This is a genomic window from Streptomyces sp. NPDC001100 (assembly GCF_053598575.1).
The window spans coordinates 1-56347 of record NZ_JBSFKO010000008.1; the positions used below are offsets into that span (position 1 = coordinate 1).

52 protein-coding genes, 1 tRNA gene and 3 pseudogenes are annotated in these 56347 nt (G+C 70.0%); 31 read left to right on the forward strand and 25 right to left on the reverse strand.

Annotation, left to right across the window (positions count from 1 at the left end; genetic code table 11):
* Window positions 1–85 precede the first annotated feature (85 nt).
* Genes ACWDEW_RS13435 through ACWDEW_RS13445 form a run of 3 tightly spaced genes read left to right on the forward strand, consistent with a single transcriptional unit; the run spans window position 86 to window position 2759 of the window.
* Window positions 86–1384: a replication initiator gene (locus tag ACWDEW_RS13435; RefSeq protein ID WP_450512897.1), complete on the forward strand. Its 1299-nt coding sequence runs from the start codon at window positions 86–88 to the stop codon at window positions 1382–1384.
* Complete coding sequence (locus tag ACWDEW_RS13440; protein WP_318017685.1) at window positions 1381–1593, forward strand: excisionase family DNA-binding protein; 213 nt, start codon at window positions 1381–1383, stop codon at window positions 1591–1593. Before ACWDEW_RS13435 ends, ACWDEW_RS13440 begins: the two co-directional genes overlap by 4 nt.
* On the forward strand, window positions 1593–2759 hold the full coding sequence (locus ACWDEW_RS13445) for a tyrosine-type recombinase/integrase (RefSeq protein ID WP_450512455.1): 1167 nt from the start codon (window positions 1593–1595) through the stop codon (window positions 2757–2759). The genes ACWDEW_RS13440 and ACWDEW_RS13445 overlap by 1 nt, the downstream gene beginning before the upstream one ends.
* Window positions 2760–2849: 90 nt before the next feature.
* On the opposite strand, the gene ACWDEW_RS13450 is transcribed toward ACWDEW_RS13445, so the two are convergent.
* Window positions 2850–2923 (reverse strand) — tRNA-Gly (locus tag ACWDEW_RS13450).
* A gap of 509 nt (window positions 2924–3432) precedes the next feature.
* Between ACWDEW_RS13450 and dcd the strand changes: the two genes are divergently transcribed.
* The 3 genes from dcd to ACWDEW_RS13465 all read left to right on the forward strand — a co-directional run bounded on the left by dcd (window position 3433) and on the right by ACWDEW_RS13465 (window position 5217).
* Entirely contained in the window at window positions 3433–4008 is a 576-nt protein-coding gene (gene dcd, locus ACWDEW_RS13455) for a dCTP deaminase (RefSeq protein ID WP_019055444.1), read from the forward strand.
* Window positions 4009–4010: 2 nt separating this feature from the next.
* Complete coding sequence (locus ACWDEW_RS13460; protein ID WP_450512458.1) at window positions 4011–4532, forward strand: phosphoribosyltransferase; 522 nt, start codon at window positions 4011–4013, stop codon at window positions 4530–4532.
* 151 nt (window positions 4533–4683) lie between these two features.
* Complete coding sequence (locus ACWDEW_RS13465) at window positions 4684–5217, forward strand: DinB family protein (RefSeq protein ID WP_450512460.1); 534 nt, start codon at window positions 4684–4686, stop codon at window positions 5215–5217.
* A 402-nt stretch (window positions 5218–5619) separates the two neighbouring features.
* Here the strand turns inward: ACWDEW_RS13465 and ACWDEW_RS13470 are convergent, their stop codons facing one another.
* The 5 genes from ACWDEW_RS13470 to ACWDEW_RS13490 all read right to left on the reverse strand — a co-directional run bounded on the left by ACWDEW_RS13470 (window position 5620) and on the right by ACWDEW_RS13490 (window position 11950).
* Window positions 5620–6660 carry a YIP1 family protein gene (locus tag ACWDEW_RS13470; protein WP_450512462.1) on the reverse strand — a complete coding sequence of 347 codons (1041 nt, stop codon included), beginning with the start codon at window positions 6658–6660 and terminating at the stop codon, window positions 5620–5622.
* Window positions 6661–6746: 86 nt separating this feature from the next.
* Window positions 6747–8183 carry an FG-GAP-like repeat-containing protein gene (locus ACWDEW_RS13475; RefSeq protein ID WP_450512899.1) on the reverse strand — a complete coding sequence of 479 codons (1437 nt, stop codon included), beginning with the start codon at window positions 8181–8183 and terminating at the stop codon, window positions 6747–6749.
* Between the two features lie 307 nt (window positions 8184–8490).
* Complete coding sequence (locus tag ACWDEW_RS13480; RefSeq protein ID WP_450512464.1) at window positions 8491–8901, reverse strand: hypothetical protein; 411 nt, start codon at window positions 8899–8901, stop codon at window positions 8491–8493.
* A 117-nt stretch (window positions 8902–9018) separates the two neighbouring features.
* Entirely contained in the window at window positions 9019–9432 is a 414-nt protein-coding gene (locus tag ACWDEW_RS13485; RefSeq protein ID WP_450512465.1) for a hypothetical protein, read from the reverse strand.
* A gap of 226 nt (window positions 9433–9658) precedes the next feature.
* Entirely contained in the window at window positions 9659–11950 is a 2292-nt protein-coding gene (locus ACWDEW_RS13490) for a (Fe-S)-binding protein (RefSeq protein ID WP_450512467.1), read from the reverse strand.
* A 213-nt stretch (window positions 11951–12163) separates the two neighbouring features.
* On the opposite strand from ACWDEW_RS13490, the gene ACWDEW_RS13495 reads away from it, so the two are divergent.
* The 6 genes from ACWDEW_RS13495 (at window position 12164) to ACWDEW_RS13520 (ending at window position 18864) form a co-directional block, all read left to right on the forward strand.
* Window positions 12164–13186 (forward strand): MraY family glycosyltransferase, encoded by a 1023-nt coding sequence (locus ACWDEW_RS13495; RefSeq protein ID WP_450512469.1) that lies wholly within the window; start codon window positions 12164–12166, stop codon window positions 13184–13186.
* A 96-nt stretch (window positions 13187–13282) separates the two neighbouring features.
* Window positions 13283–15127, forward strand: coding sequence for a molecular chaperone DnaK (dnaK, locus tag ACWDEW_RS13500; RefSeq protein WP_019070408.1), 1845 nt, complete (start codon window positions 13283–13285; stop codon window positions 15125–15127).
* A complete protein-coding gene (gene grpE / locus ACWDEW_RS13505; protein ID WP_019070407.1) occupies window positions 15124–15786 on the forward strand; it encodes a nucleotide exchange factor GrpE in 663 nt (220 codons plus the stop codon). Before dnaK ends, grpE begins: the two co-directional genes overlap by 4 nt.
* 48 nt (window positions 15787–15834) lie before the next feature.
* Window positions 15835–17022 (forward strand): molecular chaperone DnaJ, encoded by a 1188-nt coding sequence (gene dnaJ / locus ACWDEW_RS13510; RefSeq protein WP_381245411.1) that lies wholly within the window; start codon window positions 15835–15837, stop codon window positions 17020–17022.
* A gap of 5 nt (window positions 17023–17027) precedes the next feature.
* Complete coding sequence (locus ACWDEW_RS13515; RefSeq protein WP_019070405.1) at window positions 17028–17477, forward strand: heat shock protein transcriptional repressor HspR; 450 nt, start codon at window positions 17028–17030, stop codon at window positions 17475–17477.
* A 280-nt stretch (window positions 17478–17757) separates the two neighbouring features.
* A complete protein-coding gene (locus ACWDEW_RS13520) occupies window positions 17758–18864 on the forward strand; it encodes a sugar ABC transporter substrate-binding protein (RefSeq protein WP_450512472.1) in 1107 nt (368 codons plus the stop codon).
* Window positions 18865–18882: 18 nt separating this feature from the next.
* Here the strand turns inward: ACWDEW_RS13520 and ACWDEW_RS13525 are convergent, their stop codons facing one another.
* From ACWDEW_RS13525 to ACWDEW_RS13545, 5 genes are all read right to left on the reverse strand, one after another.
* Window positions 18883–20901 carry a caspase, EACC1-associated type gene (locus ACWDEW_RS13525; RefSeq protein ID WP_450512474.1) on the reverse strand — a complete coding sequence of 673 codons (2019 nt, stop codon included), beginning with the start codon at window positions 20899–20901 and terminating at the stop codon, window positions 18883–18885.
* 2 nt (window positions 20902–20903) lie between these two features.
* Window positions 20904–21293: an effector-associated constant component EACC1 gene (locus tag ACWDEW_RS13530; RefSeq protein WP_450512476.1), complete on the reverse strand. Its 390-nt coding sequence runs from the start codon at window positions 21291–21293 to the stop codon at window positions 20904–20906.
* A 96-nt stretch (window positions 21294–21389) separates the two neighbouring features.
* Window positions 21390–22232: a transglutaminase family protein gene (locus tag ACWDEW_RS13535; protein ID WP_450512478.1), complete on the reverse strand. Its 843-nt coding sequence runs from the start codon at window positions 22230–22232 to the stop codon at window positions 21390–21392.
* Between the two features lies 1 nt (window position 22233).
* Window positions 22234–23166, reverse strand: coding sequence for an alpha-E domain-containing protein (locus ACWDEW_RS13540; RefSeq protein ID WP_019070401.1), 933 nt, complete (start codon window positions 23164–23166; stop codon window positions 22234–22236).
* Window positions 23163–24710, reverse strand: a complete 1548-nt coding sequence (locus ACWDEW_RS13545) for a circularly permuted type 2 ATP-grasp protein (RefSeq protein ID WP_450512480.1) — start codon at window positions 24708–24710, stop codon at window positions 23163–23165. The genes ACWDEW_RS13540 and ACWDEW_RS13545 overlap by 4 nt, the downstream gene beginning before the upstream one ends.
* 262 nt (window positions 24711–24972) lie before the next feature.
* Between ACWDEW_RS13545 and ACWDEW_RS13550 the strand changes: the two genes are divergently transcribed.
* Window positions 24973–26031: a LuxR C-terminal-related transcriptional regulator gene (locus ACWDEW_RS13550; protein WP_450512482.1), complete on the forward strand. Its 1059-nt coding sequence runs from the start codon at window positions 24973–24975 to the stop codon at window positions 26029–26031.
* Here the strand turns inward: ACWDEW_RS13550 and ACWDEW_RS13555 are convergent.
* Window positions 25994–26977: a helix-turn-helix transcriptional regulator gene (locus ACWDEW_RS13555; protein ID WP_450512484.1), complete on the reverse strand. Its 984-nt coding sequence runs from the start codon at window positions 26975–26977 to the stop codon at window positions 25994–25996. The genes ACWDEW_RS13550 and ACWDEW_RS13555 overlap by 38 nt on opposite strands.
* Window positions 26974–28011, reverse strand: coding sequence for a helix-turn-helix transcriptional regulator (locus ACWDEW_RS13560; RefSeq protein ID WP_450512486.1), 1038 nt, complete (start codon window positions 28009–28011; stop codon window positions 26974–26976). The genes ACWDEW_RS13555 and ACWDEW_RS13560 overlap by 4 nt, the downstream gene beginning before the upstream one ends.
* Window positions 28012–28311: 300 nt before the next feature.
* Between ACWDEW_RS13560 and ACWDEW_RS13565 the strand changes: the two genes are divergently transcribed.
* Window positions 28312–28647 (forward strand): Rieske (2Fe-2S) protein, encoded by a 336-nt coding sequence (locus tag ACWDEW_RS13565; protein ID WP_026178811.1) that lies wholly within the window; start codon window positions 28312–28314, stop codon window positions 28645–28647.
* Window positions 28648–28787: 140 nt separating this feature from the next.
* Here the strand turns inward: ACWDEW_RS13565 and ACWDEW_RS13570 are convergent, their stop codons facing one another.
* Window positions 28788–29201: a pyridoxamine 5'-phosphate oxidase family protein gene (locus tag ACWDEW_RS13570; protein ID WP_450512489.1), complete on the reverse strand. Its 414-nt coding sequence runs from the start codon at window positions 29199–29201 to the stop codon at window positions 28788–28790.
* Between the two features lie 121 nt (window positions 29202–29322).
* Between ACWDEW_RS13570 and clpB the strand changes: the two genes are divergently transcribed.
* A complete protein-coding gene (gene clpB, locus ACWDEW_RS13575) occupies window positions 29323–31920 on the forward strand; it encodes an ATP-dependent chaperone ClpB (RefSeq protein WP_450512491.1) in 2598 nt (865 codons plus the stop codon).
* A 10-nt stretch (window positions 31921–31930) separates the two neighbouring features.
* Here clpB and ACWDEW_RS13580 read toward each other — a convergent pair whose 3' ends face one another.
* On the reverse strand, window positions 31931–32395 hold the full coding sequence (locus ACWDEW_RS13580) for a hypothetical protein (protein WP_450512493.1): 465 nt from the start codon (window positions 32393–32395) through the stop codon (window positions 31931–31933).
* 108 nt (window positions 32396–32503) lie between these two features.
* Here ACWDEW_RS13580 and ACWDEW_RS13585 point away from each other — a divergent pair, with 108 nt between their 5' ends.
* On the forward strand, window positions 32504–33034 hold the full coding sequence (locus tag ACWDEW_RS13585) for a type III secretion system chaperone family protein (protein WP_381245393.1): 531 nt from the start codon (window positions 32504–32506) through the stop codon (window positions 33032–33034).
* 120 nt (window positions 33035–33154) lie between these two features.
* On the opposite strand, the gene ACWDEW_RS13590 is transcribed toward ACWDEW_RS13585, so the two are convergent.
* Window positions 33155–33739, reverse strand: a complete 585-nt coding sequence (locus ACWDEW_RS13590; protein ID WP_450512930.1) for a hypothetical protein — start codon at window positions 33737–33739, stop codon at window positions 33155–33157.
* Between ACWDEW_RS13590 and ACWDEW_RS13595 the strand changes: the two genes are divergently transcribed.
* From ACWDEW_RS13595 to ACWDEW_RS13605, 3 genes are all read left to right on the forward strand, one after another.
* Window positions 33677–33835 (forward strand): hypothetical protein, encoded by a 159-nt coding sequence (locus ACWDEW_RS13595; protein ID WP_450512495.1) that lies wholly within the window; start codon window positions 33677–33679, stop codon window positions 33833–33835. The two genes, ACWDEW_RS13590 and ACWDEW_RS13595, sit on opposite strands and share 63 nt — an antisense overlap.
* 31 nt (window positions 33836–33866) lie before the next feature.
* The gene (locus ACWDEW_RS13600; RefSeq protein ID WP_450512497.1) at window positions 33867–34316 is read left to right on the forward strand and encodes an N-acetyltransferase family protein; all 450 of its coding nucleotides are present in this window, start codon (window positions 33867–33869) and stop codon (window positions 34314–34316) included.
* A 107-nt stretch (window positions 34317–34423) separates the two neighbouring features.
* Entirely contained in the window at window positions 34424–34888 is a 465-nt protein-coding gene (locus ACWDEW_RS13605; protein ID WP_450512499.1) for a hypothetical protein, read from the forward strand.
* Window positions 34889–34900: 12 nt separating this feature from the next.
* Here ACWDEW_RS13605 and ACWDEW_RS13610 read toward each other — a convergent pair.
* The 9 genes and pseudogenes from ACWDEW_RS13610 to ACWDEW_RS13650 form a co-directional block, all read right to left on the reverse strand.
* Window positions 34901–35336, reverse strand: a pseudogene (locus ACWDEW_RS13610) (aminotransferase class I/II-fold pyridoxal phosphate-dependent enzyme); the annotation flags it as partial.
* Window positions 35337–35483: 147 nt separating this feature from the next.
* A complete protein-coding gene (locus ACWDEW_RS13615) occupies window positions 35484–35744 on the reverse strand; it encodes a Txe/YoeB family addiction module toxin (protein ID WP_359823546.1) in 261 nt (86 codons plus the stop codon).
* A 10-nt stretch (window positions 35745–35754) separates the two neighbouring features.
* Window positions 35755–36012: a type II toxin-antitoxin system Phd/YefM family antitoxin gene (locus tag ACWDEW_RS13620; RefSeq protein ID WP_450512501.1), complete on the reverse strand. Its 258-nt coding sequence runs from the start codon at window positions 36010–36012 to the stop codon at window positions 35755–35757.
* A gap of 93 nt (window positions 36013–36105) precedes the next feature.
* A complete protein-coding gene (locus ACWDEW_RS13625; protein ID WP_450512503.1) occupies window positions 36106–38112 on the reverse strand; it encodes a hypothetical protein in 2007 nt (668 codons plus the stop codon).
* Window positions 38113–38504: 392 nt separating this feature from the next.
* Window positions 38505–38894 (reverse strand): hypothetical protein, encoded by a 390-nt coding sequence (locus ACWDEW_RS13630; protein ID WP_450512505.1) that lies wholly within the window; start codon window positions 38892–38894, stop codon window positions 38505–38507.
* A 124-nt stretch (window positions 38895–39018) separates the two neighbouring features.
* A pseudogene (locus tag ACWDEW_RS13635) lies at window positions 39019–39456 on the reverse strand (aminotransferase class I/II-fold pyridoxal phosphate-dependent enzyme); the annotation flags it as partial.
* Window positions 39457–39566: 110 nt separating this feature from the next.
* Window positions 39567–42227 carry a PKD domain-containing protein gene (locus ACWDEW_RS13640; RefSeq protein ID WP_450512507.1) on the reverse strand — a complete coding sequence of 887 codons (2661 nt, stop codon included), beginning with the start codon at window positions 42225–42227 and terminating at the stop codon, window positions 39567–39569.
* A 383-nt stretch (window positions 42228–42610) separates the two neighbouring features.
* Window positions 42611–42850, reverse strand: a pseudogene (locus ACWDEW_RS13645) (Txe/YoeB family addiction module toxin); the annotation flags it as partial.
* Between the two features lie 276 nt (window positions 42851–43126).
* Window positions 43127–44320, reverse strand: a complete 1194-nt coding sequence (locus tag ACWDEW_RS13650; protein WP_450512509.1) for a pyridoxal phosphate-dependent aminotransferase — start codon at window positions 44318–44320, stop codon at window positions 43127–43129.
* Between the two features lie 129 nt (window positions 44321–44449).
* Here ACWDEW_RS13650 and ACWDEW_RS13655 point away from each other — a divergent pair, with 129 nt between their 5' ends.
* The 12 genes from ACWDEW_RS13655 (at window position 44450) to ACWDEW_RS13710 (ending at window position 56251) form a co-directional block, all read left to right on the forward strand.
* Entirely contained in the window at window positions 44450–44743 is a 294-nt protein-coding gene (locus tag ACWDEW_RS13655) for a hypothetical protein (RefSeq protein WP_450512511.1), read from the forward strand.
* Window positions 44744–45143: 400 nt separating this feature from the next.
* Window positions 45144–45680 (forward strand): DUF2617 family protein, encoded by a 537-nt coding sequence (locus ACWDEW_RS13660; protein WP_450512513.1) that lies wholly within the window; start codon window positions 45144–45146, stop codon window positions 45678–45680.
* 103 nt (window positions 45681–45783) lie between these two features.
* On the forward strand, window positions 45784–47379 hold the full coding sequence (locus ACWDEW_RS13665) for a polyamine aminopropyltransferase (protein WP_450512515.1): 1596 nt from the start codon (window positions 45784–45786) through the stop codon (window positions 47377–47379).
* A 221-nt stretch (window positions 47380–47600) separates the two neighbouring features.
* Window positions 47601–48416, forward strand: a complete 816-nt coding sequence (locus ACWDEW_RS13670; protein ID WP_450512517.1) for an SRPBCC family protein — start codon at window positions 47601–47603, stop codon at window positions 48414–48416.
* Window positions 48417–48437: 21 nt separating this feature from the next.
* Window positions 48438–49226, forward strand: coding sequence for an aldose epimerase family protein (locus ACWDEW_RS13675; protein ID WP_450512519.1), 789 nt, complete (start codon window positions 48438–48440; stop codon window positions 49224–49226).
* Window positions 49227–49257: 31 nt separating this feature from the next.
* The gene (gene pyrE, locus ACWDEW_RS13680; RefSeq protein WP_450512521.1) at window positions 49258–49806 is read left to right on the forward strand and encodes an orotate phosphoribosyltransferase; all 549 of its coding nucleotides are present in this window, start codon (window positions 49258–49260) and stop codon (window positions 49804–49806) included.
* 149 nt (window positions 49807–49955) lie between these two features.
* The gene (fbaA, locus tag ACWDEW_RS13685; protein WP_362980696.1) at window positions 49956–50978 is read left to right on the forward strand and encodes a class II fructose-bisphosphate aldolase; all 1023 of its coding nucleotides are present in this window, start codon (window positions 49956–49958) and stop codon (window positions 50976–50978) included.
* 59 nt (window positions 50979–51037) lie between these two features.
* On the forward strand, window positions 51038–52516 hold the full coding sequence (locus tag ACWDEW_RS13690; RefSeq protein WP_450512523.1) for an MFS transporter: 1479 nt from the start codon (window positions 51038–51040) through the stop codon (window positions 52514–52516).
* A gap of 46 nt (window positions 52517–52562) precedes the next feature.
* Window positions 52563–52976 carry a DUF3151 domain-containing protein gene (locus tag ACWDEW_RS13695; RefSeq protein ID WP_019070379.1) on the forward strand — a complete coding sequence of 138 codons (414 nt, stop codon included), beginning with the start codon at window positions 52563–52565 and terminating at the stop codon, window positions 52974–52976.
* Between the two features lie 162 nt (window positions 52977–53138).
* Window positions 53139–53978, forward strand: a complete 840-nt coding sequence (locus tag ACWDEW_RS13700; protein ID WP_450512525.1) for a tryptophan 2,3-dioxygenase family protein — start codon at window positions 53139–53141, stop codon at window positions 53976–53978.
* Window positions 53971–55161 (forward strand): kynureninase, encoded by a 1191-nt coding sequence (gene kynU, locus ACWDEW_RS13705; protein WP_450512527.1) that lies wholly within the window; start codon window positions 53971–53973, stop codon window positions 55159–55161. Before ACWDEW_RS13700 ends, kynU begins: the two co-directional genes overlap by 8 nt.
* A 205-nt stretch (window positions 55162–55366) precedes the next feature.
* A complete protein-coding gene (locus tag ACWDEW_RS13710; RefSeq protein WP_450512529.1) occupies window positions 55367–56251 on the forward strand; it encodes an alpha/beta hydrolase family protein in 885 nt (294 codons plus the stop codon).
* Window positions 56252–56347 lie beyond the last annotated feature (96 nt).

The window sequence follows — 56347 nt, forward strand, 5'->3', positions numbered from 1 at the left end:
GCCCGTCTCTCCTGACCGAGCCAGCCAGAAGGAGCAAGCCATCTTCACCCGCCCCACCCCGGCCCCACTCCCCGAACTAGCGAACCTGGCCGCGCAAGGCACCCTCCCGGGTATCCTCCGCCAACTCTCCGGCCTCGGCGGCTGCACCAACCCCATCCGCCTCGACGGCCACCGCACCGAATACGACCTCGACACCACAACCGGCGAGATCGGCGGCATCCTCCACCGCCTCGACTCCTCGACCCTCCCGGCCGGCCAACTCCTCGTCCGCTGCAACAACCGCCGTACCACCCGCTGCGCGGCCTGCTCCGAGGTCTACCGCCGCGACACCTTCCACCTGATCACCTCCGGCCTGCGCGGCGGCAAGGGCACCCCCGAACACGTCGCCACCCACCCCCGCGTCTTCGCCACTTTCACCGCCCCCGGCTTCGGCCCGGTCCACAACCGCCGCACCGACGGCCGCCCTTGCCGCTGCGGCCTCCACCACGACCAGGACGACGACACCCTCGGCACCCCACTCAACCCGGACACCTACGACTACGAAGCCGCCGTCCTCTGGAACGCCCACGCCGGTCCCCTCTGGCGCCGTTTCTCCACCTACCTGCGCCGCGAGGTCGCCAAGCGCGCAGGCCTCTCCCAACGCCGTTTCCGCGACCACGCGCGTGTGTCCTTCGCCAAGGTCGCCGAGTACCAGAAGCGCGGAGCCGTCCACTTCCACGCCGTCATCCGCATCGACGGTCCCACCGGCGGCGACACCCCGCCCCCTCCCTGGGCCACCGCCGAGCTGCTCTCCGACGCCATCCGCATCGCGACCGCCAAGGTCCACGTCGACGGCCCAACTATCGACGGCCGTACCCACACCTTCACCTTCGGCCGCCAACTCGACGTCCGCACCATCCGATCCGCCGACTTCAACGACGGCCAGGAACTCACCGAACGAGCCGTCGCCGCCTACATCGCCAAGTACGCCACCAAGGGCGCCGAAACCGCGACGGGAGCTCTCGACCGCCCGCTCAAGTTCGCCGCCGAACTCGCCCACCTCGACATCAGCGACCACGCCCGCCGCCTCATCCGCACCGCATGGACCCTCGGCGCACGCAAGAGCCTCGAACACCTCCGCCTGCGCGCCTGGGCCCACATGCTCGGCTTCCGCGGCCACTTCTCCACCAAATCCCGCCGCTACTCCACCACCCTCGGCGCCCTCCGCGACGCCCGCGCCGAATGGCGCCGCGCCCAAGCCACACCCGCCAACGCCCCCACCACCAACACCACGTACGTACTCGCGCACTGGGTCTTCGCCGGAACCGGCCTCTCTTCCACCGAAGCCTGGTTGTCCGAGTCCCTCGAACCCGCCCCCGGAACGGAAGGAGAACCGACCAAGTGACCGACCGCTACCTGTCCGTCGACCAGGTCGCCGAGCTGCTCGGCACCACGGCCCGCTTTCCTCGGCGGCTGATCGAGGAGCGACGCATCCGGTACGTCAAGGTCGGCCGGCACGTCCGCATCCCCGAGAGCGCGGTCGTGGAGTTCGTCGCATCCCGCACTGTCGAGCCGATCAGGCTCCGTCGCACCGGCCTCCGGAGGGCTGCCTGATGGCCAACAAGAAAGGAAGGAGACGCCGTTTCGGCGCCGTGCGGCAATACCGCTCCGGCCGCTGGACCGCGTCGTACCTCGGGCCCGACAACGAGCGCATCCGCGCGGACGAGACCTTCGAGACCAAGAAGGACGCGGAAGTCTGGCTGTCCCAGGTAGAGGCAGATCTCACCCGAGGAGACTGGCGCGCCCCGGACGCTGGAGCGGTCAACTTCCGCGTCTACGCCGAGAAATGGGTCGAAGAGCGAGAGCTGGCGGTGCGCACCTACGACCTGTACAAGCACCTCCTCCGGCTCTACATCCTCCCGACCTTCGGCACGCTCGACCTGGACGAGATCACCGCGCCCCGTGTCCGTGAATGGCGTGCCGAGCGTCTCCGCACCACCCAAGCCAAGACGACCGTCGCCAAGGCGTACCGCCTCCTCAAGGGCATTCTTGAGACGGCCGTGGATGACGACCTGATCAGCCGCAACCCGTGCCGGATCAAGGGCGCGGGCAAGGAGTCCGCCGCCGAACGCCGCATCGCCACCGTCGCCCAGGTCGACGCCCTCGCCGACGCGATCGGTATCCGCTGGCGCCTCATGGTCTACCTCGGCGCCTACGGCCCGATGCGCCCCGAGGAACTGGCCGGCCTCCGCCGCCGGGACGTCGACCCGGACAACCTGGTGATCCGCGTCCGCGTCGCCGAGCCAGAACGCACCAACGGCAAGCGCGCTCCCGGCGAGACCAAGTCCGACGCCGGTGTCCGTGCTGTCGTTCTCCCGGCCTTCCTCCACAAGGACGTGAGGCAACACCTCGCGTGGTTCGCGGAGAAGGGGCCGGACGGGTTGCTCTTCGTCGGTGAGAAGGGAGCTCCCTTCCGCCGCACTTCCTTCGGCCGGAAGTGGCGTCGGGCCCGCACGGTCGTCGGCCTCCCTGATGGCTTCCGCTTCTACGACCTTCGCCACACCGGACACACGCTCGCGACGCGCTCGGGCGCCACCCTCAAGGACACGATGGTGCGCGCCGGCCAGTCCTCCGAGAAGGCCGCGCTGATCTATCAGCACTCCGACGAGGAACGGCAACGCGACCTGGCCGCCGGACTCGACGACATGGTCCGCGCCGAACGTGCGAAGAACCACAACGACAGCAACGCGCACCACAAGGAGGAGCCCACCGGCAGCTAGAAACGCCCTTGTGGTGCGGTTATGGTGCGCAGCCCGCCCACTGGTCTAGACAACAAAGAACCCCCGGGTCGTCGACCTGGGGGTTTCTGGTGGAGCGGGTGACGAGAATCGAACTCGCACTCTCAGCTTGGGAAGCTGATGTTCTACCACTAAACTACACCCGCGTAAGACGCCGGTTGAGCCGGTGTCGAATGCCCGCTCACTCTACCTCATGCCCGGCTCGCGGCGTTGAAGCCCTGGGGTGACGGTCGTGTTTCGGAGGGCGGACGCGGCTGCGGGGGACCGGAGTTGGGGCGTACGGTGGAGGCGTGGAAGAGGGTCCGGGTGGGACGGAGTGCCGCCTGGAGAGTCGTTCCTTTCATCCCGTAATGTGGCATTTGGCGTCCGGCGAGCAGCAGTCGGACGCGGCTCTTGGGGAAGGGACTCATGGACTTGATGGAGCGCACCGTCGTCCGTTGTGCCGATGGGCACGTGTTCAGCACCGCTTCGTTCCCGATGCAGCAGGCCGAGCGGCTCGGCCCCGGACGGCTCGTCCGGTGTCCACGGTGTGCCCGGCTCCGCAGCGCGGTGCCGGTGACCTTGGAGAAGCAGTAGCGGTAACACGGTAGGCAGTCGCTGGCGCGCGGGTCCGTCCGATGGTGGCCGGTCCGCGCGTCTTGCGTATCCTCGGTGCGTGCTTCTCTCAGACAAGGACATCCGGGCCGAGATCGACGCCGGGCGGGTCCGGATCGATCCCTACGACGAATCCATGGTGCAGCCGTCGAGTGTCGACGTGCGCCTCGACCGCTACTTCCGGGTGTTCGAGAACCACCGCTACCCCCACATCGACCCCTCCATCGAGCAGGCGGACCTGACGCGGCTGGTGGAACCGGAGGGCGACGAGCCGTTCATCCTCCACCCCGGCGAGTTCGTGCTCGCCTCGACCTACGAGGTCGTATCGCTCCCCGACGACCTGGCGTCCCGTCTCGAAGGCAAGTCCTCCCTCGGCCGTCTCGGGCTCGTCACGCACTCCACCGCCGGCTTCATCGACCCCGGCTTCTCCGGCCACGTGACGCTGGAGCTGTCTAACCTCGCGACGCTCCCCATCAAGCTCTGGCCCGGCATGAAGATCGGCCAGCTGTGCCTGTTCCGGCTCACCTCGCCCGCCGAGTTCCCCTACGGCAGCGAGCGCTACGGCTCCCGCTACCAGGGCCAGCGCGGCCCCACCGCCTCCCGCTCCTTCCTCAACTTCCACCGGACGCAGGTGTGAGCATGGGAGACACGGCCACGGACGTACGGGAGAACCTGACCTACGAACGTTTCGGCGTCGCCGTCCGCGAACTCGCGCAGACCATCGCCGACGACGGCTACGAGCCCGACATCATCCTCAGCATCGCCCGCGGCGGGGTCTTCGTCGCCGGTGGCCTCGCCTACGCCCTCGACTGCAAGAACATCCACCTGATCAACGTGGAGTTCTACACCGGCGTCGGCACCACTCTCGACATGCCGGTGATGCTCGCGCCCGTCCCCAACGCCATCGACTTCTCCTCCAAGAAGGTCCTGATCACCGACGACGTCGCCGACACCGGCAAGACGCTCAAGCTGGTCCGCGACTTCTGCCGGGACACCGTCGCCGAGGTCCGCAGCGCGGTCGTCTACGAGAAGTCGCAGTCGCTGGTGAAGTGCGAGTACGTGTGGAAGCGCACCGACGACTGGATCAACTTCCCGTGGAGTGTTCTGCCTCCAGTGCACAGGTCGGGGGAAGCGGCGAAGCCGAACAAGGAAGCGGTCTGAACTGCGGGTACCCCGTCGACCGAAGGAAGAGCCCTCTCCACAGATCATCGAGGGGGCTCTCGTGCTGTACCGCAGGATGTCTACCGCAGGATGTCTACCGCGGAAGTCCCCGTCGGGATCGGGCGTTGACCTCGGCTGCGAGAATGCGCCCATGAATGACGCCTCTGGGCCGCAGGCCTTCGCCTCGCCGCTGAAGTCCGTCGACCTGCCCACCATCGCGCCTGAACGTGAGGCATTGGCGGGGTGGCTCGACTACCATCGCGCCGAACTGCTGAGGAAGCTCGACGGGTTGACCGGGGAACAGGCTGCCCGGCGTGTCGTTCCGTCCCTCACCACCCTGCACGGATTGGTGCGGCATCTCACCAAGGTCGAGTTCGTCTGGTTTGTCGACGTCATCGGGCGGAGTGAGGAACCCGCGCCTTTCGGTTGGCCGGAGCGCAGGGACGGTGACTTCCTGCTGGACGGCGGCGCGACGCTGTCCGAGGACGTCGGGCGCTATCTGGCCGCCTGCGAGCGCAGCCGCGAGATCTTCGCCGGGGTTTCCCTGGACGATGTGTGCACGCACCACCGATTCGGGGACCTGGACGTGCGGTGCATCATGCTGCACGTGATCAGGGAGTACGCCCAGCACAACGGCCACGCGGACGTCATCCGCGAGCTCATCGACGGCAGTACGCAGAGCTGAGTCCCCTCACACCTCCGGGCCCGGCGGTCGCCGTACTTTCGCTGCTGTACGGCAACCGGCTCCGCCTCATCGTTCCTGCCGGCGTCGTTTACGACGCAGTCTCCCGCCGGTGACGGCGGCGATGAAGAAGGTGCCGCCCACTGTCATGGGGAGGTTGGAGGCGAAGGGCCTCAGAGGGGGGTGTTCAAGGAAGGTTCGTTCACACGCGATTCCGATCAGGGCGGCTGTCAGGGTGGTCACCCACAAGATCAGTACGACCAACCAAGTGCTGCGGGTGCTCAGCCAAGACATCACGGGATCATCATGCACCCGACATGCCGCCGGCCGCGGGCCTTTTCGCTACGACGACGAAGGGCTCCCGGCGTGCACCGGGAGCCCTTCGTCGTCGTAACGGAGAAACCTCTAGAACGTGCCCAGCTTCACGATCGACAGCAGGGCGATCAGCTGGATCGCGGAGGCGCCCAGGGCCTTGGGCCAGGGGAGGTCGTGGGAGCGGCTGACCATCATGGTGAGGAGGGCGCCGGCCGCTACCCAGGTGGCCCAGCCGAGGGCCTGGACGAAGGTGGCGTCGCCCCCGAAGAACATGGCGAAGACCAGGCGGGGGGCGTCCGTGAGCGACATGATCAGCATGGACAGGCCGACCGTGGGCTGCCAGGCTCCGTCGCCGCCCAGCTGGCGGGCCAGGGTGTGGGTGACCACGCCCAGGACGAAGGACGACAGCACCATCGCCACGGCCGTGATCAGGACGATCGGGACCGCGTTCGCCAGCGTGGCGTTTATGGCGTCCGCGCGGGCGCCGTCGAAGCCGAAGACCGCGAGCAAGCCGTAGAGGAACGTCACGATCAGGGCGGGGGCCCACATCGTGTAGTCCCGCATCTGGAGGAACGTCTGCTGGGGTGCGAGGACGATGCCCCGCAGCAGGTCCTTCCAGTGCAGACGGGGGCCGACCGGGCCGGTGGGGGCCTGGGCCGAGCCCGCGCGGTACGTACCGCCCTGGGTGTACGGGTCCTCACCTACGGAGAACGCCTGGGTGCTGCCCGGGTTGTTCGCCGCGTACGGGTCGGGGGTGGTCGGGTGACCGCCGTGGCCGTAGCCGCCGCCGTCGCCGAAGTACTCCGGCTCGTCGCCGTAGGCGCCGTTGCCGCCGTTCGCCTGGGACCACTGCCGGCCGCCGCCCGCGGGGCTTCCGTACTGCGGTTGCTGCTGCGGGTACGGCTGCGGCGCAGAGGGGTAGCCGTACGGCTGTCTCTGCGGCGCTCCCTGCGGTGCCGGGGGAGCCTGCTGCCCGTACGGAGGTTGTTGAGGGCGCGCTTGCGGGGCCCGGCCGTCCCGGCCGCCGCGTCCGATCCTGAATCCAGCCACGTCATCGAACGTACCTGGTTCCGCAGAGTCAGGGGCCGGGCCGGGGGTTTCGGGCGGGGCTTTGCTGCCGAGCTGTGACATCCCCTAAGGGACGTAGGGGGAGGGGGCGTACGGCCGCCGGGCCCGTGGCGTACGGCCACGGGCCCGGCGGAGAAGGCGAGCCGGGGCTAGTCGGCGAACAGGGCGCCGAACTGCGGTGTGCCCGTCGTCGAGACGCCCGCCGCGCCCGCCGAGATGGCACGGGAGCCGGTCGTGACGATCTTCGTGCCGTTGGAGGGCAGGTAGGTCACCGCGCCGTCGCCGCCGTTCTCGTACGAGCCCACGATCAGGTCCGCCCTGCCGTCGCCGTTGACGTCGTCGAGCTTGACGTCGGCGCCGAAGAGGTCGCTCTTCTCGTCGGCGCCGGGGACGCCGGCCGTGCTCTGGGCGAAGGACTGGACGCCCGTCGTGGTGTTCGCGCCGCTCGCGGAGCCGTAGATGACCGTGACCATGCCGGCGTTGGTGGCGGCGCCGAGGTCCTCGTCCGGGGCGGAGACCACGACGTCCTGGTAGCCGTCGCCGTTGACGTCACCCAGGTCCAGGTCCCAGCCGAAGGAGTCGCCCTTCTCCGAACTGCCGGGTATGTTCCCGGAGTCCTGGGTGATGCCGGTGGTCGCGGCGGGGCCGGACGCGGAACCGTAGGTGATGTTCACCTTGCCGCCGTTCGCCGAGTCCGGCACGGTCGTACCGTCGCTCGTCGTGGCGTCCCAGCCGGCGCCGGTGACGATGTCGCCGTACCCGTCGCCGTTGATGTCGCCGATGCCGGTGACGATGCCGGGCTTGAGGGTCTTCACGCCCGCGACGCTCAGACCGCTCGCGGTGCCGGGCACGAGGTAGTTGGTGTTCCAGCCGTTGCTGGTCTGGGTCTCGTAGCCGTCGACCACCAGGTCGGTGCGGCCGTCGCCGTTGATGTCACCGGCGGTGAGGTGGTGCGGGCCGTACGGGAAACCGGTCGAGCCGGAGTGGATCGGGGGCTTGATCGTGTAGCGGCCGCCGGGCATGCCGGTGGAGCTGCTGAAGCCGCCCTTGTAGACGTAGACGGTGGCGGCCGAACTGCCCACCGCCAGGTCCGCCTTGCCGTCGCCGTCGAAGTCGCCGGCGGCCAGGGTCTGGCCCCAGTTGTCGTGCCCGGACACGGCCGGGTCCGGTACGTCGCTGCTCTTGCCGGTGAGGCCGTTCTTCGAGCCCCACAGGATCGCGAGCGCGCCGCCGTCGGTGTCGGTGCCGACCTTCTCGTACGGCGAGCCCACGGCGAGGTCGTCGTAGCCGTCGCCGTTGAAGTCGGCGTATGCCGTGGCGAGGCCGAAGTAGTCGCCCTTCTCGGCGGTACCGGGCACGTTGCCGGAGTTCTGGCTGAGCGTCGAGCGCTTCGTGGACGACACTCCGGTTGCCGTGCCGTACAGGGCCACGACCTGGCCGGCGTCGGCCTGGCCGGTGACGTAGGCGCCCGGCGCGGAGACGAGGACGTCACCGATGCCGTCGCCGTTGAAGTCGGCCTTCGCGACCTTGAAGGAGTCGGCGGCGGTCGCCGTCGTCACCGAGAGGGTGAGCAGACCGCCCGTCAGCGCGGCCGCGGCGGCCGTCGCGAGGGCGACGCAGGTACTGCTGCATGCGGGGTCTCCTGCGGCATGCGGGGATGCGTGGCGGGCATCCGCGTCGATGAAGTGTTGATGAGGTGTCAATGGGGGTGGCGCTGGGGTGCGTACCGTCCGTGTTTGCCGGGGGTTGTCCTTGGCTTCACGGGTGGTTGGCGATCAGGAGACCCTTGGTGGGGCGTAAGGGTTGTGCGTGAACTCGGTAAATCTCTGAGGTCGTTGTCAGGGGTGGGGCGGTGTCTGCGTGTGTGGCGAAGTGGCCCGACGGCCACTGTCGTCATGACGTACAGACGTCCTTGAGCTCGTTCGCCGCCGCGTCGATCCTGCTGGAATCCGGGTTCGTATCGCCGTTCAGGATCGCCTTGTTGTAGTCGGAGACCGCCTTGTCCAGGTCGCCGACCGCCTTGTTGACCTTGTCGTCCTCCGAGTTCGCGTCGATCCTGTCGAGGTTCTTGTCGATCGTCGTGATGGATTCGTCGGTGCGGCTCGGGTCCTTCGCCGCGTCCACGCCGGCTTCGTGGATCGCCCTGAGGCTGTCGGAGATCGTGTTCCAGTTCCCCAGGCAGTCAAGCGAGTTGGAGGTGTCCGTGGGGTCGCAGGCCGTGAGGAGTCCGGTGGTGAGCGCGGTGGCGGCCAAGAGCGTGGCCATGGTGGCCGTACGGCGTGCACGCGGGCTGTGCGCGGTCATGGGAGGCCTTTCGAGGGCGAGGGCGAGGGCGAGGGCGAGGGCGAGGGCGAGGGCGAGGGCGAGGCAGGGGCAGGGGCAGGGGCGGGGCGGGGTCGGTGGGGGCTTTGGATCGGGGCCTCAGGCCCAGGGCTCGTCCGCCTGGGTTCCGGGTGACGTCTTGGCCGGGCCCTTGCGGAGGCTGGAGATCAGGCCGCCTGCCGCGCCCAGGGAGACCAGGCCCATGCCGGCCGCCGTCGCGATGCCCTTGGCGCCGTCCATGACGAAGTAACCGGCCACGGCCACACCGCCGTTGAACAGGAACAGGAACCACAGGGTCGACGTCCTCGACAGAAACGCCTTGATCTTCGGCTTCTTCGCGATGCGCGAGCCCGTCAGCACCGAGACGGCGATACCGGCGAAGGTGGCCGCGGTCTTCGCCGCGCCGTCGAGCACGGCGCCGGAGGCCGTGCTCGCGGCGAGGCCGCCGACGAAGAACGACCACAGCAGCAGGTCGGCGAGGAACGACTTCACGGTGGCGAGCAGCGATTTCACGGGATTTCCTTCGCGGGAGGAGAGGGAGGAGGCGGGATCTTCGGGGCTTGATCTCTGGCCTCTACGATTCCGTCGCGCGCTCGCCGTCACGAGGGACCGTTCTCCCGAATGCGTGGTGTAGTGCGCTACACCATGGGAGGAGTTGGGGGCGGCCTTACGGGACGACAAACGCCCCGCGCCCTCCGGTGAGGGTGCGGGGCGTTTGTCGTGGCGGACCGGCCGGTTGTCACTCGACCGGCTGGGGCTCCGGGGCGTTCTCCGGTTCCGCGGTGCCCGCGGGGGGCTCGTCGTCGGCCGGCTTCTTGACCGAGTCGAGGAGCAGTTGGGCCACGTCGACCACCTGGATCGACTCCTTCGCCTTGCCGTCGTTCTTCTTGCCGTTGACCGAGTCGGTCAGCATGACGAGGCAGAAGGGGCAGGCCGTCGACACGATGTCCGGGTTCAGGGAGAGGGCCTCGTCGACGCGCTCGTTGTTGATGCGCTTGCCGATGCGCTCTTCCATCCACATCCGGGCGCCGCCCGCGCCGCAGCAGAAGCCGCGTTCCTTGTGGCGGTGCATCTCCTCGTTGCGCAGGCCCGGGACGCTCGCGATGATCTCGCGCGGGGGCGTGTAGATCTTGTTGTGGCGGCCCAGGTAGCACGGGTCGTGGTAGGTGATGATGCCCTCGACCGGGGTCACGGGGATCAACTTGCCCTCGTCCACGAGGTGTTGGAGCAGCTGCGTGTGGTGGATGACCTCGTAGTCGCCGCCGAGCTGCGGGTACTCGTTGCCGATCGTGTTGAGGCAGTGCGGGCAGGTCGCGACGATCTTCTTCGCGGACTTGGGCTTCGCCGACTCGGCGACCACCTTGCCGTCGTCGTCCAGCTCCTCGCCGAACGCCATGTTCAGCGCCATGACGTTCTCCATGCCGAGCTCCTGGAACAGGGGCTCGTTGCCGAGCCTCCGCGCCGAGTCGCCCGTGCACTTCTCGTCGCCGCCCATGATCGCGAACTTGACGCCCGCGATGTGCAGGAGCTCCGCGAAGGCCTTCGTCGTCTTCTTGGCGCGGTCCTCCAGGGCGCCGGCGCAGCCGACCCAGTACAGGTACTCGACCTCGGTGAGGTCCTCGATGTCCTGACCGACGACCGGGACCTCGAACTCGACCTCCTTGAGCCACTCCAGGCGCTGCTTCTTGGCCAGGCCCCAGGGGTTGCCCTTCTTCTCCAGGTTCTTGAGCATCGTCCCGGCCTCGGACGGGAACGCGGACTCGATCATCACCTGGTAGCGGCGCATGTCGACGATGTGGTCGACGTGCTCGATGTCCACCGGGCACTGCTCGACGCAGGCGCCGCAGGTGGTGCAGGACCACAGGACGTCCGGGTCGATGACGCCGTTGTCCTCGAAGGTGCCGATCAGGGGGCGCTCGGCCTCGGCGAGGGCCGCAGCGGGGACGCCGGCCAGCTGCTCCTCCGTCGCCTTCTCCTCGCCCTCCATGGACTTGCCGCCGCCCGCGAGCAGGTAGGGCGCCTTGGCGTGGGCGTGGTCCCGCAGCGACATGATGAGGAGCTTGGGGGAGAGCGGCTTGCCGGTGTTCCAGGCGGGGCACTGCGACTGGCAGCGGCCGCACTCGGTGCAGGTGGAGAAGTCGAGCAGGCCCTTCCAGGAGAACTGCTCGACCTGGGAGACGCCGAAGACGTCGTCGTCGCCCGGGTCGGTGAAGTCGATCGGCTTGCCGCCGGAGGTCATGGGCAGCAGCGCGCCCAGCGAGGTGCCACCGTCCGCGTTCCGCTTGAACCAGATGTTCGGGAAGGCCAGGAAGCGGTGCCAGGCGACGCCCATGTCGGTCTTCAGGGCGACCGTGATCATCCAGATGAAGGAGGTCGCGATCTTCAGGCCGGCGAAGAAGTACGTGAGGTTCTGGAGGGTGGAGACGTCCAGGTGCCGAAGGGCCGACACCACCGGGTACGAGATGAAGAAGGACGCCTCGTACGCGTCCACGTGGTGCTGGGCGCCTTCGAGCGCGTGCAGCATGAAGATGCAGACGCCGACGATGAGGATGACGGCCTCGACGAAGTACGCCTGGCCGAAGTTGGAGCCGGCGAAGCGGGACTTGCGGCCCGGCCTGTTCGGCTTGCTGAGCTGGCGGATCACGATCAGCGTGAGGATGCCGAGGACCGTCATGGTGCCGATGAACTCGACGAAGACGTTGTACGGCGCCCATTCGCCGATGACCGGCAGCAGCCAGTCGGCCTTGAACAGCTGGCCGATGGCGTTGACGATCGTCAGCAGCAGCGAGAAGAAGCCCACCGCCACGAACCAGTGCGCGACCCCGACGACGCCCCAGCGGTTCATCCGGGTGTGGCCCAGGAACTCCTTGGCCACAGTGACGGTCCGCCGGCCGGGCTCGTCGGTGCGGGTGCCCGCGGGCACGTTCTGGCCGAGTCGCATGAAGGTGTAGATCTGCAGGACGGCGCGGGCGAACAGCGCCACACCGACCACGATCAGAACCAGCGACACGATGATCGCGGCGAGTTGCATTTCAGGGCTCCTCGGGCCTGCGAGGGGTCATTACCGAACCCAGAACATTACTAAGCGGTAACTTAATCGGTCCGACCGAGATTACCCCCATTCTCTGTCGCACTGTAGCCAGCCGTGCGGTGATCTATGTCGCTGAGGGTCGCCTTAAAAACCTGTGACGATCCGATCGTGTTATTCGTACTGAATTGGTACATTTGCGTCTAATTTAGAACCGTGCTCTACGGGATTCTCGCCGCCACGACCGCCCTGCTCCTCTCCGCCCTCCTCGCCGCACTGCTCCGGGTGCCCGCCCTGCGTGCCCGGATCGTCGACCGGCGACGGCGCACGCGCCCGGTACCGCTGCTCGGGGGACTGGCCGTCGTGATCGCCGTCGCCGCGGTCACCTGGGGGTGCGACTGGACCGGCGTCGCGCCACTGGGCGACGACGTCGGCGGCCTGCTGGTCGCCGGGTCCGCCGTGGCCGTGCTCGGGCTCGTCGCCGACGTGTGGCGGCTGAAGACACGGGTCCTGGTGCTCGGTACGGCGGTGGCGGCGGCCTGTGTCGTGCCGTACGGGGAACTCGGGGTGCCCGGCGGCCTGTCGGCGGCGGCCTGGATCGTGTTCGTCGCCGCCGCCTTCAAGGGGCTCGACCACGCCGACGGGCTGGCCGGGACCGTGGGGGTGGTCACCGCGTTCGGGGTGGGGGCCTGTGCCGCGATGGAAGTGATGGACGGGCTCGCGGTGTTGCTGAGTGTGCTGGCCGCCGCGCTCACCGGGTTCCTGATGCACAACTGGCATCCCGCGCGGATCGCGCTCGGTGCGTGCGGGTCGCTGTTCACGGGCTTCGTGCTCGCCTCGGCGGCGGTGGTCGCCCGGAGCGGACACGATCTCGCGTCCAGTGCGGGCGTGCTGTTCGCGCTCACCGCCCTCGCGAGCGCGGACGCCGTCCTGGTGCTGCTGTCGCGGCGGCTGGCCGGGCGGGCGCTGCTGCGGGGCGGCCCGGACCATCTCGCCCACCGGCTGCGGCGGCTGGGGCTCACTCCGCAGGGGGCGGTGGTGCTCCTCGGGGTCGGGGGGTTCTCCGGAGTGCTCGTCGGAGTGCTCGTGCACAACGGGTGGGCGGGTGAATCCGCCGTGATGTGGGTGGCGGGCGGGGCCCTGGTCGTCGTATTCGGACTGCTTAAAGTCAATGTCTACGGGGTGCGGCGTGCCGCGTCTACGCAGGTCAGAGCCCAGTTGCGTGTAAGGAACGGATAAGAGTTGAGTCTGCTCGACTCAGCTCTGTTGACCCAGCGATGAGTGTGGTGCACACTTGAGTCCGTTCCACTCAAGTCATTGCTGGAGGAATCAACCATGGCACGTGCGGTCGGCATCGACCTGGGCACGACTAACTCCGTCGTCAGCGTTCTTGAAGGCGGCGAGCCCACCGTCATCACCAACGCAGAGGGCGCCAGGACCACGCCGTCCGTCGTCGCCTTCGCCAAGAACGGCGAAGTGCTCGTCGGCGAGGTCGCCAAGCGCCAGGCGGTCACGAACGTTGACCGGACCATCCGCTCCGTGAAGCGCCACATGGGCACGGACTGGAAGATCGAGCTCGACGGGAAGCACTTCAACCCGCAGCAGATGAGCGCCTTCATCCTGCAGAAGCTGAAGCGTGACGCCGAGGCCTACCTGGGCGAGAAGGTCACGGACGCGGTCATCACCGTCCCGGCCTACTTCAACGACTCCGAGCGCCAGGCGACGAAGGAGGCCGGCGAGATCGCGGGCCTGAACGTCCTGCGCATCGTGAACGAGCCGACGGCCGCCGCGCTGGCGTACGGGCTCGACAAGGACGACCAGACGATCCTCGTCTTCGACCTCGGCGGCGGCACCTTCGACGTGTCCCTCCTGGAGATCGGTGACGGCGTCGTCGAGGTGAAGGCCACCAACGGCGACAACCACCTCGGTGGTGACGACTGGGACCAGCGGGTCGTCGACTACCTGGTGAAGCAGTTCGCCGCGGGCCACGGCGTGGACCTGGGCAAGGACAAGATGGCCCTCCAGCGTCTGCGCGAGGCCGCCGAGAAGGCCAAGATCGAGCTGTCCAGCTCCACCGAGACCTCGATCAACCTGCCCTACATCACGGCGTCCGCCGAGGGCCCGCTGCACCTGGACGAGAAGCTCACCCGCGCCCAGTTCCAGCAGCTGACGGCCGACCTGCTGGAGCGCTGCAAGACGCCGTTCCACAACGTCATCAAGGACGCCGGCATCTCCATCAACGAGATCGACCACGTCGTCCTCGTCGGTGGCTCCACCCGTATGCCCGCCGTCGCCGAGCTGGTGCGCGAGCTGACCGGTGGCAAGGACGCCAACAAGGGCGTCAACCCGGACGAGGTCGTCGCCATCGGCGCGTCCCTCCAGGCCGGTGTCCTCAAGGGCGAGGTCAAGGACGTCCTGCTCCTCGACGTCACCCCGCTGTCCCTCGGTATCGAGACCAAGGGCGGCATCATGACCAAGCTGATCGAGCGGAACACGACGATCCCGACCAAGCGGTCCGAGATCTTCACCACCGCCGAGGACAACCAGCCCTCCGTGCAGATCCAGGTCTACCAGGGCGAGCGCGAGATCGCGGCGTACAACAAGAAGCTCGGGATGTTCGAGCTGACCGGTCTGCCGCCGGCCCCGCGCGGTGTCCCGCAGATCGAGGTCTCCTTCGACATCGACGCCAACGGCATCATGCACGTGACCGCGAAGGACCTCGGCACGGGCAAGGAGCAGAAGATGACCGTCACCGGCGGCTCCTCGCTGCCGAAGGACGAGGTCGACCGCATGCGCCAGGAGGCCGAGCAGTACGCGGACGAGGACCACCGCCGCCGCGAGGCCGCCGAGTCCCGCAACCAGGGCGAGCAGCTCGTCTACCAGACGGAGAAGTTCCTCAAGGACAACGAGGACAAGGTCCCCGGCGAGGTCAAGACCGAGGTCGAGGCCGCCGTCGAGGAGCTGAAGGCCGCGCTCAAGGGCGAGGACACCGCCGAGATCCGCACCGCCACCGAGAAGGTCGCCGCGGTCTCGCAGAAGGTCGGCCAGGCCATGTACGCCGACGCCCAGGCCTCCCAGGCCGCGGGCGGTGACGCCCCGGGTGCCGAGGCGCCCAAGGCGGACGACGACGTGGTGGACGCCGAGATCGTGGACGACGAGCGCAAGGACGGTGCCGCGTGACGGAGGAGACCCCGGGCTTCGAAGAGAAGCCCGACGTCCCCTCCGGCGCCACCCCCGACGACGCCGAGCCGCAGGCCGCCGCCTCCTCCTCCACGGGAGAGGGGGCGGCCCCGGCCGGGGACGCATCAAGTGCACAGATCGCCGGTCTGACGGCCCAGTTGGACCAGGTGCGCAAGGCGCTCGAAGAGCGCACGGCGGACCTCCAGCGGCTCCAGGCCGAGTTCCAGAACTACCGCCGCCGGGTCGAGCGGGACCGGGTCACGGTCAAGGAGATCGCCGTCGCGAACCTCCTGACCGAGCTGATGCCCACCCTCGACGACATCGGCCGCGCGCGGGAACACGGGGAACTCGTCGGCGGTTTCAAGTCCGTGGCGGAGTCGTTGGAGACCGTCGCCGCGAAGATGGGACTGCAGCAGTTCGGCAAGGAGGGCGAGCCCTTCGACCCGACCATCCACGAGGCCCTGATGCACTCGTACGCGCCGGACGTCACCGAGACGACCTGCGTGGCGATCCTGCAGCCCGGGTATCGCATCGGCGAGCGCACCATCCGCCCCGCGCGGGTGGCCGTGGCCGAACCGCAGCCCGGCGCGCAGGCGGTCAAGGCCGAGGACGAGTCCGAGGCCGGCGACGAGAAGGACAACGGCCCTGAGGAGGGCTGACGCACACACCGGGCGGGCAGACACCGGGCGGAAGGAGGGACGTCGAGGATGAGCACCAAGGACTTCATCGAGAAGGACTACTACAAGGTCCTCGGCGTGCCCAAGGACGCCACCGAGGCCGAGATCAAGAAGGCGTACCGCAAGCTCGCCCGCGAGTTCCACCCGGACGCCAACAAGGGCAACGCCAAGGCCGAGGAGCGCTTCAAGGAGATCTCCGAGGCCAACGACATCCTCGGTGACCCCAAGAAGCGCAAGGAGTACGACGACGCCCGCGCGCTGTTCGGCAACGGCGGCTTCCGCCCGGGGCCGGGCGGCGCGGGCGCCGGCAACTTCAACTTCGACCTGGGCGACCTCTTCGGAGGTGGCGCCCAGGGCGGCGGCGCCGGGGGTGCCGGCGGATTCGGCGGCGGGATCGGGGACGTGTTCGGCGGCTTGTTCAACCGGGGCGGCGCGGGCACGACCCGGACCCAGCCAAGGCGCGGCCAGGACATCGAGTCCGAGGTCACGCTCAGCTTCACGGAGGCCATCGAAGGGGCCACGGTGCCGCTGCGGATGTCCTCGCAGCAGCCCTGCAAGGCCTGTTCGGGCACCGGCGACAAGAACGGCACACCGCGCGTGTGCCCGACCTGCGTCGGCACCGGCCAGGTGGCGCGCGGCTCCGGCGGCGGCTTCTCGCTCACGGACCCGTGCCCGGACTGCAAGGGCCGGGGCCTGATCGCCGAGCACCCGTGCGCCGAGTGCAAGGGCAGCGGACGCGCCAAGTCCTCGCGGACCATGCAGGTCCGGATCCCCGCGGGGGTCACGGACGGCCAGCGCATCCGGCTGCGCGGCAAGGGCGCACCGGGTGAACGGGGCGGTCCCGCGGGCGACTTGTACGTCATGGTGCACGTCGACGCGCATCCGGTGTTCGGCCGCAAGGACGACAACCTGACGGTGACGGTCCCGGTGACGTTCGCCGAGGCGGCACTGGGCGGCGAGGTCAGGGTGCCCACCCTGGGCGGGCCGCCGGTGACGCTGAAGCTGCCGCCGGGCACACCCAACGGCCGTACGATGCGGGCCCGCGGGAAGGGCGCCTTCCGCAAGGACGGCACCCGGGGCGATCTCCTCGTGACCGTCGAGGTGAGTGTTCCCAAGGACGTCACGGGGAATGCTCGTGACGCACTTGAGGCGTACAGAGAGGCGACCGCGGGCGAGGACCCGCGGGCGGAGCTGTTCCAGGCCGCGAAGGGAGCATGAGAGAGATGGACGGCCGTCGACGCAACCCGTACGAGCTGACCGAGGAGACCCCGGTCTACGTCATCTCGGTGGCGGCCCAGCTCTCCGGTCTGCACCCGCAGACGCTGCGCCAGTACGACCGCCTCGGCCTGGTCTCCCCGGACCGCACGGCCGGGCGCGGCCGGCGCTACTCGGCCCGCGACATCGAACTGCTGCGCACCGTCCAGCAGTTGTCGCAGACCGAGGGCATCAACCTGGCCGGCATCAAGCGCATCATCGAGCTGGAGAACCAGGTCGTGGCGCTCCAGCAGCGCGTCGCCGAACTCCAGGCGGCGGTCGACGGAGCGGCGGCGGCGATCCAGCAGCGCGAGGCCGCCGTGCACGCCTCCTACCGCCGTGACCTGGTCCCGTACCAGGAGGTCCAGCAGACCAGCGCGCTGGTGGTGTGGCGGCCGAAGCGGCAGTCCTCGGACTGACGCGCCGACAACCGTGCAGGGGCCCGGAGGCTCACCCGCCTCCGGGCCCCTGCACGGTTGTGGCGATCTTTGCCCTTTCCTGAACTCCCGTTGGGTGGAGGGTCGGTAAAGAGCGTTTGGATGGGATTCCGCAAGGTCTCCACATCCAAACGGAACGTGGTGTTGCCATCTCGTTAAGTAGTTCCGCTTGACGCCGGTGGCCGCAGCCGCGTTGGCTTTTCAGTCTCCTGGGTTGCAACGCTGCACCCACGTCCGGACGGCACCAGAAGTGAGCTCACCAATGCGTCGTATCGCCATATCCGTGGCCGCGTCCTCGCTGGCCCTGCCCCTGGCCGCCTGTGGCGTGCTCAACTCGTCGGGGAGCAGCTCGGACGCCACCCCGGCCAAGGGCAACGACATCACGGTGGGCGTCCTGATGCCGGAGAAGACGAACACGCGGTACGCGGAGTTCGACTACCCGATCATCAAGTCCACGGTGAGTGAACTCACCGACAAGAAGGGCAAGGCCGAGTACCAGAACGCCGGCGGTGTCGCGAGCGTCCAGGACAAGCAGATGCAGAAGATGATCGACGAGAAGGTCGACGTCATCGTGCTCGACGCCGTCGACTCGCATCTCATCCTGAGCATGGTGAAGAAGGCCAAGGCCGCCGGTATCCCGGTCATCGCCTACGACCGCCTGGCCGAGGGGCCGATCGACGCGTACGTCTCCTTCGACGGCGAACTGGTCGGCGAGGTGCAGGGCCGCTCCCTGGTCGAGGCGCTGGGCAGCAACGTGGACAGCTCCGACAAGGTCGTCATGATCAACGGCTCGCCGACCGACCCCAACGCCGGGGTGTTCAAGGCGGGGGCGCTGTCCGAGCTGCAGGGCAAGGTGACGGTCGCCGCGAGCTACAACACCGACAAGTGGGACCCGGACGTGGCCCAGAAGGAGATGACCGAGGCGATCGACAAGCTCGGCAAGGACAACATCGCCGCGGTGTACTCCGCCAACGACGCCATGGCCGGCGGCATCATCAAGGCCCTGCAGAACGCGGGCGTGACGAAGATGCCGCCCATCACCGGCCAGGACGCCGAGCTCACCGCCGTGCAGCGGATCGTGACCGGCGAGCAGTACATGAGCGTCTACAAGCCGTACCCCGACCTGGCCGAGGCCGCCGCGAAGATCGCGGTCGCCAAGGTCCAGGGCAAGGACATCGAGTTCGACGCCCTCACCCGTGACTCGGTGGACAGCCCCACGAACAAGAAGATCCCCTCGCAGCTGGTGTCCGTGGTCGCGCTGACGAAGGACAACATCAAGACGACGGTGGTCGCGGACGGGATCTACAAGATCTCCGACATCTGCACCAGCAAGTACAAGTCGGCTTGCGCGGCGGACGGGCTGAAGTAGGGCCGAGGCAGGACGGGTTCAGTCGGCGGCCCTGACGGCGTAGAGCCGGGTGTCGTCGCTGCCCACGTAGAGCACTCCGTGGGCGACGACGGGCGAGGAGACGACGGGCCCGCCGGTCGGGAAGCGCCAGCGCTCCCGGCCGGTGTCGGTGTCCACGGCGTAGACGTTGCCGTCGTCGCTGCCGAAGTAGACGGTGGCGTGGGTGACGGCCGGGGTGGTGCGGACGGGGGCCATGGCCGTGAAGCGCCACTTGACCGTGCCGGTGGCCGCGTCGAGGGCGTACAGGCGCTCGTCGTCGTTGCCGACGTAGACCGTGCCGTTGTCGACCGTGGGGGCGGCCTGGATGGCGCTTCCGGTGTCGTGGCGCCACTTCCGCTGCCCGTTCGAGGTGTCGAGGGCGTGCAGTTCGCCGCGCTGGTTGCCGACGTAAAGGACTCCGTCGGACAGTGCGGATGCGCCGGAGACGGGGCCGTCGGCGACGCGGGTGCCCCACGTCCTCCGTTGGCCGACGACGTCGAGGGCGTACACGTGGCTGCCCGTGTTGCCGACGATCGCCAGCCGACCGTCCATCACCACCCATCGATGCGGCGTCATGCCCACGGTGAAGTTCCAGCGCTTTGTTCCTGTTTCGGCGTCGAGCACGAACAAGGAGCCGCTGTTGCTGACACACACCCGGTCGGTGAGGACTCCCACTGTCGCGGACACATCGCCCCTCCTCTCGCCGAAGTCCCAGCGCCCCTCTCCGGTTACCGCGTCGGTCGCGTACAGCATCCGGCCCGCAGTGGTGTACACGAGATCGCCGAGGACCGCTGGCGTCGACCGCACGGGCCCGGCGTTGAGCGCGCGGCTCCACCTCCGCTCCCCGGTGTCCGCCTCCAGAGAGTGCAGTGAGCCGCCGTCGCCGCCCACATACACCACCCCGCGTAGCGACAGCACCCCGCGCACCACGGTCGGCGTGGACCGCACGCAGTTGTCGGTCTGGAAGCTCCACAACTCGGTGCCGGACGCCGGGCGGGCCCGAACGGGCCGTGCGGGGGCGGGTGTTGGAGCCGCGACCGGGACCGGTGCCGGCACCGGGGCCCCGACGACAGGCCCAGCGGTCTGGAGATGCGACGCGGCCGCCCCCGACACACTCCGGCTGTCGTCCTCCGTCAGGCGCCGGAGTTCCTCCTCCGCGCGCCGGCGCACCGTCGCGTTGCCGAAGCGGCGCAGATGGGCCAGCGGCTCCACCGCGCCGAGCCGTACCAGGGCGATCGGACTGTCCAGCGCGACCCGGATCTGCGCGGGCAGCGCCCAGTTCACGTTCCGGGCGATGACGATACGGCCCTCGACGTCGTCCTGTTTCTTGGGCCGCTGCTGCGGCATCTCGTCGACGACCCGGTCGTGGACGTAGGAGTACAGCTCGTCGAGGGTGATGTCCCCGTCGCCGTCGAGGTCGGCGCTGCCGTCGCGCAGGCCCCGCACCAGATGGCGGGTGAAGACGGACTGCGGGGCGCTGCCGCTGACCCGGTCGCCCTCGAAGGAGTACTGGGTGGCGTCGGAGGCGGTGAGCACCGTACGGCCGCGGCCGTGGAACCGCTCCAGGGTGTGCACGTCGGCGTCGCCCTTGGTGAGCCGGGCGGTCGCGGGGAAGGCGCCGCTGTAGCAGCAGTCGAGGATCAGCACCTGGCGGCGGGACATGCAGCCGCTCATGGCCCGGTCGATCTGTTCGGCGGGCAGTGAGGTGAACAGGAGGTTGTCGCGGCGGGTGTTGGCCGCGGCGAGGTGGAGCCGGCCCTCGTCGTCCTTGAGGCCGTGGCCGGTGAAGTACAGCAGGGTGAGGTCGTCGTGGCGGCGGCCGTGGAAGAACGCGCCGAGCGCCTCGCCGATGCGGTGATGGGGTTCGTTGACGAGGATGGTGACGTCGAACCCGGCGATGTCCGGGTCGCGCAGCACCTCGGCGAGCGCTTCCGCGTCGTGCGCGGGCGCGGTCAGCCCGCGCAACCCCTCGTCCTCGTAGGTGTAGTTGGCGATCAGGAGGGCCAGTTTCCGCCCCACGGCTACTCGGCGTCCGATCCGTGCCGGCGGACGAACGCCTCGACCAGTTCCCGGCGTTCGTCGGCGGACGCCCGCTCCAGTTCGATGGTGTCGCCGTCGATGGTGACCGAGACGCGGTGCCGGGCGGACTGCCGGCCGAGCCAGTCCCGCAGGGTCTCGACGAGCATGGGCAGGACCCCGCCCGAGGCGCTCAGGGCCAGCACCACGGCCCCGACGGTCACCGGGTCGACCGCCTTGGCCCCTTCGGGCGGCACGTCGCCGGACGCCGACGCGTGCACGCGCGGCGCGTCGATGTCGAGCCCGCGGAGCTCGGCCCGCAGCCGGCCCACGAACCGTTCCGCCTCCTCCTGGTCCGCGGCGCCGTCCGGAGCCAGTCCCAGCAGTACCTCCATGGCACACCTCCCCCGTGCACCCAAGTGTGGTGACTCGGGGCGCCGGCCGGGGGAATTTCCACGAAGTCGGAACAGGCACCGCACACTTGACGTCCGTCACGCCACCCGCGTGAACTCCACCGTCACCTCCGGCGGCCCGCCCGCCACCCCCCGGTAGATCCCCTTGTGCGGGGTCACGTCGTCGTAGTCACGCCCCCGCCCCACCACCACATGGGACTCGTCGGGCCGGGTCCGGTTCGTCGGGTCGTAGCCGCACCAGTCGCCCGCCCAGTACTCGATCCAGGCGTGGCTCTGCCCGGCCACCGGGCGGTGCAACTCGGCCTCGCGCTCCGGGTGGAGGTAGCCGGAGACATAGCGGGTGGGCAGGCCGAGGCCCCGCAGCAGGGCGATGGTGACGTGCGCGATGTCCTGGCAGACGCCGGCGCCCTGCTCCCAGGCCTCGGCGGCGGAGGTGTTCACTCCGGTGACACCGGGGAGGTAGGCCACCCGGTCGGCGACGAGCGCGGAGACGGCGACAGCGGTCTCGTGCGGGTCGAGTCCTACGGCCGCCTTGCGCGCCTTCTTCAGCAGCTTGGGCGGGACGGTCGTACGGACGGTGGGGCCGATGAACTCCAACAGGCGTGAGTTCGTGGTCCGTTCGGTGACCTCCGCCCAGCTGGGCGCTGCGCCCAGTGCCTCCGGCGGGGACGTCTCGACCAGGCTCGACGCGGTGATCGTGAGGTCGGCGTGGGGGTCCATGAGGTCGAAGCCGGTGACCTGGGTGCCCCAGTAGTCCCAGTACGACCAGGTGGGTGTCGTGGGGTTGACGGTGACGCGCGCGTCCAGCGTGGTCTGGCCGGGGAGCGTCAGCGGGGTCATCCGCACCTCGTTGTGGGAGGAGACGGCCGCCTGGGCGTACGACACGCGGGTGGTGTGGCGGATGCGAAGCCTACGGGTCATCTCAGGCTCCTTCCTGGGCCCACTCGACGGGCCCCTGGTACGGGAAGAACAGTTCCGCGACGGCCTCCGCCGAGGCCATGCAGGCGTGCTGCAAGTCCTTGAGGAGGGCGGGGAGTTGTTCTTCCAGGGCGTGCGAGTCCAGGTATTCGAGGCGGGTGCGCAGCCGGCCGATGGGGCGGCGGGCGGGGTCCTGGCGCTGGCGGCCGAGTGCCGTCAGACACTCCTCCGCCGTCGTCAGCGCGTGCAGTGCCGAGCGCGGGAAGTCCCGGTCCAGGAGCAGGAATTCGGCCACGCGCGGGGTGTCGCCGAAGCCGCCGTAGACACGCGCGTACGCCTCGTCGGCGCCCGAGGCGCTCAGCAGCGTCGGCCAGTCGGGCGCGTGCGCCGCGTCCAACACCCGTACCGACAGCAGTCGTACGGTCATGTCCACCCGTTCCAGGCTGCGGCCGAGGACGACGAAACGCCAGCTGTCGTCGCGGCTCATCGTGGAGTCGGCGAGGCCGAAGAACAACGCGGCGCGTCTGCGCACGAGTTCGAGATAGGCGTAGGGGCCGGTACGGCGGGCCGCGAGGCGCTGGTCGGCGAGCGCGTGCCAGGTGGAGTTGAGGCACTCCCACATCTCCGAGGAGACGGCTTCGCGGGCGCTGCGGGCGTTCAACCGGGCCGCGCCCAGGGCGCCTTCGATGGAACACGTCGAGCGGGCGTCGAAGGCGAGCTGGTCCAGCACCTGCTGCATGTCGACGCGTTCACCGCCCGCGTCGACCCCGAGGATCGCGTACAGCGACCGGCAGGCCACGTCCTCGTCACGCCAGGGGTCCTCCAGCAGGCGGTGCAGATAGGCGTCGAGGATGCGCCCGGTGGCGTCGGCGCGCTCGACGTAACGGCCCGTCCAGGTCAGGGCCTCGGCTATCCGGGAGAGGATCACGTCGTTCACTGCTGCTGCGCCCCTTCCTGTACGACCGTCGGGTTGCCGTCGGGACCGAGCTGGCGGGGGGCCACCTCGGGGGGTGTGCCCTCCGGGGTGAGCGGCTCGGGCTGTTCGGCGGGGCCCTCGGCGAGCACCCAGGTGTCCTTGGAGCCGCCGCCCTGGCTGGAGTTGACGATCAGGTTGCCCTCCTGGAGGGCGACGCGGGTGAGGCCGCCGGGCAGGACCCAGACGTCGGTGCCGTCGTTGACGGCGAACGGGCGCAGGTCGATGTGGCGGGGTGCCATGCGTTCACCCGCGAGGGTGGGGGAGGTGGACAGGGCGACGGGGCGCTGGGCGATCCAGCCGCGCGGGTCGGCGGCGACGGCTTTGCGAGTGCGTTCGAGGGTCTTCGCGTCGGCCTTGGGTCCGATGACGATGCCCTGGCCGCCCGCGCCGTCCACCGGTTTCACGACCAGCTGGTCGATCTGGTCGAGGACCGCCTCCAACTGGCCCGGCTCGTCGGGGCGGAAGGACTCCACGTTCGGGAGAATCGGTTCCTCGGAGAGGTAGTAGCGGATGAGGTCGGGGACGTAGGTGTAGAGGAGCTTGTCGTCCGCGATGCCGTTGCCGACCGCGTTCGCGAGTGTGACGTTCCCGGCCTGGGCCGCGTTCATGATGCCCGGGCAGCCGATCACCGAGTCGGGGCGGAAGTGCAGCGGGTCGAGGAAGTCGTCGTCCAGGCGCCGGTATACGACATGGACGGGCACCTCGCCGCGGGTGGTCCGCATCCACACCCGGTTGTTGCGGCACACCAGGTCGTGGCCCTCCACCAGCTGCACGCCCATCAGCCGTGCGAGCAGGGCGTGTTCGAAGTAGGCGGCGTTGCTCGGGCCCGGGGTGAGGACCACGACCCTCGGGTCCGTGGTCCCGGCGGGCGCGGCGCACCGCAGTGCGGCGAGGAGTCGTCCCGCGTAGCCGTCGACCGGCACCACGTGCTGCTCGGCGAAGAGCGACGGGAAGATCCGGGTCATGGCTCTGCGGTTCTCGATGACGTACGAAACCCCGCTGGGGACCCGCACGTTGTCCTCCAGGACCCGGAAGTCCCCGGCCTCGTCCCGTACGAGGTCGATGCCGGCGACGTGGATGCGGACCCCGCCCGGTGGTTCGACCCCCTGCGCGGCCCGATGGAAATGCGCCGAGTTGAGGAGCAGCCGCCAGGGCACGACCCCGTCCTCGAAGGCGCGGCAGTGCGAGTACGCGTCGGAGAGATAGGCCTCCAGGGCCCGCACCCGTTGCGCCACCCCGCGCTGGATGAGGTCCCACTCCAGCGCGTCGATGATCCTCGGCACCAGGTCCAGCGGCCAGGGCCGTTCCTCGCCCGCGAAGGCGTAGGTCACCCCCCGGTCGGTGAACGCGCGGGCCATCTGGTCCGCGCGGAAGCGCAGTTCACTCGGCTCGATGGGCTGGAGTGCCGCCAGTACCGGCTCGTAGGCGGTTCTGACCTCACCCGGCCGCACAAACATCTCGTCCCACGCATCGGCCAATGCGTATGCGTCAAATATGTCCGCCATGAGGGGACGTTAAGTGCGGTACGTAACACGGCGATCTCTGAGTGATTTCCGGCAGCTCACGCGGAAAGTGATACGGCGAAGCGGCCGACGGCCGGGGTCGGGTACCCCCCAGCTTGTTGCAGGGTGACGCGCGGAGGTGGGGAGACAGTGGGTGATATCGGTGGTTTTCGGGGCGTGTTCGAGCGGGAGCCGTGTTGCGGAGCAGGTCGGGTCCGCGCATAGTTGCGCTGCAAAGAGCCGGGAACCGGGGGTGGGATGGGCAATGACCGGGCACGGGACGGACGCGCATCCACACGGTGCTGACCGGCTCTGCGACGCCGGGGACCTCGTGTACTCCCGGGCCGTACGGCGGGGCCGGGTGCCGCGCACGGACGCCGAACCGGTGCCGTGTCTGCTGGAGCTCGCCCTCCTCCACCCCGACCCCGACGACATGGACTGGCTGGTGCCGACCTCCCCGCAGGAGGTCATGACGCGGCTGCTGCGCGGGGTCTACGACGAGGTCAGCGAGAGCCACCGGCGGGTGGGTTCGGCGGTCGACGCCTTCGAGCGGTACGCCGGTCTGAGCCGCCGTATCGAGGCGTCCGCGCCGGCGTCGGGGGCCCTGGAGGGCGCCGCGATCCGCGTCCTGGACGGGCTCGCCCGCATCCAGGCGGCGATGGACGACGCGACCGAGGCCTGTACCGGCGAGGTCCTCACCGTCCAGCCCGGCGGCATCCGCCGCGAACCCGAACTCACCGAGGGCCTGCACCGCGCCCTGGCCCTGCGCTCGCGCGGGGTGCGGATGCGCGACCTGTACACCCATGTCGCCCGGCACGGCCAAGGCCTGCTGAACTACCTGGAGTTGATGGGCGACGCGGTCGAGGCACGGACCCTCGACGAGGTCGTCGACCGCCTCATCCTCTTCGACCGCACGGTCGCCTTCATCCCCGCCAACGCCGACCACACCATGGCCCTCGAACTGCGGCACCCGGCGCTGATCGACTACTTCGTCACGGTCTTCGACCGCCTGTGGCGCCTCGCGATCCCCGTCGCCGCCCCCCTGCCCGACACCGGCATCGAGGGCATCTCGCACCGCGAACAGTCCATCGCGGCCCTGCTCGCGGAGGGCCACCAGGACGCGGTGATCGCGGAACGGCTCGGCATAAGCGTCCGCACCTGCCGCGCCCACATCGCCCGGCTGTCGGAGACCCTCGGCGCGGCCAGCCGTACCCAACTGGGCGTCCGTATCGCCCAGGCGGGCCTGGACGGCGCCGCGTCACGCGTGCCGGACGTGCCCGCCCAGCTCACCCCGGCGGATCAAGAATCCCCGACTTCCCTATGAGGTAACCGAGTTGGGCCCGGCTCTCGCTGCCGAGGGTGGCGGCGAGCTTGGCTATGTGGACGCGGGCGGTACGGATGTTCATGCCGAGGCGGTCGGCGATCACGGCGTCGGTGTGGCCCTCCACGAGCAGGCTCGCGATGGCGCGCTGGCGTGCGCTGACGCCGTTGAGCGAGGGGCGCTGGACTGTCTCGGGGTACATCGGGGTGGCCAGGTGCCAGAGCCGGTCGAAGACCGTGGCGCAGAAGGCGACCAGGGAGGGGTGGCGGACCTCCAGCGCGAGGGTGCGGTCCTCGTTGGCGGGCAGGAAGGCCACGGTGCGGTCGACGACGATCAGGCGGTCCGGGATCTCGTCCAGGGTGCGGGCCGCGACATCGCCGCGCAGCCGCTCGTAGCGCGCGACGACGGACGGGGCGTGGCGCAGGGTGTGCTGGTAGAGCGTGCGGAGCCGGCCGCCGCGGTCCAGCAGGGCCTGGTCGCGGTCCAGCGCCTCGGCGTGGAACTCGGGGGCCGTGTACGTGGTGTGCGTGATGTGCGGCTGGATGGCGAGGACCTCGCCCGAGGTGGTCGCCATGGCCTGGGTGATGGCGGTGCCGATCCGGTCGAGGCCGCTCAGGACCTCGACCGTGGGGACGTGTTCCGTGCCCGGGCCGTGGCCGGCGATCCGCATCAGCGGTTCGAAGACGGACTCCAGACGGTCCTCGAACCGCCGCTCCTGCGCGACGCGCTCCGCCGACCTCCGCAGCAGCCGGTGCAGCACCGAACCGGGCGCGACCGGACGCAGCAGGCGGGCGTCCACCACGTCGGGGTGGACCAGACCGAGATCGGCCAGGCAGGGCGTGCTCTCCGCGTCCGCGGCCGGCACCTGCCCCTCGCGCAGTGCGCGGGCGTACAGGCTCAGCCCCTCCGCGCACAGCTCCTCCACTCCGTGCGTGTGCGCCTCGGTCACGGCCCGGTGTCTCCCTCCCGCGTCGGTTGGTCCTGCTGCAGGATTCCCGACTGGGCTATGAGGAAGCCGAGCTGGGCGCGGCTGCCGCTGCCCAGGGCCGTGGCGAGCTTGGCGATGTGGGCCCGGCAGGTTCTTACGTTCATGCCGAGCCGGCGGGCGATCGCCTCGTCGACGTGGCCCTCGACGAGGAGCTTGGCGATGGAGTGCTGGATGTCGGTGATGCCGTCGGGGGCGGTCTCGTAGGGGCTGCCGGCGCTGAGCGGGACCGCGCGGCTCCACATGAACTCGAAGACCTTGATCAGGTAGCTGACGAGGCCGGGGTGGCGCAGCTCCAGGGCGACCTGCCGGTCGTCCCGGATGGGGATGAAGGCGACGGTCTCGTCGCAGATGACGAGGCGCTCGACCAGTTCGTCGATGGTGCGGTACTCGACCTTGCCGTTGGCGAACTGGTCCACGTAGGCCAGCCGCTCCGGGATGTACCGGGCGGTGTGCTGGTACAGGGTCCGGATGCGCACGCCGCGGTCGGTGAGGGTCTTGTCGCGCTCCAGGCCCTCCATGATCCGCCGTTCGGGATGGCGGACGCTCGGCTGGACCGTCAGTACTTCGTTGCGGCACTGGTCGGTGGCCAGGTCGAGGGCGGAGTTGATGCGGTCCAGGCCCTCCAGCACGGTGATCGAGTGCTCGGGCGACGAGCCCTGGGCGGTGAGCATCATGAACGGCTCGAAGATCTCGGCGAGTTCCATGGAGGTGCGCCTGCGCTCGGAGATCTCGCGCTCGATCGGGTTGAGCCGCAGCGACAGCGCCACCGAGGGGGGCACCGGCCGGAGCCAGTTCTCGTCGTCGGGATCGGCGTGCAGGAGGGCGAACTCCATCAGGCAGGGAGCGGCCGCCACGTCCGCGCGGGCGACGCGTCCTGTGCGCAGAGCTGTGGCATATACCCGCCTTCCCTCCTCACACAGTTCAGTGATCGTGTGGGGATGTGTCGCTTCTGTCGGATTTGTCGTCAAATCTCCACCCCCCAGGGTCCTGAACATGCAGGAACATGATGCACTCATTGTGTGGTCATGACGTGCCTGAATGAGCCATCGTCTTATCAGACGGGGGAAGAGGGGACCTTCAAGTGAGGACGAAGCCGACTATGCGTAAGAGAATGCTTCGCTCGGTGCTTGTCGCCGCCTTCTCCGCCGTTGTGGCCTTCGGAACGCTGAGTGGCCTCTCTGGTGCGAAGAGCGACACGCGAGCCGGAGACACCCAGTGGTCGACGGTACGGGCCGACGGGGCCGTCAGTGACGAAATCGTCGTGGCCCTGCCTGGCGACACCCAGTGGTCCTGACATGACGACACCTCCTGACGACCGGTCCTTCCGACGCGAGATGGCCACGGCCTACCGCTCCGGCTGGCACTTCATCGATCTGGCCACCGCCATCCCCCACAGCGGTGACTCGCTCATGGTGACAGTGTTCGGCGAGCCGGTGGTGGTGACCCGCGACGAGGACGAGGACGTACGGGCGTACCGGTGTCTGCGACGGCCTCGGGGGGCGCCGCAGCCGGTCCGATGTGCCATTCGGTACGGAATGATCTTTGTGAATCTTGACCAGCGAGACCACCGGCTGGTGGAAACGGATGCCCCCGACGTCCAGACCATCTCAGCCACCCCCCGCAGTGCCTGACGCGATTCCCCCGTCGCAACAGATCGCTCAGGTGCTTCCCCCCGCAGCGGCGTCACCGTGACCTGAACACGGTGACGCCGCTGCAGTTTGGGCGAAATGTCAGGGTATGGGACCGGTCGCAGTGGCCTGAAGTGATCGCTTCACCCCCGCCCCAGCGCCCGCGTCAGCTCGATCTCGATCACCACCCGCGACGGGTTCGGCGACGGGGTCCGCCCGTAGCGCCCGGCGTACCGGCGCTCCGCCTCCGCGACCCGGTCCGGCTCCGCGCGGACGAAGGCCCGGCCCTCCAGCGTCGCCCAGCGCCTCCCGTCCACCTGGCACACGGCGACCCGTGCCCCGAGCGGGCCGGCGGCCAGCACATTCGCCACCTTCCGGCTCGACTTGTCCGCGATCACCCGAGCCAGCCGCGCCTGCGGGTCGTATGTCACTCCGACAGGGACGACGTGCGGGCTGCCGTCGGGACGCGGGGTCGTGAGGGTGCACAGATGCCGTTCCTGCCAGAAGGTGAGGTACGACGGGTCGGGATCGACCGGGTTCACCGGATATGAGGCCATGGTCCCGGAACTTAGTCCCCCGATCCGCCCCGTCACTGCCTTGAGTGGAATAGACTCAACTTTGTGCACGTTGGCCGAGTCAGTCCGTGCACGAAGGCTGTAGGAGGAGGAGTACGGGAACGTGGACGCCGAGCTGACCAACAGGAGCCGGGAAGCGATCAACGCGGCCAGCAGCCGCGCCGTCACCGGGGGGCACGCCGATCTGACCCCGGCGCACCTGCTTCTCTCGCTCCTCGCGGGCGAGGACAACGAGAACATCACCGACCTGCTGGCCGCCGTCGACGCCGACCAGGCCGCCGTACGGTCCGGGGCCGAGCGGGTCCTCGGCGCGCTGCCCAGCGTGACCGGGTCGACCGTCGCGCCCCCGCAGCCCAGCCGCGAACTGCTCGCGGTGCTCGCGGACGCCGACGAGCGCGCGAAGGAGCTCGGCGACGAGTACCTCTCGACCGAGCACCTGCTGATCGGCATCGCCGCGAAGGGCGGCGCGGCCGGGGACGTACTCTCCCAGCAGGGGGCCAGTGCGAAGAAGCTGCTGGACGCGTTCCAGAAGAGCAGGGGAGGGCGCCGGGTGACCACACCCGACCCCGAGGGGCAGTACAAGGCGTTGGAGAAGTTCGGCACGGACTTCACGGCCGCCGCGCGCGAGGGCAAGCTCGACCCGGTCATCGGACGGGACCAGGAGATCCGGCGGGTCGTCCAGGTGCTGTCCCGCCGCACCAAGAACAACCCCGTCCTCATCGGCGAGCCCGGCGTCGGCAAGACCGCCGTCGTCGAGGGGCTGGCCCAGCGGATCGTCAAGGGGGACGTGCCGGAGTCCCTCAAGAACAAGCGGCTGGTCTCGCTCGACCTCGGCGCGATGGTCGCGGGCGCGAAGTACCGCGGCGAGTTCGAGGAGCGGCTCAAGACCGTCCTGGCCGAGATCAAGGACTCCGACGGCCAGATCATCACCTTCATCGACGAGCTGCACACCGTCGTGGGCGCGGGTGCCGGCGGTGACTCCTCGATGGACGCCGGCAACATGCTGAAGCCGATGCTCGCCCGCGGCGAACTCCGCATGGTCGGCGCGACCACCCTCGACGAGTACCGCGAGCGCATCGAGAAGGACCCGGCGCTGGAACGCCGCTTCCAGCAGGTGCTGGTCGCGGAGCCGAGCGTCGAGGACACCATCGCGATCCTGCGCGGTCTGAAGGGCCGCTACGAGGCACACCACAAGGTCGTCATCGCGGACAGCGCGCTGGTCGCCGCCGCGACCCTCTCCGACCGGTACATCACCTCCCGCTTCCTCCCCGACAAGGCGATCGACCTCGTCGACGAGGCCGCCTCCCGGTTGCGGATGGAGATCGACTCCTCGCCGGTCGAGATCGACGAACTCCAGCGCTCCGTCGACCGGTTGAAGATGGAGGAGCTGGCCCTCGACAAGGAGAAGGACGCCGCCTCCATCGAGCGGCTGGAGAAGCTGCGCCGTGACCTCGCCGACCGCGAGGAGGAGCTGCGCGGCCTCAACGCCCGCTGGGAGAAGGAGAAGCAGTCCCTCAACCGGGTCGGCGAGCTGAAGGAGAAGCTCGACGAACTCCGCGGCCAGGCCGAACGCGCCCAGCGCGACGGCGACTTCGACACCGCCTCCAAGCTGCTCTACGGCGAGATCCCCTCCCTGGAGCGGGACTTGGAGGAGGCGTCCCAGGCGGAGGAGGAAGCCGCCAAGGACACCATGGTCAAGGAGGAGGTCGGCCCCGACGACATCGCGGACGTGGTGGGTTCCTGGACCGGCATCCCCGCAGGCCGCCTCCTGGAGGGCGAGACGCAGAAACTCCTGCGCATGGAGGAGGAGTTGGGCCGCCGGCTCATCGGCCAGCAGGAGGCCGTACAGGCGGTCTCCGACGCGGTACGGCGCACCCGCGCCGGCATCGCGGACCCCGACCGCCCCACCGGCTCCTTCCTGTTCCTCGGCCCGACGGGCGTCGGCAAGACCGAACTCGCCAAGGCCCTCGCGGACTTCCTCTTCGACGACGAACGCGCCATGGTCCGCATCGACATGTCGGAGTACGGCGAGAAGCACAGCGTGGCCCGGCTGGTCGGCGCGCCTCCCGGCTACGTCGGCTACGAGGAGGGCGGCCAGCTCACGGAGGCGGTGCGCAGGCGCCCGTACTCGGTGATCCTGCTGGACGAGGTCGAGAAGGCGCACCCGGAGGTCTTCGACGTCCTGCTCCAGGTGCTGGACGACGGCCGGTTGACGGACGGTCAGGGCCGCACGGTCGACTTCCGCAACACCATCCTGATCCTCACGTCCAACCTCGGCAGCAACTTCCTGATCGACCCGAGCACCGGCGAGGACGAGAAGAAGGAACAGGTCCTCCAGGTGGTCCGGGCCTCCTTCAAGCCGGAGTTCCTCAACCGGCTGGACGACCTGGTGGTCTTCTCCGCCCTGAACCGGGAGGAGCTGGGCCGGATCGCCGCGCTCCAGATCGGCCGCCTGGCCAAGCGCCTCGCGGAACGCCGCCTCACCCTGGAGATCACCGACGAGGCCCTGACCTGGCTCGCGGACAACGGCAACGACCCGGCGTACGGCGCGCGGCCGCTGCGCCGCCTGGTGCAGACCGCGATCGGCGACCGCCTCGCCAAGGAGATCCTGGCGGGCGAGGTCAAGGACGGCGACACGGTACGGGTGGACGCGTTCGGCGACGGGCTGATCGTGGGTCCGGCGACGGGGAAGACGCTGTGACGTCCGGCGCTCAGTAGGAACTCGCGTCGAAGGTGACGAGGGCGGTGTCCCCCGCGGACCCGCCCTCGTAGTGCACGCTCACCGTCACGGCGTAGGCACCGGGCGTGTGTGCGTACGCGTCGCGGATGACATGCACGCACCTGTCGTCGTCCCCGTCGCAGGGGAAGTCCGCGGCGTCCGGGAACGCTCCGGCCAGCCATCCCCGCACCGCCGCGCGCGGCATACGGAAACTGCCGTCGTACGCCTGGCCTCCCCAGGTGTACGAGGTGCAGTCCTCGTCGCGGGTGTTCTCGGGCAGCGCGGCGCCGGAGAAGTCCATGGCCTCGGCGCAGCCGGCCCTGGTGACGGTGCCGGGAGGGTCGTCACTGGAGGCGGCGTAGAGCATCGTGCGCCCGAACCACCAGGCCGCCCCCATCACGAAAACCACGCACGCCCACCACATCCCCCAGAGCAGCCACCGCGTCGCAGTCCGCATGTGCATGACCGTATCCGGTCAGCCCGTGGCGGACAGACCCGGCAGGGGTTGCCACGCCCCTCCCCGGATGGGGGAGGATGGCGGAATCCGTACGAAGGGAAATACACGGTGAGCATCGACCCGTCCTCGATTCCGAACTTCGGGGGCCAGCCCGAGCCGCAGCAAGGACCGGCGGGCCCCGTCGTCCCGGATCAGGACCTCGTGAAGCAGCTCCTCGACCAGATGGAGCTGAAGTATGTCGTCGACGACGAGGGAGACCTCGCGGCGCCGTGGGAGCAGTTCCGTACGTACTTCATGTTCCGCGGAGAGGACGACCAGCTCGTCTTCTCGGTCCGGACGTTCTACGACCGTCCCCACGAGATCGACTCCAAGCCGCAGCTGCTGGAGTCCATCGACGACTGGAACCGCCGCACCCTGTGGCCCAAGGTCTACAGCCACACTCACGACGACGGCACCGTCCGTCTGATCGGTGAGGCGCAGATGCTGATCGGCACCGGCGTCGACCTGAACCACTTCGTCTCCTCGACGGTCAGCTGGGTGCGCGCCGCCATCGAGTTCGACCGCTGGCTCGTCGAGCAGCTCGGTCTGACCGAGGAAGTCGACGAGGCCGCGGAGAAGCCCGAGGACGACGAGGAGTAGTCCTCGGTCCCGCAGTACCCGTAGTACCCGTAGTACTTGCGTGAACGAGAGCCCGGCCCGGTACGCGACGACCATCACCGTCGTGCGCGGGGACCGGGCTCTCGTCGTCCCCGTACATGGTCATGCAGTGTGCAGGGCGGCGAGGAGGGAGTCGTCGCGGGGGCGCGAGAGCCAGTCCAGGGCGTTCTGCAGGGCGGCCACGACGGGATTCGTGGTGCTGCCCGCGGCCTTTCTCGCGCCCGCCCCGGCGGGAGTCGCACCGGCCGTCGCGGCGACGCTGCCGCTCAACGCCCACACCGCGGCGCAGGCGCTGCGGTGCCTCGGGCTCGGGGCCGGTGACCGGATCGCCGTCACCGGGGCGGCCGGTACCATCGGCGGGTTCGCGGTCCAGCCGGCCAGGCACCAGGGGCTGCGGGTGGTCGCCGTCGCCGCTCCCGAGGACGAGCCGTATCTCACCGGCTTCGGCGCGACTTTCGCAGCCCGCGGCGACCGCATCGCCGACGCGGTGCGCGCGGCCGTGCCGGGCGGGGTCGACGTACTCCTCGAAGCCGCGTCGGTCGGATCCCCGGCCATCGGGGCCGTACGCGACGGCGGTTCCTTCGTCGCGGTGACACCGCCGAACGGGCCGAGCTGGTGGGTCTGGTGGAGAGCGGCCGGCTGGATCTGCGGGTCGCCAAGACGTTCCCGTTCGAACGGGTCACCCATGCGCACACCCTGCTCGCGAAGGGCGGCTTCCGAGGCGGCATCGTGCTCGTCGGCGACTTCGCCTCGGCCCGGACGGCGGACGCCCGGCGGAGTTGACGTTCCGGAGGTCCTCGGGTTCGCTGCCGGGATGCCCGGCCTTCGCATTCAACAGCCGTACGACGACGCCATGTTCAAGGACTGGCGGCACGTCCACAACACGATCATCCCCACCCACGTCCTCTCCCTGGACGACGTACGGGAACGCGCCCAGCGCCACCACCTGGAGATCGCCTACCTCGATGAGGGAGACGGCGAACTCGTGGGCTGCAGCACGGTCCGCCCGCCGGCGGACGAGACGCGCACGGCCACCGTCATCGCCCGTGTGCTCGCCGCGCACCGCGGGCGCGGGTTCGGCCAGGAGCTCTACGCCCGCGGGCTCGACCGCGCCCGCGAGCTGGGCGCCGAAGTGATCGAGACCGTCGTCCTGTCCTCCAACGAGGACGGACTCAGGTTCGCGCTGCGGCACGGCTTCGTCGAGACCGAGCGGTATCTGCTGCCTGGGGACCACATCCCCTGGATAGACCTCCGGCTCGCGTGACGGGCTCGCGGCGCGCACCCACCGTACCGTCACCGTGCGGCCCGGGGCCCGGAACACTGCCGGAAACCGGCAATGGCAGGAGGGTGTCCGCACCGGATAATCCTCGCGTGTCCGAGATCCCCGTCCCGATACCGTCGGGCTCCGTTCCCGCAGGTGCGTCCGTCTGGTCCAGGGAGGACGCCGCCCGCTGGTCGCGGGCCCGCGCCGCGCCCTGGGCGCGGCCGGTGTGGTCGGTGTGGTCGCTGCTGATCACCGTGGTGTGGGCGAACGCGGCGACGCCGGACCAGCCGTGCAGCGATGGCGTGCCGTGCGGTGCGGACTGGCTCGGGATGGCGGAGACGGGCCTGGCCGTGGGGCTTGTGTACTGGCTTGCCCGGCTGCCTGAACTGACACTGATCGCCGCTCCCGCCCTGGCGGCGGTCGTGGCGTGGCTGGAGTTGCCGGACGCGGGGCCGACGACCGTGTTCGCGAACCTCTCCGTGCTCGTGGCCCTGGGATTCGGATGGGCCGCCGCCCGCGAACGGATCGCCGCCCGTAGCCGGCAGCGGGGCTCGGCGGAGCGTGCCGCGTGACGCGCCGCGAGCTCAGGGTGCGAGCCGTCGCAGCCGGCCGGCTGCCTCGGTGAGCACCTCGTCCTTCTTGCAGAACGCGAAGCGCACCTGACTGCGGCCGGCGTCGGGATCGTCGTAGAACACGGAGTTGGGGATGGCGACGACTCCGCAGCGTTCGGGGAGGGCGCGGCAGAAGGCGTGGCCGTCCTTCTCGCCGAGGGGGGTGATGTCGGTGGTAATGAAGTACGTGCCCTGGGGCTGGTACACCTCGAAGCCGGCCGCGCAGGCCGTCGGCGAGCAGGTCGCGCTTGCGGCGGAGGTCGGCGCGGAAACCGTCGAAGTACGAGTCCGGCAGCTGCAACGCCTCCGCGACCGCGTACTGGAACGGACCCGACGCCACGTACGTGAGGAACTGCTTCGCGGAGCGTACGGCCGTGACCAGGTCCGGGGTTCCCGTCACCCAGGCGACGCCGTGCTCGTGCACCTATTTGTTTGCGGCGCGCCGGTCCCGCCACGGCGACTCCAGCGCCACCGCCACCGGGCGCGGCTCCATCGTCCTGCCCGGGTACGGTCGCGGCCCGCGCACTGGTGGCGAATCCGTCTTCGCCGCAACCTGTCAGCTCTCGTAGTGGTAGCGGCACTGCGCGATCAGGACACTGTCCTCGGTGGCTTTGTAGATCAGCCGGTGCTCGTCGTTGATGCGGCGTGACCAGTAGCCCTGGAAGCCGTGCTTGAGGGGTTCCGGCTTGCCGATGCCCTCGTTGCCGTTCCGGGCGACGTCCGCGATGAGTGTGTTGATGCGCTTCAGGATCTTGCGGTCCTGAAGCTGCCACCACAGGTAGTCCTCCCAGGCGCGAGAGGAGAAGGTGATCTTCAACTCGCGGCCCTTATTCGTCGGTGGCCAGCGCCCGTACGCTGCCGCCGCCGTTTTCCAGCTCGTCGATGGACGCGAGCAGGCGCCGGGCGTTCACCGGGCTTCGCAGCAGGTAGGCCGTCTCTTTGAGGGACTCGTAGTCCTCCAGGGAGACGATGACGACCGGCTCGTGTCCGGCCCGGGTGATGACGACCTCTTCGCGGTCATCGGTGACGGAGTTGAGCACCTCGGCATACCGGGCGCGCGACTCGGAGTACGTCATGGTCTTCACGATCACCCCTCCTTCGACGTACAGGAAATTGTACGTCGCTCTTCGTGGTGCGGCAAGCACCGGAATGACGGCCGAGGCCGGGCGGCTTCCGGATCAGCTGACCTTGACCGTCCAGGACGAGGAGTACGTGTCCGTCAGATCGGTGGTACCCGGGCGGTAGACCCGCAGCGTCCACGTCCCCGCGCGGGAGAAAGTGATCTTTGTGGTGGCGCTGCCGCCGGTGGAGAGGGTGGCGCTGGTGAGGGTCACCCAGGTGCCGTTCTTCTGACGGGCCTGGAAGCGCAGTGCGGTCCCCTTGACGTAGGGGGAGCTGAGCGCGGTGTAGGACACGGGCTTGCCGTGGACCGCCTTGGCGGCCGGCCTGCTGACCGTGAGTACCGCCTTGACGTGCGACGTCAGGGTCTTGCTGGTGGAGGACGCCCACGTCAGGTTCTTCGCCGCGGTGACGGCACGCCAGGCGCCGTTGTACTTGGCGGTCGTGGTGTAGGAGGCCTTGCCGGTGTTGTCCGCGGTGACGGTCGCCTGGGTCTTCCAGGCGGTGGTTCCCGCCCGCTTGTACTGGAAACCGACCTTGGCGCCGGCCGCGGGCTTGGCGCCGGTCTGGGCCACGGTGGCGGTGAAGGTCGCCTTGCTGCCGTAGGTGCTGGTGGCCGGGCCGGTCAGCTGGGTCGTCGTGGCGGCCAGGACGCGGATCGGCACGGTGCTGACGGTGGTGTCGCCGTACTGGGAGACGATGGTCAGCGTGACGTCGTGCACCCCGGTGGTCGTGGTCTTCCAGGTGCCGGAGGGCTGGGTGGGATAGCTGCCGGTGGCGAACGTCGTGCCGTCGACGTCGAGGGTCCAGTGCTCGGCCCGGCTGACGCCGTCGGCGGCGGATGTCGTGGCGGCGTACGTCCGGCTGCTGCCCGCTACGGGAAAGTCCTGGAAGCCGTCCGTCCAGGCCGGCGTGACCTCGGACACCACCCTGACCGGCAGGTCCGCCCGGCCGTGGGCGCCGCGGTTGTCGACCGTGTCGAACGTCAGCGTGTGGGCGCCGTAGGGGAGTTGGCCGAGGTCGGCGACGAAGCCGTTGGTGTTGCCCTCGTAGGTGTAGGCGCCGACCGGCGTCGTCGTCTGTGCCTTGCCGTCGAGCGACACGGTGGTGCTGACCGGGTAGGCGTAGTTGAGGTTGGACGGGAACGTCTTGTTGAGCGCCGACGGGTAGGCGTACTTCACGTTGACCGGTGTCTTGCCCGGGTGGATGACGGTGTCGAGCTTCGGCGTGATGGTGAAGCCGTGGTCGACCAGGGTGGTGGCCCGGACCGGGGAACCCGCGCGGCCGTCCTTGTCGTAGGCCACGACGTAGAGGTCTCCGGCGTACAGGCCGGCCGGGACCGCGCTCGTGTCCAGTGCGGTGGTCCACGTCGTGCCGCTTGCCGGAGCGGTCAGGTCGGCGGGGGCGGGCCAGGCTCTGCTGGAGCTGAAGTAACGGACGCGCGAGACACCGTTGTCGCCGGTCGCGGTGGCTCGCAGGGACAACTCGCCGTCCGCGGACAGGCCCACGGGCTGGTGACTGGTCCAGGCGTCGTCGCCGGGCAGGTCGGGCAGGGTGACGACCGGCCGCTCGTTGTCGACGGTGATGGCGGCATCGGCCGTGACGGTCCGCGGGCGGGGGCTGTCCACCTCGATGTGGAGGGAGTTCGCGCCGTCGTTCACCAGCGGCGCGGCCACTCCGTTCGTGGAGCCTCCGAACTGCTGGGTGGCGGCGGTGTCCAGGCTCGCGTGCAGGGTGCAGGAGGGCAGGCAGTCGCCCGGGCTCAGACTGAAGGTCTGCCTGACCGTGCCGGTGCCCTGGTTCATGGTGCTGCCGGTGATGCTGACGACGGCCACGGTCGGTTCGTCGTCCGGGTCCGCGTGCACCGTGAAGGTGACATCCGTCGTGCCGGTGACAGTCTGCCCGGCGTGGACCGTGCCGTCGCCTCCGGCGTCCGAGGAGATGCCGTCGACCGTGATCACGGCACCGGTGTCGTCCGCGACAGCTACCGACGTGGGCGCGACGGCGCACAGCACTGTGGCACTCGCGGCAACGGCGAGCGATCTGACAGATCGGGATATACCCACGTCTCTCCTCCTGGGCCTGCCTCCGGCTCGGCGGGGGCGCCGGGTGCGGTCAGCACGCGGCTTCCCCGCAGGGGCCGATGTGGCTGCAGCTTGGAGATCTTGGACGGACGCCGATTTGTGCGTCAATAACCCCGCCATTTGTCCCAAGGGGTGGAAGGGGTGGAAAACCCGTCGGCGGCGCTCCCGTCGGCACCAGGGCACCGACGGCGGAATCAGGACGCCAGGCGCAGCAAGCGGCTGCCGGCCTCGGTCAGGAACTGCTTCGCCGACCGTACGACGGTGACCAGGCCCGGTGACCCCGTCACACCGGAAGGACCCCGAACGGCGTCGGGCGCTTCGTGTTTTCTCGGCCTCGACAACCTCGTCCTGCCCGACGACGGTGGGCTGCTGAGTCAGCGGAGCCAGGGGGTGAGTACCTGCGCGAGTACGGCATATGCGGGGTCGGTGGGGAGCCAGAGAAGTTTGTGCTGGGTCTCGTCATGCATGCGCAAGGTGAGTCGGTCCGCGGTGATGCCGTGGCGCAGATGGGCGGAGGCAATGCCGGCCAGAGGGATCACTTTGTTGGTCCGGTGCTCCGCCAGGATCCGCGCGGTGGCAGCCGCGGTGACGTCGGTCTCCGGCAACGGCACGACCACCGTTGGCCCCTTCCTGTTCGCCAGGGTGGCAGCGAACCCGAGCCGTCGGCGGACCAACGAGGACGGGAGCAGCCACAGCTCCCCGTGAATCCAGTCGCCCCACCCGGTCGTGCAGCTCCGCGTCAGCAGTCGCGCTCGTCCGTCCACCGCGCCACGGTAGGGCATGCGCCATCTGCGAGCTAAGCGTGATGCTCCGACAGGTGCGGGTGCGCGGCGGCTCGGAGCAACCAGGCCGCGCGGCCGGTGCCTTCGCGGGTACGGCTGTTGGCTGTTACGGGGCCAGTGTCTTGAGTCGGGAGGCCGCCTCCTCCAGCACGCCTGTCCGCTTGCAGAACGCGAAGCGGACAAAGGGTGCGCCTTGCTCGCGGTGGTCGTAGAAGACCGCGTTGGGGATCGCGACCACTCCGCAGCGCTCCGGCAGCGCACGGCAGAAGGCGAAACCGTCGCTCTCGCCGAGGGGCCGGATGTCGGTGGTGATGAAGTACGTGCCGGCCGGACGGAAGACCTTGAAGCCCGCCCGTTCCAGGCCGCCCGCGAGCAGGTCCCGTTTGGCCAGCATGTCCGCGCGGAAGTCCGCGAAGTACGAGTCGGGCAGGCGCAGGGCCTCGGCCACGGCGTATTGGAAGGGCCCGGAGGCGACATACGTCAGGAATTGCTTGGCCGAGCGGACGGCGGCGACGAGATCGGGGGCGCCGGTGACCCATGCGACGCCGCGTTCGTGCACTCATTCGCATGTCACGCAACAGGCACATCGCAGGCTCCTCCAGCGCCCTGGGGCGGGCCACCGCCCTCGGGGTGAGGGCGGCGGTCCGGAGGGGGTCAGCCGAAGTAGCCCTCCAGGTCGGCGATGACGCTGACCGAGCCGTTGGCGTTGTGGATGTGGATGTAGCCGTTGGAATCGAGCGGGACCACGGCCAGGACGGGACGGGTCTCGCCGGTGGTCAGGTTGAGGTCGGAGACGTTTGGCAGACTGCCGTCACCGTAGGCGGTGAGGTGGGTGCTGGCGGTCGGCCCGGTGCCGGTGAGGTTGACCAGCACCGCCCCGGCACCGACGGGCACCCCGCCGACGCCGGCGACCTTCACCGCGAGGGTGCTGTTCGCGGCGAGGCGCTTGGCGGGGGCGCCCGTGCCGTAACGGGTGTCCAGGAATCGAGTGGGGGTGGTCGGGACGAACGGGGCGCCCGAGAGGGAGGTGCTGTCGCCCGCCGCCGAGTCGCCGGCGAACTCGTTGGTGTAGAGCCCCTGGAGGTCGGCGATCAGGTTGACGTAGCCGGCGCTGTTGTAGATCTTGATCTTGCCGCCGGTGCAGACGGTCGGCACGACCAGGTTGGAGACGGTCTGCCCGGTACGGTAGTTGAGGTTCGACGTGCTCGGCGGGCGGCTGGATCCGCAGAAGACGGTGACCACGCCGCTGGTGGTGCCGCCGGTCACGGTGACATCGAGGACGGCACCGATCGTGGCGATTCCGTGTGCGTACTTCGGAAAGGTGACGGTCGTGATGCTGCCGGGCCCGACCTTGCCCTTGGCGGCGCCCGTACCGTTCCGGGTGTCCAGCACCCGGGTGGGGGTGATCGAGGCCAGGCTGCTCAGGCGCTCGTCGGTCGTACTGGGCGAGGTCGTGGAGTAGCCCTCCACGTCGGCGATGAGGTTCACATAGCCGTGCGCGTTGTAGAGGTCGACGTAGCCGTCCTTGCCCACCCGGACCGTGACCAGGTTGGGGTTGACCTGCCCGGCAAGGAAGTTGAGATCGGACGCGGTCGGGCGGCTGGTGCCGTCCGGGTAGACCGTGACCACACTGCCGGCGGTGGCATCGGCATCGGTGACGTTCATGGTCACCGCGGTGACGCCTGTGGTCGGGATGCTGTCCACGCCGAGGATCTTCAGGCGGACCACCCCACCGGGGCCGACCTTCCGCTTGGCGGCGCCCGTGCCGTTGCGGGTGTCCAGCACCCGCCATGGGCCCGCGGTGACGTAGGCCGTGCCGACCGTGGTCCTGGCCGTCGCGGTCGCGGTGCGTCCGACGGAGTCGGTGACCTTCTGGGTGACCGTGTACGTGCCGGCGGCGGCATAGGCGTGATGGACGGTTCCGGAAGTGCCGCTGACGGAGACTGCCGAGGTGCCGTCCCCGAAGGTGATCCGGTCGCTGGTGACCGGGTAGGAGGAGAAGTAGCTGGTGTCGAAGGAGCAGGACGCGGTGTCGGGCGCGGAGGGGCTGGTCCCGCAGCCGATGCCTCCGGTCAGTGCCGGCACCGGGAGGACCGGGAACGAGGCGTCCGCGGCGCCGAGTTTCGTACCGTCGGCCCTGTCCACCACGACGAGGAGCGTGTCGTCGGTGCTGCCGGTCTCCTGCGTGTACGTGTGCGTGGCCGAGCCGGTGGTCGACGTGGCGGTGCCGCCGTCACCGAAGTCGAAGGTGTAGCCGAGGTTCTGGGAGTCCGACCAGGGGTTGCTCACCACGGCGGTGAACGTGACCGGTACACCGACGTAGACGTCCTTTGCAGGGATGACTTCGGTCACCGCCAGCGGGTCCTGGAACTCCGTCGCCCCTCGGTCGTAATCGCCTGCGCCGCTACCGGTGTCGGCGACCAGCGGGTCGTCGACCCGCCCCGCACCGTTGAAGTCGGTGGAGGGTTCACCGGGAGCCTCGGCGTTCGCCGAGTCGATGAGCGGTGAGTGCTCCGACACCACCGAGGTGAGCGTCAGATCCGTCTGGTCCAGATCGTGGGCACCCTCCCCGGTGCCCGTACCGAACGCCTGGCTCGTGCCGTAGGCCGAGCCCGCCCAGTCGTAGTCGGTGCCGGTCGACAGCGGATTGACGGCGTTGTAGTCCGCGGTGACCTGGGCTGCGGAGGCGGCGTCCACCGTGATCTCGGCCGGGGTGCCGGTACCGGAGCACGTGGTCGGCCCTTGGGCGTACGCGACGGTGTTCTCGACAGACCCGGAGCTGCCGTCGGTCAGACTGACCGCATCGCCGCAGGCTGTCGAGATGGTGTCGCCCGCGAGGGCGATGCCGGCGGTTCCCACGGCCGAGACACCGCCTCCGACCTCGTCCGAGAAGACGTCGTCGGCGAGCGTGATGCCCTCCGCCCCGGCCGCACTGGCGAAGCCCACCCCGGGCGAGAGCGGAACCGTGAGCCGGGTGAGCGAGATGTCGGAGGAGGTTCCGTCGACGGCGATCGCCGCGGTGGTCGCGGTGCCGAGGGTGGTCCGGACGGAGGCGCGGCTGTAGCTGATGTGCTGGGAGTTCGTCATGACGAGCGCGCCCGCGTGCGACGCGTAGGCGCCGAGCCCGACGATGCTGACGTACCGGGCCCCGGAGAGGGTGATCGCGACGGTGCCGGCGCCCCCGACGATGCTGCTGGATCCGTTGCCGGCGGCCGTAATGAAGGTGATCGGCGCGTCGGAGTCGCCGGTCGAGGCGATGGTCACCGGGGCGTAGTGCGTGGTGTTGGCGGCGACGTGGACGACGTCCCCGGGCACCGCAGCGTCCGCAGCCGGCTGGATCTGACAGAAAGGCTCCGCCTGGGAACCAGGACCGGTGTCGCTGCACACGGCAGAGGCATCGTCGACGTACAGAGCGGTGCTCGTGTCCGCGTGGGCGGGGCCGTTGCCGAGGCTGCCGAGCAGGACTGCGAGGACAGCTGAAGCTATGAGTGGTCTCCTGTATGGCACGGGCGCGCTCTCCCCCCGGCCGGAGGCATCGAATCCGGCGCCCACAGCCTGATACTCCAGTGACTCCTGATGGAGCCGAGAAGAGAGTAGAACCACGTCCGGGATCGTGGACAGCCGGGGACGGCTGTCCACCCGGGGAGGACCGGACCACCGCGTCCCCCTGTGATCGGGTGAGGATCAAGAACGTGGCCTCAACCGTTGCGACCTGCGTAGTGGTAGCGGCACTGTGCGATCAGGACGGCGTCCTCGGTGGCCTTGTAGATCAGTCGGTGCTCGTCGTTGATACGGCGCGACCAGTAGCCCTGGAAGCCGTGCTTGAGCGGTTCCGGTTTGCCGATGCCCTCGTTGCCGTTCCGGGCGTTGCCCGCGATGAGCGTGTTGATGCGCTTCAGGATCTTCCGGTCCTGAAGGTGCCACCACCGGTAGTCCTCCTAGCCGCGAGAGGAGAAGGTGATCTTCAACTCGCGGCCTCATTCGTCGGTGGCCGGCTCGCGTACGGTGCCGCCGCCGTTCTCCAGCTCGTCGATGGAGACGAGCAGGCGCCGGGCGTTCGCCGGGCTTCGCAGCAGGTACGTCGTCCCCTTCAGGGACTCGTAGTTCTCAAGGCCAAGTCGGCCGCGTGAACTCGTTGCAGCAGCAGCGGAGGGGCCGGTCCTGTCGCGAGAGTAGGACCTTCAGCAAGAACGACCGGCCCCATGGGGCGGCGGTCAGTGCGCGAACGCCTTGCGGAGCCGTTCCGCCGCGTCCGCCAGCACTCCTGTCTGCTTGCAGAACGCGAACCGTACGAACGGTCCGCCGGCCTCCCGGTGGTCGTAGAACACGGCGTTCGGGATGGCGACGACCCCGGCCCGCTCCGGGAGGGCGCGGCAGAAGGCGAAGCCGTCGCTCTCGCCGAGGGGGCGGATGTCGGTGGTGATGAAGTAGGTGCCGGCGGGCTGGAAGACCTTGAAGCCCGCGTCCGTCAGACCCGCTGCCAGCAGGTCCCGCTTGGCCAGCATGTCCTCGCGGAAGGCGGTGAAGTAGCTGTCGGGGAGCGCCAACGCCTCGGCGATCGCGTACTGGAAGGGCCCGGAGGCGACATATGTCAGGAACTGCTTGGCGGAACGGACGGCGGTCACGAGTTCTGCGGTTCCGGTAACCCAGCCCACCTTCCAGCCGGTGAAGGAGAAGGTCTTGCCCGCCGAGCCGATCGACACCGTGCGCCCCCGCATCCCCGGGAAGGTCACCAGCGGGATGTGCTCGGCCGTGTCGAAGACCAGGTGCTCGTAGACCTCGTCCGTGATCACCAACAGATCGCGTTCCACGGCGAGTTCGGCGATCGCGGTGAGTTCCTCGCGGGTGAGGACGGTGCCGGTCGGGTTGTGCGGGGTGTTGATCAGGAGGAGGCGGGTGCGGTCGGTGACGGCGGCGCGCAGTTCGTCGAGGTCGAGGCGGAACGACCCTTCGTGCGGGCGGAGCGTGACCGGTACCCGCGTGCCGCCCGCCATCGCGATGCAGGCGGCGTAGGAGTCGTAGTACGGCTCGAACGCGATGACCTCGTCGCCCGGTTCCACCAGCGCCAGCAGCGCCGCGGCGATCGCCTCCGTCGCGCCCGCGGTGACCAGGACCTCGGCGTCGGGGTCGTAGGACAGGCCGTAGCGGCGCTCCTGGTGGGCGGCGATCGCGGTGCGCAGTTCGGGGACGCCGGGGCCCGGCGGGTACTGGTTGCCGCGTCCGTCGCGCAGCGCGCGGACCGCCGCCTCGCGGATCTCCTCGGGGCCGTCCGTGTCGGGGAAACCCTGGCCGAGGTTGATCGACCCGGTCTTCAGGGCGAGGGCGGACATCTCGGCGAAGATCGTCGTTCCGAACTCGGCGAGTCGGCGGTTGAGGAGGGGGCGTGCGCTGGAGGTCATGGCCGTCATCCTGCGCCCAAGCTCTGGACTTCCTCAACTCTGCTTTGGCTGGTGAGACGGCCGGGCATCCCTGCTTCACGCACCACACGAGGCGCCCACGGGGGGCCGCTTCGGGGGAATCGGAAGGAGGGTGACGCCATGTTCTTCTTCGTCATCCTGGCAGTGATCGCGGTCGTCTTCGTAGCGGCGATCGTGCGCGCGGGGCGCGGGAGCAGGGCCGGCAAGGGGGCCGGTCTCCGCAGTGGGGGGACCGCGGCCGGTACGAGCAGCTGGTGGGCCGGGGACGGCGGTTCGTCCTCCGGAGGCCACTCCGGGGGGCACCACGGGGGCCACCACTCCTGCGGTGGCGGGCACTCCTCCTGCGGTGGCGGCTCGTCGTGTGGTGGCGGCTCGTCCTGCGGGGGCGGTGGCGGCTGCGGCGGAGGCAGCTGAGCGGACGGGGCAGCGGACGCGGCGACGCGGACGCGGTGGCAGCTGACACGGGGCAGCCGAGCACCGCGGAAGGGGCCGCGTCCGGGGTCACGGCGCCCGTCGGGAGACCGCTCCCGGCGGGCGCTCCGGCGCGCGCCTTACACGCCTGGGCGTACGCCTTGGTTGAACAGTTGAGCTGTGGAGCCCCCTGAGGGATGGAAACCCCACGAAGTTGGGTAAAAAGACTGTGGTGGCGCCACCGTTCATGATTCCCTCTACCTCACCGACGCAGCCCCTCGGGCGCCTGCAGACACCTTCTCCTGACTGGGCCGACCGGGCCGATGTCCCGGTGTCGGCCGGGGTGTGCCAGACCCCCACACCTCCCTCCTGCCTTTTCTTTGCGTGCTAGCGGAGCCGATCCATGCTCACGACCCTGAATACCTCCTACACCGACACGCGCGCGGCCGACCTCGCCTGGACCCTGGGGCGCGAGCCGCTTCCCGCGCTGGCCACACTCGATCTGGAACTCGCCGGTGCGCGGCTCCAGTTGAGACTGCTCGGCGCGTCCCACCAGGTACTCCTGGACGAGGAGCGGGGCAGCTGTTCGGAGACGGTCGCGTGCATCCCGGGTTCCAGCACACCGCTGCCGCTCGGGGTCGCCAAGCGGGTCGGCGACTGGGAGTACGAGTTCGCGGCCCGGGTCGAGGTGCTGTCCCCGGGGCAGTTCGCGGGCCGCGCCCAGGAACTGCTGGCCCTGGTCGCCGACCATCCCAACGGTCTGGCGGGGGTCTTCCCCGGCAGCCCGCACGCCTTCACCGCGCTGCTCGCCCAGCGGTACGAGGGCCAGGTGCACTGGCGCACCTGGCACGCCTATCCGCAGGACGGCCAGCTGGTGGCGACCCGGACCAGGGTGGGCGTACGGGTGCCGGTGGCCCATCCGGTGCCGTCTCCTGTCTGAGGATCCGGGGCCGCGGGGATACGACACCGGTCCCGGCCGTCGTAAACACATTCCACACGTGTGGGTGACGAGGCGTGCCCGTCCCGTGACGTAACGTCGCAGCGTGATCGAACCGCACGCGCCGGCCCGGCCGGGTACCCAGCCGCCCTGGGCAGGCCCCGCGCGGCTGCCCGTACGGCCGGGCACGGGCCGGTTCCTGGTGCTCGCGGGGGTCTTCGTCTGCGCGGCCTGCGGACTCGTGTACGAACTCGAACTCGTCGCCCTCGCCTCGTACTTGATCGGCGACTCGGTCACCCAGGCCTCCGTCGTCCTCTCCGTCATGGTCTTCGCGATGGGCATCGGCTCCCTCGCGGCGAAGCGGCTGCGCTGGCACGCGGCGGCCGGTTTCGGCGCGGTCGAGGCGGCCCTCGCGCTGATCGGCGGGTGCAGCGCGATGGCGCTGTACGCCGTCTTCGCCTGGACCGGGAACTGGGGCGGCCTCTGGGCGCAGGGCCCGCGCTGTCTCCTGGTCGCCTTCTCCCTCGCGATCGGTCTGCTGATCGGCGCGGAGGTCCCGTTGCTGATGGAACTGATCCAGCGCATCCGCCGCCAGGACGCGGGCGGCGCGGTCGCCGACCTCTTCGCGGCGGACTACGTCGGCGCCCTGGTCGGCGGCCTGGCGTTCCCCTTCCTGCTCCTGCCCTTCCTGGGCCAGCTGACCGGCACCCTGCTCACCGGCACGGTCAACGTGGTCGCCGGCGGCTGTCTGGTCCTGGGCCTGTTCCGCCGCGACCTCACCCGCCGCGGCCGCTGGCTCCTGCTCCTCACCAACCTCACGGTTCTCGGCCTGCTCGCCTCCGCCGCCGTACTGGTCGACGACTTCGAACGGGCCGCGCGGCACGCCGTCTACGGCAAGGACGTCCGCGTCGCTCTCCAGACGGACGTCCAGGAGGTCGTCCTCACCGGCGGCGACCACGGCCGCCCCCTCGACCTCTTCCTCGACGGCCGCCTGCGGGTCAGCGGCCGCGACGAGCGCCGCTACCACGAGGCCCTCGTCCACCCCGCGATGGACGGCCCCCACGCGCGCGTGCTCGTCCTCGGCGGCGGCGACGGCCTCGCCGCCCGCGACGTCCTCCGCCACCCGGGCGTGCGCCGCGTCGACATCGTCGAACGCGACGCGGCGGTCGTCCGGTTGGCCCGCCACGACGCCGCCCTGGCCGCGCTCAACGACCACGTCTACGGCGATCCGCGCGTCCACGTCACCACCGGTGACGCCTTCGACCTGCTGCGCCGGGTCCACCCCGGGACGTACGACGTGGTCATCGCCGACCTCCCCGACCCCGGCATCACCGCCAGCACCAAGCTGTACTCCCAGGAGTTCTACGGCCTCGCCCGCCGCGCCCTCACCGCGCGGGGCCGCCTCGTCGTGCACGCGGGGCCGGTCTCCTCCCGGCGCCGCGTCTTCTGGACCGTGGTCTCCACGGTCCGCGCGGCCGGCCTCCACCCCGTCCCCTACCGCGTCGGCGGCCGTGCCTCGGGCTTCGCGGCGGGCCCCGACCGCGCGTCCGGAACATCCCGTTCCCCGCGCGACTGGGGGTTCGTGCTGGCGGCCCGGGGGGCGGTCCCCGCCGAGCCGGGGCTGAAGAGCGACGAACGGGCGGCGGAGCGGACCAGGGTGCCGGGCCTGCGGGCTTCGACGCTGGTGCACCCGCGGTACTGATCCGACGCCCGTGCATCCGCGGTACCGGTCCGACGCGGATGCATCCTCGGTACTGATCCGACGCCGGTAATCTTTCAGCCCGTCCGGCGTCTGAGGACGAGGCCGTCCAGGCCGAAGCGGGGGTGCGGGGGCGGCAGCCCCATCGACGCCCGCACCAACACGGCGCCACTTCCGCCCAACGCCAGGTGTACCCGGGGTCAACCTAGGTAGGCTCCGCAAGCATGGAGCTTGAGGTGCACGTTCCGGTTTCGCCCGAGCGGCTGCGGTCCGCGCTCGGTGACCCCGCCCGGGTCGCCCGCGCCGTCCCCGGCCTCCAGCAGGACGCCGGCATCGAACCCGTCGCCGGGCGCCTGAAGGTGCGCGTCGGCGGCCACTCCATCACCTACCGCGGGGCCGTCCGCGTCTCCGCCCGCGACGACGGCTCGTACGCCGTCGAGGGCGACGCGACCGAGGCCCGCGGCACCGGCTCCGTCAAACTCGCCCTCACCGTGCGCGTCCGCGCGTCCGACGGCGGCTCGACGGTCACCTTCGACGGTACGGCGACGGCGGACGGCCGGGTCACCGAACTGGCGCCGGCCGCGGTGCACACGGCGACGACCAGGCTGCTGGAGCGGTTCGCGGCGAATCTGGGGGCGGCGGAGGAGCCGGCGGACGAGCCGGAGCCGGCGGAAGCCACGGACGACATCGACGACGTGGATGACGTAGATGACGTGGACGTGGACGAGGTGGACGTGGACGAGGTGGACGTGGACGACGTCGACGTCGACGAGGTGGTGGGCGCCATCGAGGAACTCCATGTCTCCGAGACCTTCGCCGAGGCACCTCAGCCCCCGGCCGAGGCCGCGCACGCGCGCCGCACGATGATCGGCCGCAGCGCGGAGGAGGTCGACCACGCGCCGCCGCGCGGGCGGTACGCGCCCGTGCCCGCGCCGCAGACCGTCTCCGCGAACGCCACGCTCCGCTGGGCGGCCCCCGCCGCCGCGCTGGTCCTGGCGTCGGCGATCGTCGTGAACAGGGTGCTGCGCAAACGCCGTTGAGCGGCCCAGTAGGGTCGTGCCGTGAGTAACGAAGAGATCACGCTGACCGCGGGCGACGCGGAAGTGACGGTGCAGCCGGGCAACGGCGGCCGTATCGGAGGACTGCGCGTCGGCGGCACCGAACTGCTGCGCCAGGGCGAGCGGTTCGGGTGCTTCCCGATGGTCCCCTGGTGCGGGCGGATCCGCGACGGCCGCTTCCTGGACGGCGGAACCGTCCACCAGATGCCCCTCAACTCCCCGCCGCACGCCATCCACGGCACCGTCCGCGACGGCGCCTGGCGCACCGCCCGCAGGACGGCCGACGAGACGGCCATCACGTACGACCTGGTCGAGCCGTGGCCCTTCCCGGGCCGCGTCACCCAGACCGTCGCGCTGACCGGGGACTCCCTGACGCTCACCATGGGGATCGAGGCGTACGGCGACTCGTTCCCGGCGCAGATCGGCTGGCACCCGTGGTTCCACCGCAACCTCGGCGGCGAGGACGTGCTCGTCGACTTCGCCCCCGCCTGGCAGGAGGAGCGCGGCGACGACCACCTCCCCACCGGCAACCGCATCGACGTGAAGCCCAGCCCCTGGGACGACTGCTTCGGCATGCCGGACGGCGTCGACGTCACCCTGACCTGGCCGGGGCAGCTGGCGCTGAGGGTGACGAGCCCGGAGAAGTGGGTCGTCGTCTACGACGAGCAGGAGGCCGCCGTCTGCGTGGAACCGCAGACCGGTCCGCCCAACGGCCTCAACACCCTGCCCCGCCTGGTCACCCCGATCGAGCCGCTGGAAGCCACGATGACCTGGACCTGGACGCGCTTCTAGGCCCGTGGGCATCGCCTCTAAGCTGACAGGCATGACGGACGTACGCGGCGCGCTGCTGCAGCAGATCAAGGACAAGGCCGTGGTGCACGGCAAGGTGACCCTGTCGTCGGGGCTGGAGGCCGACTACTACATCGACCTCCGTCGCGTCACCCTCGACGGGGCGGCCGCGCCGCTCGTCGGGCAGGTGCTGCTGGACCTGACCGCCGACCTCGACTTCGACGCGGTCGGCGGCCTGACCATGGGCGCCGACCCGGTCGCCACCTCGATGCTGCACGCCGCCGCCGCGCGCGGACGGCGGCTGGACGCCTTCGTCGTGCGCAAGGCCGCGAAGGCGCACGGGATGCAGCGTCAGGTGGAGGGCCCGGAGATCGCGGGCCGCCGGGTCCTGGTCGTCGAGGACACCTCGACCACCGGCGGTTCCCCGCTCACCGCCGTCGAGGCGGTACGCGCGGCCGGCGCCGAGGTCGTCGGAGTCGCGACCATCGTGGACCGGGCGACCGGCGCCGCCGAGAAGATCGAGGCGGGCGCGGGAGTGCCGTATCTCTTCGCGTACTCCAAGGACGAGCTGGGGCTCGACTGAGTTATCCACAGGCTGAGACCGACGGGGCGACCATCCGGTCAAGTCTGGAAAGATGGCCACGACGACGACGTCGAACCCCAAGGTCTAGGTCAGGGCCGTAGTACGCAGATCGCGAAGATCGCCAACCCGCAGATACCAAGGAGCGGACCATGCCCATCGCAACCCCCGAGGTCTACAACGAGATGCTCGACCGGGCGAAGGCAGGCAAGTTCGCCTACCCGGCCATCAATGTGACCTCGACCCAGACCCTGCACGCTGCGCTGCGCGGCTTCGCGGAGGCCGAGAGCGACGGCATCGTCCAGATCTCCACGGGTGGCGCCGAGTTCCTGGGCGGCCAGTACGCCAAGGAGATGGTCACCGGTTCCGTGGCGCTCGCCGAGTTCGCGCACATCGTCGCCGAGAAGTACCCGGTCACGGTCGCGCTGCACACGGACCACTGCCCCAAGGACAAGCTCGACGGCTACGTCCGTCCGCTGCTCGCGGTCTCCGAGGAGCGGGTGAAGGCCGGCGGCAACCCGCTGTTCCAGTCCCACATGTGGGACGGCTCGGCGGAGACCCTCGCCGACAACCTCGCCATCGCGCAGGAGCTGCTGGCCCGCGCCGCCGCCGCGAAGATCATCCTTGAGGTGGAGATCACCCCGACCGGTGGCGAGGAGGACGGCGTCTCGCACGAGATCAACGACTCCCTCTACACCACGGTCGAGGACGCGATCCGTACGGTCGAGGCGCTCGGCCTCGGCGAGAAGGGCCGCTACCTGCTCGCCGCGTCCTTCGGCAACGTGCACGGTGTGTACAAGCCGGGCAACGTCGTCCTGCGCCCCGAACTCCTCAAGGAGCTGAGCGACGGCGTGGCCGCGAAGTACGGCAAGGCGTCCCCGTTCGACTTCGTCTTCCACGGCGGCTCCGGCTCCACCGAGCAGGAGATCGCCACCGCGCTGGAGAACGGCGTGGTGAAGATGAACCTCGACACCGACACCCAGTACGCGTTCACGCGCCCCGTCGCGGACCACATGTTCCGCAACTACGACGGTGTCCTGAAGGTCGACGGCGAGGTCGGCTCCAAGAAGACCTACGACCCGCGGACCTGGGGCAAGCTGGCCGAGGCGTCGATGGCCGCGCGCGTCACCGAGGCGTGTGCGAACCTGCGCTCGACGGGCACGAAGATCAAGTAGTCGGTACGGTCCGCTCCGAGCCCGGTGCTACGGCACCGGGCTCGTTGTATACCTGGGGCATGTCCTCCGACGTCCGGCTCGCCTCGACCCAGGGCAAGTGGATCCTGCTGACCACGGTGCTCGGCTCCAGCATGGCCATGGTGGACTCCACCGTCGTCAACGTGGCCCTGCCCCGCATCGGCCGCGATCTCGACGCCGACCTGGCCGCCCTCCAGTGGACGGTCAACGCGTACATGCTCACGCTGGCCGGTCTGATCCTCCTCGGCGGCTCGCTCGGCGACCGCTACGGCCGCCGCAAGATCTTCGTCCTCGGGGTGGTGTGGTTCGCGGCGGCCTCGCTGCTGTGCGGGCTGGCCCCCAACGCCGGGGTCCTGATCGCCGCCCGCGCGCTCCAGGGCATCGGCGGCGCGCTCCTCACCCCCGGCTCCCTCGCCCTCATCCAGGCCTCCTTCCACCCCGACGACCGGGCCAGGGCGGTCGGCCTGTGGTCCGGCTTCGGCGGCATCGGCGCGGCGATCGGCCCGTTCCTGGGCGGTTGGCTGGTGGACGGCCCCGGCTGGCGCTGGGTGTTCCTGATCAACGTGCCGATGGCGCTGGTGTGCGCCCCCATCGCCGTACGCCATGTCCCCGAGTCGGCGGGCGGCCGCGCCCACGGCCGCTTCGACGTACTGGGCGCGGCGCTCGGCGCGATCGCACTCGCCCTCGTCACCTACGCGCTGATCGAGGCGGGCGACGGCTCACTCGTCGTCGTGATCGTCACCGCCGTGGCGGGCGTGGCCGCGGGCGTCGCCTTCGTCTACGTCGAGAAGCGCAGCCCCGACCCGATGATGCCGCCGGGCATCTTCGCGTCCCGCCAGTTCACGGCGGTCAACCTGGTCACGCTCTGCGTCTACGCGGCCTTCAGCGGCTTCTTCTTCCTCACCGCGCTCCAACTCCAGGTCGTGGCGGGCTACTCGGCGCTGGAGGCCGGGACCGCGCTGCTCCCGACGACCGCCCTGATGCTGCTCTTCTCGGCCCGCTCCGGCGAACTGGCCCAGCGCATCGGCCCCCGCATCCCGCTCACCGTCGGGCCGTTGCTGTGCGCGGCGGCGATGCTGCTGATGATGCGGGTCGGCCCGGACGCCTCCTACCTCACCGACGTCGTACCGGCCCTCCTCGTGATGGGCAGCGGCATGGTCATCCTGGTCGCGCCGCTCACGGCCACCGTCCTGGCCTCCGTGGACACCGCCCGCGCGGGCCTGGCCAGCGGCATCAACAACGCGGCGGCCCGCGCGGCCGGCCTCATCGCGATCGCCGCGCTGCCGCTGCTGGCCGGGATGGGCGCGGAGGCGTACCGCTCGGCGAGCGCCTTCGACCACGCCTTCGACCGGGCGATGGGGTGGTGCGCGGGGGTGCTGGTGCTGGGTTCGGTCCTGGCCTGCGCGACCGTGCGGCGCCCGCCCCCGGACTGCCACCGCCCGGAGTGCCTCACCCACGGTTCGATCACGGCCCCGCCGCTGGAGCCGCGGGTGGGGAAGGGGCGGCTCGACGCGGGGTAGCGACCGGATGCCGGGCAATGGCCGTTGCTGGGGGAGACTGGAACCCATGACGATTCACGAGAACCTCCTCGGGGGACCGCCCCCGACCCACCTCCCCGAAGACCCCGGGCCGCGCGACCTCCTCGCGAGCGGGGCCGCGCCCGCCGAGGTCGCCGCGAAATATCCGACCTCCTCGCTCGCCTGGGCCCTGCTGGCCGACGACGCGTTCGAGCGGGGCAGCGTCGTGGAGTCGTACGCCTATGCCCGTACGGGCTACCACCGCGGGCTCGACTCGCTGCGGCGCAACGGCTGGAAGGGCCACGGCCCGGTGCCCTGGGAGCACGAGCCCAACCGCGGCTTCCTGCGCGCCCTGCACGCCCTCGCGCGGGCCGCGCAGGCGATCGGGGAGCAGGAGGAGTACGCGCGGTGCAGCCAGTTCCTGAAGGACTCCTCGCCCACGGCGGCCCAGACGCTGGGCTAGTCCCGTAGCCCGGGTGCGGTGATACGGGTCCGCCTGGTGTGACCAGGCGGACCTTGCGGTCCTGCGGGACGATTGTGCAGGATGCCCGGTGGGGACCGGGGCCCCCGTGTCGGAATTCGGCAGGGGCGGACCGCTACCCGGAGTACGCATCAGGAGACAGCGATGTCCCAGCAGGCTCAGGAAACGCAGGAGCCCGAGGCCCCGCATCTCGACTTCCAGGGGACCACCCCGTACGAGGACTACGTCCAGGCGGACGTCCTCACCCACCTCCAGCACACCCGCTCCGAAGACCCCGGCGAGATGGTCTTCCTGGTCACCACCCAGGTCATGGAGCTGTGGTTCACCGTCATCGTCCACGAGTGGGAGACCGCCGCGCGGGCGCTGCGCGAGGACCGGGTGCCGGTCGCGGTCGACGCGCTGAAGCGTTCCGTACGGGAGCTGGAGGCGCTCAACGCCTCCTGGCGGCCCCTCGGACAGCTCACGCCGGCCCAGTTCAACTCGTACCGCGCGGCCCTCGGCGAGGGCAGCGGCTTCCAGTCGGCGATGTACCGCCGGATGGAGTTCCTGCTCGGCGAGAAGTCCGCGTCCATGCTCGTCCCGCACCGCGGCGCACCGCGCGTGCACGCCGAGTTGGAGAAGGCACTGCACGAACCGAGCCTCTACGACGAGGTGTTGAGGCTCCTCGACCGGCGCGGGCACACGGTGCCCGAGGCCGTGCTCACGCGTGACGTGTCGCTGCGCTACGAGCCGTCGGAGGAGGTCGAGAAGGTGTGGACCGACCTCTATTCCGGTGACCCCGGTGTCGAACTCGCCCGGCTCGGCGAGGCGTTGACCGATGTCGCCGAGCTGGTGTGGCGATGGCGCAACGACCATCTCGTCGCCACCCGGCGCGCGATGGGCGCGAAGACCGGGACGGGCGGCTCCGCCGGGGTGGCCTGGCTGGAGAAGCGCGCGCAGAAGAACGTCTTCCCCGAGCTGTGGACGGCGCGCTCCCATGTCTGAACTCGCGCTGAAGGCAGAGAAGTTGGACGCCACCGACGAACTCGCGGGCGTGCGCTCGCAGTTCGTCCTGGATGACGTGGTGTACCTGGACGGGAACTCGCTCGGCGCGCTGCCGGTGGCGGTCCCCGGCCGGGTCGAGGACGTCGTGCGACGGCAGTGGGGCGAGCTGCGGATCCGGTCCTGGGACGAGAGCGGGTGGTGGACCGCTCCCGAGCGGATCGGCGACCGGATCGCCCCGCTGGTCGGGGCCGCGGCCGGGCAGATCGTCGTCGGCGACTCCACAAGTGTCAATGTGTTCAAGGCGGTTGTGGCGGCCGTGCGGATGGCGGGCCCGGGGCGGGACGAGATCGTCGTCGACGCCACGACCTTTCCCACGGACGGGTACATCGCCGAGTCGGCGGCCCGGATGACCGGCTGCACGGTGCGGCCGGTGACCCCGGCCGAGGTGCCGGGCGTGCTCGGCGACCGTACGGCGGCGGTGCTCCTCAACCACGTCGACTACCGCACCGGCCGGCTGCACGACCTGCCCGCGCTCACCGCCGCCGTCCACGCGGCGGGTGCCGTGGCCGTCTGGGACCTGTGCCACAGCGCGGGCGCCCTGCCGGTCGGACTCGACGAGCACGGGGTGGACCTCGCGGTCGGCTGCACCTACAAGTACCTGAACGGCGGCCCGGGTTCACCGGCGTATCTGTATGTGCGCGCCGATCTCCAGAGCCGCTTCGACTCCCCGCTCCCGGGCTGGAACTCGCACGCCGAACCCTTCGGCATGCGGCCCGCCTTCGAACCGGCGCCGGGCGCGCTGCGCGGTCGGGTCGGCACCCCGGACATCCTGTCCATGCTCGCCCTCGAAGCCGCCCTCGACGTGTGGGACGCCGACGGCGTCTCGGTCGGGGCGGTGCGGGCCAAATCCCTTGCCCTGACGGACTTCTTCCTGGAGTGCGTGGCGTCGTACGTGCCGTCCGGGCGGGTGGAGTCGGTGACCCCCGTGGCGCATGCGGAGCGCGGGAGCCAGGTCGCGCTGCGCTGCGCGGACGCCGGTGACGTGATGAAGCGGCTGATCGAGCGGGGTGTGGTCGGCGACTTCCGGCACCCGGACGTGCTGCGGTTCGGATTCACGCCGCTGTACGTCGGGTTCGGGGACGTGGAACGGGCGGCGCGGGTGCTGGGGGACCTGGTCCGGTAGGACATCCGGAAGCTGTGTGCCGGTGACGTGCACCGCAGAACCGTTTACGCCTCACCGAGCGTGACAACCGCGGTGTCCGTGCACGTCACCGGCCTGGTAGCGTCCCGGCCGACGGCCGAATTTCTCCGCGTGTCTCTCTCCTGGTCGCCATATCCCGTCACATCCCGTTCCGTCCAAGTCTGTTTCGTCGCTGAGAGGTTGGAGCATGCCGGACGACGCCGCCGCCGAACGTGCCGCCGTGGAAGAGGAGTCGGCCTTCTCGCATCCCGCCGTGGAACCCGACGGCACCGCCGCGTACGGCGACCACCCCGACCAGGTGATCGACTTCTACGCCCCGCACGGCGAGCGGGTGCCGGGCGAACCGGCGCCGCTGGTCGTCGTCCTGCACGGGGGTGCGTGGCGGGCGCCGTACGACCGCCGGCACATCACCCCGTTCGCTGACTTCCTGGCCCGCCGGGGATTCGCCGTGGCCAATGTCGAGTACCGGCGGGGGGCGGCGCTGCCCGCGCAGGGCGGTACGGGCCCGGTCGCGGGCCGTTGGCCGGAGACCTTCGACGACGTCGCGGCGGCGCTCGACGCGCTGCCCGTGCTGGTCCGGGAGGCGCTTCCGCAGGCCGATCCGCGCCGCACGGTGCTCACCGGCCACTCGGCCGGCGGTCATCTCGCGCTGTGGGCGGCGGCCCGGCACGTCCTCCCCAAGGACGCCCCCTGGCGCACCGACGCCCCCGCCGCGCTGCGCGGTGTGGTCGCCCTCGCCCCGATCGCCGACTTCACGGTCGCCGAGAAGCTCGCCGTGTGCGGGGGAGCAGCGGGTCAACTCCTGGGCGGAGAGGCCGCGTTCGCGGAGCGCCTGCCGTACGCCGATCCGACGCTCCTGCTTCCCACCGGCATCGCGACCGCGCTGGTCCAGGGCCGTGCCGACCTCGTGGTCCCGCAGGCGGTCGCCGAGTCGTACGCGGACGCGGCGGCGAAGTCCGGCGAGGTCGTGGGCCTCACGCTCCTGGAGGACGTCGGCCACTTCCCCCTGATCGACCCGGCGGCGGACGCGTGTGCGGTGGTGGCGGAGGAGATCGCCCAACTGGCCTGGTGAGCCGACGACTTCGGTCGGCTTTCGTCCAGCACGGACCGTCCCTGGCCCGCACCCCGGTCATACCCGTAGTACCTGAGAGCTACGGCGCAGGTGAGT

Excerpts from the sequence above, each read along its gene's own strand:
- ACWDEW_RS13695 (WP_019070379.1), top strand. The coding sequence starts at position 52,563 with ATGACGATTCACGAGAACCTCCTCGGGGGACCGCCCCCGACCCACCTC.
- ACWDEW_RS13565 (WP_026178811.1), top strand. The coding sequence starts at position 28,312 with ATGACGACACCTCCTGACGACCGGTCCTTCCGACGCGAGATGGCCACG.
- dnaK (WP_019070408.1), top strand. The coding sequence starts at position 13,283 with ATGGCACGTGCGGTCGGCATCGACCTGGGCACGACTAACTCCGTCGTC.
- ACWDEW_RS13490 (WP_450512467.1), bottom strand. The coding sequence starts at position 11,950 with ATGCAACTCGCCGCGATCATCGTGTCGCTGGTTCTGATCGTGGTCGGT.
- ACWDEW_RS13710 (WP_450512529.1), top strand. The coding sequence starts at position 55,367 with ATGCCGGACGACGCCGCCGCCGAACGTGCCGCCGTGGAAGAGGAGTCG.
- ACWDEW_RS13700 (WP_450512525.1), top strand. The coding sequence starts at position 53,139 with ATGTCCCAGCAGGCTCAGGAAACGCAGGAGCCCGAGGCCCCGCATCTC.
- fbaA (WP_362980696.1), top strand. The coding sequence starts at position 49,956 with ATGCCCATCGCAACCCCCGAGGTCTACAACGAGATGCTCGACCGGGCG.
- ACWDEW_RS13590 (WP_450512930.1), bottom strand. The coding sequence starts at position 33,739 with ATGGGTGACCCGTTCGAACGGGAACGTCTTGGCGACCCGCAGATCCAG.
- ACWDEW_RS13550 (WP_450512482.1), top strand. The coding sequence starts at position 24,973 with ATGACCGGGCACGGGACGGACGCGCATCCACACGGTGCTGACCGGCTC.
- ACWDEW_RS13460 (WP_450512458.1), top strand. The coding sequence starts at position 4,011 with ATGGGAGACACGGCCACGGACGTACGGGAGAACCTGACCTACGAACGT.
- dnaJ (WP_381245411.1), top strand. The coding sequence starts at position 15,835 with ATGAGCACCAAGGACTTCATCGAGAAGGACTACTACAAGGTCCTCGGC.
- ACWDEW_RS13515 (WP_019070405.1), top strand. The coding sequence starts at position 17,028 with ATGGACGGCCGTCGACGCAACCCGTACGAGCTGACCGAGGAGACCCCG.
- ACWDEW_RS13570 (WP_450512489.1), bottom strand. The coding sequence starts at position 29,201 with ATGGCCTCATATCCGGTGAACCCGGTCGATCCCGACCCGTCGTACCTC.
- ACWDEW_RS13520 (WP_450512472.1), top strand. The coding sequence starts at position 17,758 with ATGCGTCGTATCGCCATATCCGTGGCCGCGTCCTCGCTGGCCCTGCCC.
- ACWDEW_RS13600 (WP_450512497.1), top strand. The coding sequence starts at position 33,867 with ATGCCCGGCCTTCGCATTCAACAGCCGTACGACGACGCCATGTTCAAG.
- ACWDEW_RS13465 (WP_450512460.1), top strand. The coding sequence starts at position 4,684 with ATGAATGACGCCTCTGGGCCGCAGGCCTTCGCCTCGCCGCTGAAGTCC.
- ACWDEW_RS13545 (WP_450512480.1), bottom strand. The coding sequence starts at position 24,710 with ATGGCGGACATATTTGACGCATACGCATTGGCCGATGCGTGGGACGAG.
- ACWDEW_RS13650 (WP_450512509.1), bottom strand. The coding sequence starts at position 44,320 with ATGACGGCCATGACCTCCAGCGCACGCCCCCTCCTCAACCGCCGACTC.
- ACWDEW_RS13660 (WP_450512513.1), top strand. The coding sequence starts at position 45,144 with ATGCTCACGACCCTGAATACCTCCTACACCGACACGCGCGCGGCCGAC.
- ACWDEW_RS13670 (WP_450512517.1), top strand. The coding sequence starts at position 47,601 with ATGGAGCTTGAGGTGCACGTTCCGGTTTCGCCCGAGCGGCTGCGGTCC.
- ACWDEW_RS13470 (WP_450512462.1), bottom strand. The coding sequence starts at position 6,660 with ATGTCACAGCTCGGCAGCAAAGCCCCGCCCGAAACCCCCGGCCCGGCC.
- ACWDEW_RS13535 (WP_450512478.1), bottom strand. The coding sequence starts at position 22,232 with ATGACCCGTAGGCTTCGCATCCGCCACACCACCCGCGTGTCGTACGCC.
- ACWDEW_RS13480 (WP_450512464.1), bottom strand. The coding sequence starts at position 8,901 with ATGACCGCGCACAGCCCGCGTGCACGCCGTACGGCCACCATGGCCACG.
- ACWDEW_RS13690 (WP_450512523.1), top strand. The coding sequence starts at position 51,038 with ATGTCCTCCGACGTCCGGCTCGCCTCGACCCAGGGCAAGTGGATCCTG.
- kynU (WP_450512527.1), top strand. The coding sequence starts at position 53,971 with ATGTCTGAACTCGCGCTGAAGGCAGAGAAGTTGGACGCCACCGACGAA.
- ACWDEW_RS13580 (WP_450512493.1), bottom strand. The coding sequence starts at position 32,395 with ATGCGGACTGCGACGCGGTGGCTGCTCTGGGGGATGTGGTGGGCGTGC.
- ACWDEW_RS13530 (WP_450512476.1), bottom strand. The coding sequence starts at position 21,293 with ATGGAGGTACTGCTGGGACTGGCTCCGGACGGCGCCGCGGACCAGGAG.
- pyrE (WP_450512521.1), top strand. The coding sequence starts at position 49,258 with ATGACGGACGTACGCGGCGCGCTGCTGCAGCAGATCAAGGACAAGGCC.
- ACWDEW_RS13560 (WP_450512486.1), bottom strand. The coding sequence starts at position 28,011 with ATGTTCAGGACCCTGGGGGGTGGAGATTTGACGACAAATCCGACAGAA.
- ACWDEW_RS13655 (WP_450512511.1), top strand. The coding sequence starts at position 44,450 with ATGTTCTTCTTCGTCATCCTGGCAGTGATCGCGGTCGTCTTCGTAGCG.
- ACWDEW_RS13445 (WP_450512455.1), top strand. The coding sequence starts at position 1,593 with ATGGCCAACAAGAAAGGAAGGAGACGCCGTTTCGGCGCCGTGCGGCAA.